This is a genomic window from Clostridium frigoris, assembly GCF_018861865.1.
GTDB classification, from domain to species: Bacteria; Bacillota; Clostridia; order Clostridiales; family Clostridiaceae; genus Clostridium_AD; species Clostridium_AD frigoris.
In genome coordinates, this window is the sequence record NZ_JAHLDV010000016.1 from 1 (window position 1) to 57,671 (window position 57,671).

At 30.5% G+C, this 57,671-nt stretch carries 54 protein-coding genes and 2 other annotated features (1 of these 56 running past the window's edge); of the genes, 12 read left to right on the top strand and 42 right to left on the bottom strand.

The genetic code is table 11. The features are described from left to right. Nucleotides 1-146: 146 nt before the first annotated feature. The 19 genes from KPL37_RS08960 to KPL37_RS09050 form a co-directional block, all read right to left on the bottom strand. Nucleotides 147-449 (bottom strand): YerC/YecD family TrpR-related protein, encoded by a 303-nt coding sequence (locus KPL37_RS08960; RefSeq protein ID WP_216148228.1) that lies wholly within the window; start codon nt 447-449, stop codon nt 147-149. Nucleotides 450-785: 336 nt separating this feature from the next. Beyond that, complete coding sequence (secG, locus tag KPL37_RS08965; protein WP_216148231.1) at nt 786-1,016, bottom strand: preprotein translocase subunit SecG; 231 nt, start codon at nt 1,014-1,016, stop codon at nt 786-788. Nucleotides 1,017-1,249: 233 nt separating this feature from the next. Then, nucleotides 1,250-2,545 carry a phosphopyruvate hydratase gene (eno, locus tag KPL37_RS08970; protein WP_216148234.1) on the bottom strand — a complete coding sequence of 432 codons (1,296 nt, stop codon included), beginning with the start codon at nt 2,543-2,545 and terminating at the stop codon, nt 1,250-1,252. A 162-nt stretch (nt 2,546-2,707) separates the two neighbouring features. After that, the gene (gene gpmI, locus KPL37_RS08975) at nt 2,708-4,237 is read right to left on the bottom strand and encodes a 2,3-bisphosphoglycerate-independent phosphoglycerate mutase (RefSeq protein WP_216148237.1); all 1,530 of its coding nucleotides are present in this window, start codon (nt 4,235-4,237) and stop codon (nt 2,708-2,710) included. A gap of 160 nt (nt 4,238-4,397) precedes the next feature. Then, a complete protein-coding gene (gene tpiA, locus KPL37_RS08980; protein ID WP_216148239.1) occupies nt 4,398-5,144 on the bottom strand; it encodes a triose-phosphate isomerase in 747 nt (248 codons plus the stop codon). A 76-nt stretch (nt 5,145-5,220) separates the two neighbouring features. Beyond that, nucleotides 5,221-6,417: a phosphoglycerate kinase gene (locus KPL37_RS08985; RefSeq protein WP_216148241.1), complete on the bottom strand. Its 1,197-nt coding sequence runs from the start codon at nt 6,415-6,417 to the stop codon at nt 5,221-5,223. A 176-nt stretch (nt 6,418-6,593) separates the two neighbouring features. Beyond that, entirely contained in the window at nt 6,594-7,601 is a 1,008-nt protein-coding gene (gap, locus tag KPL37_RS08990; protein ID WP_216148244.1) for a type I glyceraldehyde-3-phosphate dehydrogenase, read from the bottom strand. An 81-nt stretch (nt 7,602-7,682) separates the two neighbouring features. After that, nucleotides 7,683-8,717, bottom strand: coding sequence for a sugar-binding transcriptional regulator (locus tag KPL37_RS08995; protein ID WP_216148247.1), 1,035 nt, complete (start codon nt 8,715-8,717; stop codon nt 7,683-7,685). Nucleotides 8,718-8,862: 145 nt separating this feature from the next. Further along, complete coding sequence (gene rpoN, locus KPL37_RS09000; protein ID WP_216148384.1) at nt 8,863-10,233, bottom strand: RNA polymerase factor sigma-54; 1,371 nt, start codon at nt 10,231-10,233, stop codon at nt 8,863-8,865. 152 nt (nt 10,234-10,385) lie between these two features. Continuing rightward, nucleotides 10,386-10,865: a glycine/sarcosine/betaine reductase complex selenoprotein A gene (gene grdA / locus KPL37_RS09005; RefSeq protein ID WP_216148250.1), complete on the bottom strand. Its 480-nt coding sequence runs from the start codon at nt 10,863-10,865 to the stop codon at nt 10,386-10,388. 74 nt (nt 10,866-10,939) lie between these two features. Next, on the bottom strand, nt 10,940-11,269 hold the full coding sequence (locus KPL37_RS09010) for a thioredoxin family protein (RefSeq protein ID WP_216148252.1): 330 nt from the start codon (nt 11,267-11,269) through the stop codon (nt 10,940-10,942). A gap of 24 nt (nt 11,270-11,293) precedes the next feature. Further along, on the bottom strand, nt 11,294-12,214 hold the full coding sequence (trxB, locus tag KPL37_RS09015; RefSeq protein ID WP_216148255.1) for a thioredoxin-disulfide reductase: 921 nt from the start codon (nt 12,212-12,214) through the stop codon (nt 11,294-11,296). A 41-nt stretch (nt 12,215-12,255) separates the two neighbouring features. Next, nucleotides 12,256-12,723: a tRNA (cytidine(34)-2'-O)-methyltransferase gene (locus KPL37_RS09020; protein ID WP_216148258.1), complete on the bottom strand. Its 468-nt coding sequence runs from the start codon at nt 12,721-12,723 to the stop codon at nt 12,256-12,258. 12 nt (nt 12,724-12,735) lie between these two features. After that, a complete protein-coding gene (locus KPL37_RS09025) occupies nt 12,736-14,292 on the bottom strand; it encodes a MutS-related protein (protein ID WP_216148261.1) in 1,557 nt (518 codons plus the stop codon). A gap of 52 nt (nt 14,293-14,344) precedes the next feature. Beyond that, a complete protein-coding gene (locus KPL37_RS09030; protein WP_216148264.1) occupies nt 14,345-15,694 on the bottom strand; it encodes a VanW family protein in 1,350 nt (449 codons plus the stop codon). 269 nt (nt 15,695-15,963) lie between these two features. Continuing rightward, the gene (locus tag KPL37_RS09035) at nt 15,964-17,376 is read right to left on the bottom strand and encodes a TolB family protein (RefSeq protein WP_216148267.1); all 1,413 of its coding nucleotides are present in this window, start codon (nt 17,374-17,376) and stop codon (nt 15,964-15,966) included. Then, nucleotides 17,363-17,875 carry an RNA polymerase sigma factor gene (locus KPL37_RS09040; protein WP_216148270.1) on the bottom strand — a complete coding sequence of 171 codons (513 nt, stop codon included), beginning with the start codon at nt 17,873-17,875 and terminating at the stop codon, nt 17,363-17,365. Before KPL37_RS09040 ends, KPL37_RS09035 begins: the two co-directional genes overlap by 14 nt. A gap of 332 nt (nt 17,876-18,207) precedes the next feature. Then, nucleotides 18,208-18,876 (bottom strand): spore cortex-lytic enzyme, encoded by a 669-nt coding sequence (gene sleB, locus KPL37_RS09045; protein ID WP_216148399.1) that lies wholly within the window; start codon nt 18,874-18,876, stop codon nt 18,208-18,210. 151 nt (nt 18,877-19,027) lie between these two features. Next, nucleotides 19,028-20,290, bottom strand: coding sequence for a magnesium transporter (locus KPL37_RS09050; protein ID WP_216148273.1), 1,263 nt, complete (start codon nt 20,288-20,290; stop codon nt 19,028-19,030). 456 nt (nt 20,291-20,746) lie between these two features. Between KPL37_RS09050 and KPL37_RS09055 the strand changes: the two genes are divergently transcribed. Next, nucleotides 20,747-22,753: a YgiQ family radical SAM protein gene (locus KPL37_RS09055; protein WP_216148402.1), complete on the top strand. Its 2,007-nt coding sequence runs from the start codon at nt 20,747-20,749 to the stop codon at nt 22,751-22,753. A gap of 82 nt (nt 22,754-22,835) precedes the next feature. Here KPL37_RS09055 and KPL37_RS09060 read toward each other — a convergent pair whose 3' ends face one another. The 3 genes from KPL37_RS09060 to KPL37_RS09070 form a co-directional block, all read right to left on the bottom strand. Further along, complete coding sequence (locus KPL37_RS09060) at nt 22,836-23,471, bottom strand: hypothetical protein (protein ID WP_216148276.1); 636 nt, start codon at nt 23,469-23,471, stop codon at nt 22,836-22,838. Nucleotides 23,472-23,539: 68 nt separating this feature from the next. Then, on the bottom strand, nt 23,540-24,424 hold the full coding sequence (locus KPL37_RS09065; RefSeq protein WP_216148279.1) for a YegS/Rv2252/BmrU family lipid kinase: 885 nt from the start codon (nt 24,422-24,424) through the stop codon (nt 23,540-23,542). Nucleotides 24,425-24,557: 133 nt separating this feature from the next. After that, entirely contained in the window at nt 24,558-24,989 is a 432-nt protein-coding gene (locus tag KPL37_RS09070; RefSeq protein WP_216148282.1) for a CBS domain-containing protein, read from the bottom strand. A 244-nt stretch (nt 24,990-25,233) separates the two neighbouring features. On the opposite strand from KPL37_RS09070, the gene pssA reads away from it, so the two are divergent. Next, nucleotides 25,234-25,779, top strand: coding sequence for a CDP-diacylglycerol--serine O-phosphatidyltransferase (pssA, locus tag KPL37_RS09075; RefSeq protein WP_216148285.1), 546 nt, complete (start codon nt 25,234-25,236; stop codon nt 25,777-25,779). A 163-nt stretch (nt 25,780-25,942) separates the two neighbouring features. Here pssA and KPL37_RS20370 read toward each other — a convergent pair whose 3' ends face one another. The 7 genes from KPL37_RS20370 to KPL37_RS09110 form a co-directional block, all read right to left on the bottom strand. Beyond that, nucleotides 25,943-27,010: a sulfate/molybdate ABC transporter ATP-binding protein gene (locus KPL37_RS20370; RefSeq protein WP_216148288.1), complete on the bottom strand. Its 1,068-nt coding sequence runs from the start codon at nt 27,008-27,010 to the stop codon at nt 25,943-25,945. Between the two features lie 2 nt (nt 27,011-27,012). Further along, the gene (modB, locus tag KPL37_RS09085) at nt 27,013-27,696 is read right to left on the bottom strand and encodes a molybdate ABC transporter permease subunit (protein ID WP_216148291.1); all 684 of its coding nucleotides are present in this window, start codon (nt 27,694-27,696) and stop codon (nt 27,013-27,015) included. A 17-nt stretch (nt 27,697-27,713) separates the two neighbouring features. Next, the gene (gene modA / locus KPL37_RS09090; RefSeq protein ID WP_216148294.1) at nt 27,714-28,538 is read right to left on the bottom strand and encodes a molybdate ABC transporter substrate-binding protein; all 825 of its coding nucleotides are present in this window, start codon (nt 28,536-28,538) and stop codon (nt 27,714-27,716) included. A 244-nt stretch (nt 28,539-28,782) separates the two neighbouring features. Further along, nucleotides 28,783-29,112 (bottom strand): hypothetical protein, encoded by a 330-nt coding sequence (locus tag KPL37_RS09095; protein ID WP_216148297.1) that lies wholly within the window; start codon nt 29,110-29,112, stop codon nt 28,783-28,785. A 59-nt stretch (nt 29,113-29,171) separates the two neighbouring features. Further along, entirely contained in the window at nt 29,172-30,047 is an 876-nt protein-coding gene (gene sdaAA / locus KPL37_RS09100) for an L-serine ammonia-lyase, iron-sulfur-dependent, subunit alpha (protein ID WP_216148300.1), read from the bottom strand. Nucleotides 30,048-30,162: 115 nt separating this feature from the next. Further along, nucleotides 30,163-30,840 carry an L-serine ammonia-lyase, iron-sulfur-dependent subunit beta gene (sdaAB, locus tag KPL37_RS09105; protein ID WP_216148303.1) on the bottom strand — a complete coding sequence of 226 codons (678 nt, stop codon included), beginning with the start codon at nt 30,838-30,840 and terminating at the stop codon, nt 30,163-30,165. 107 nt (nt 30,841-30,947) lie between these two features. Continuing rightward, a complete protein-coding gene (locus KPL37_RS09110) occupies nt 30,948-32,606 on the bottom strand; it encodes a nucleoside kinase (RefSeq protein WP_216148306.1) in 1,659 nt (552 codons plus the stop codon). A 126-nt stretch (nt 32,607-32,732) separates the two neighbouring features. Between KPL37_RS09110 and KPL37_RS09115 the strand changes: the two genes are divergently transcribed. The 3 genes from KPL37_RS09115 to KPL37_RS09125 all read left to right on the top strand — a co-directional run bounded on the left by KPL37_RS09115 (nt 32,733) and on the right by KPL37_RS09125 (nt 34,884). After that, the gene (locus KPL37_RS09115) at nt 32,733-33,422 is read left to right on the top strand and encodes a DUF421 domain-containing protein (protein ID WP_216148309.1); all 690 of its coding nucleotides are present in this window, start codon (nt 32,733-32,735) and stop codon (nt 33,420-33,422) included. Then, on the top strand, nt 33,419-33,799 hold the full coding sequence (locus tag KPL37_RS09120) for a DUF4363 family protein (RefSeq protein WP_216148313.1): 381 nt from the start codon (nt 33,419-33,421) through the stop codon (nt 33,797-33,799). Before KPL37_RS09115 ends, KPL37_RS09120 begins: the two co-directional genes overlap by 4 nt. Nucleotides 33,800-33,936: 137 nt before the next feature. Continuing rightward, complete coding sequence (locus KPL37_RS09125) at nt 33,937-34,884, top strand: class II fructose-bisphosphate aldolase (protein ID WP_216148316.1); 948 nt, start codon at nt 33,937-33,939, stop codon at nt 34,882-34,884. A 75-nt stretch (nt 34,885-34,959) separates the two neighbouring features. On the opposite strand, the gene KPL37_RS09130 is transcribed toward KPL37_RS09125, so the two are convergent. Beyond that, a complete protein-coding gene (locus KPL37_RS09130) occupies nt 34,960-36,009 on the bottom strand; it encodes a nucleoid-associated protein (protein ID WP_216148319.1) in 1,050 nt (349 codons plus the stop codon). Between the two features lie 329 nt (nt 36,010-36,338). Between KPL37_RS09130 and KPL37_RS09135 the strand changes: the two genes are divergently transcribed. The 3 genes from KPL37_RS09135 to KPL37_RS09145 are packed head-to-tail and all read left to right on the top strand — an operon-like array spanning nt 36,339 to nt 38,444. After that, complete coding sequence (locus KPL37_RS09135; protein ID WP_216148322.1) at nt 36,339-36,887, top strand: class IV adenylate cyclase; 549 nt, start codon at nt 36,339-36,341, stop codon at nt 36,885-36,887. After that, nucleotides 36,887-37,828 (top strand): DUF5685 family protein, encoded by a 942-nt coding sequence (locus KPL37_RS09140; RefSeq protein ID WP_216148327.1) that lies wholly within the window; start codon nt 36,887-36,889, stop codon nt 37,826-37,828. The genes KPL37_RS09135 and KPL37_RS09140 overlap by 1 nt, the downstream gene beginning before the upstream one ends. Further along, nucleotides 37,812-38,444 (top strand): J domain-containing protein, encoded by a 633-nt coding sequence (locus KPL37_RS09145; RefSeq protein WP_216148330.1) that lies wholly within the window; start codon nt 37,812-37,814, stop codon nt 38,442-38,444. Before KPL37_RS09140 ends, KPL37_RS09145 begins: the two co-directional genes overlap by 17 nt. Here the strand turns inward: KPL37_RS09145 and KPL37_RS09150 are convergent. Continuing rightward, a complete protein-coding gene (locus KPL37_RS09150) occupies nt 38,441-38,686 on the bottom strand; it encodes a hypothetical protein (protein ID WP_216148333.1) in 246 nt (81 codons plus the stop codon). The genes KPL37_RS09145 and KPL37_RS09150 overlap by 4 nt on opposite strands. Before the next feature lie 382 nt (nt 38,687-39,068). Continuing rightward, nucleotides 39,069-39,304, top strand: a binding site (T-box leader). Nucleotides 39,305-39,424: 120 nt separating this feature from the next. On the opposite strand from KPL37_RS09150, the gene leuS reads away from it, so the two are divergent. Next, nucleotides 39,425-41,887, top strand: coding sequence for a leucine--tRNA ligase (gene leuS, locus KPL37_RS09155; protein WP_216148336.1), 2,463 nt, complete (start codon nt 39,425-39,427; stop codon nt 41,885-41,887). A gap of 46 nt (nt 41,888-41,933) precedes the next feature. On the opposite strand, the gene yjbM is transcribed toward leuS, so the two are convergent. Further along, a complete protein-coding gene (yjbM, locus tag KPL37_RS09160; protein WP_216148339.1) occupies nt 41,934-42,725 on the bottom strand; it encodes a GTP diphosphokinase in 792 nt (263 codons plus the stop codon). A gap of 220 nt (nt 42,726-42,945) precedes the next feature. Here yjbM and KPL37_RS09165 point away from each other — a divergent pair, with 220 nt between their 5' ends. Then, nucleotides 42,946-43,824 carry a DUF2225 domain-containing protein gene (locus KPL37_RS09165; RefSeq protein ID WP_216148342.1) on the top strand — a complete coding sequence of 293 codons (879 nt, stop codon included), beginning with the start codon at nt 42,946-42,948 and terminating at the stop codon, nt 43,822-43,824. A 168-nt stretch (nt 43,825-43,992) separates the two neighbouring features. On the opposite strand, the gene KPL37_RS09170 is transcribed toward KPL37_RS09165, so the two are convergent. From KPL37_RS09170 to KPL37_RS09200, 7 genes are all read right to left on the bottom strand, one after another. Next, complete coding sequence (locus KPL37_RS09170) at nt 43,993-44,682, bottom strand: metallophosphoesterase (RefSeq protein ID WP_216148345.1); 690 nt, start codon at nt 44,680-44,682, stop codon at nt 43,993-43,995. Nucleotides 44,683-44,728: 46 nt separating this feature from the next. Next, nucleotides 44,729-44,995 carry an EscU/YscU/HrcU family type III secretion system export apparatus switch protein gene (locus tag KPL37_RS09175; RefSeq protein ID WP_216148347.1) on the bottom strand — a complete coding sequence of 89 codons (267 nt, stop codon included), beginning with the start codon at nt 44,993-44,995 and terminating at the stop codon, nt 44,729-44,731. A gap of 47 nt (nt 44,996-45,042) precedes the next feature. Continuing rightward, a complete protein-coding gene (locus tag KPL37_RS09180) occupies nt 45,043-47,292 on the bottom strand; it encodes a hypothetical protein (RefSeq protein ID WP_216148350.1) in 2,250 nt (749 codons plus the stop codon). 273 nt (nt 47,293-47,565) lie between these two features. Next, on the bottom strand, nt 47,566-48,786 hold the full coding sequence (tyrS, locus tag KPL37_RS09185; RefSeq protein WP_216148353.1) for a tyrosine--tRNA ligase: 1,221 nt from the start codon (nt 48,784-48,786) through the stop codon (nt 47,566-47,568). A 62-nt stretch (nt 48,787-48,848) separates the two neighbouring features. After that, nucleotides 48,849-49,089: a binding site (T-box leader), on the bottom strand. Nucleotides 49,090-49,202: 113 nt separating this feature from the next. Next, nucleotides 49,203-50,348: an AlbA family DNA-binding domain-containing protein gene (locus KPL37_RS09190; protein WP_216148356.1), complete on the bottom strand. Its 1,146-nt coding sequence runs from the start codon at nt 50,346-50,348 to the stop codon at nt 49,203-49,205. Nucleotides 50,349-50,474: 126 nt separating this feature from the next. Next, nucleotides 50,475-51,596, bottom strand: a complete 1,122-nt coding sequence (locus tag KPL37_RS09195; protein WP_216148359.1) for a Ger(x)C family spore germination protein — start codon at nt 51,594-51,596, stop codon at nt 50,475-50,477. Next, nucleotides 51,589-52,995: a spore germination protein gene (locus tag KPL37_RS09200; RefSeq protein ID WP_216148362.1), complete on the bottom strand. Its 1,407-nt coding sequence runs from the start codon at nt 52,993-52,995 to the stop codon at nt 51,589-51,591. Before KPL37_RS09200 ends, KPL37_RS09195 begins: the two co-directional genes overlap by 8 nt. A gap of 157 nt (nt 52,996-53,152) precedes the next feature. Between KPL37_RS09200 and KPL37_RS09205 the strand changes: the two genes are divergently transcribed. Next, nucleotides 53,153-54,250 (top strand): endospore germination permease, encoded by a 1,098-nt coding sequence (locus KPL37_RS09205; protein WP_216148364.1) that lies wholly within the window; start codon nt 53,153-53,155, stop codon nt 54,248-54,250. Nucleotides 54,251-54,320: 70 nt separating this feature from the next. On the opposite strand, the gene KPL37_RS09210 is transcribed toward KPL37_RS09205, so the two are convergent. After that, entirely contained in the window at nt 54,321-54,863 is a 543-nt protein-coding gene (locus tag KPL37_RS09210) for an ECF transporter S component (protein WP_216148367.1), read from the bottom strand. A gap of 189 nt (nt 54,864-55,052) precedes the next feature. On the opposite strand from KPL37_RS09210, the gene KPL37_RS09215 reads away from it, so the two are divergent. Further along, complete coding sequence (locus tag KPL37_RS09215) at nt 55,053-55,208, top strand: DUF5670 family protein (RefSeq protein WP_216148370.1); 156 nt, start codon at nt 55,053-55,055, stop codon at nt 55,206-55,208. A gap of 92 nt (nt 55,209-55,300) precedes the next feature. Here the strand turns inward: KPL37_RS09215 and KPL37_RS09220 are convergent, their stop codons facing one another. Both KPL37_RS09220 and KPL37_RS09225 read right to left on the bottom strand, forming a co-directional pair. After that, nucleotides 55,301-56,896 carry a peptide chain release factor 3 gene (locus KPL37_RS09220; RefSeq protein ID WP_216148373.1) on the bottom strand — a complete coding sequence of 532 codons (1,596 nt, stop codon included), beginning with the start codon at nt 56,894-56,896 and terminating at the stop codon, nt 55,301-55,303. 242 nt (nt 56,897-57,138) lie between these two features. Continuing rightward, nucleotides 57,139-57,671, bottom strand: partial view of a hypothetical protein gene (locus tag KPL37_RS09225; RefSeq protein WP_216148376.1) — the 3' portion only. Its footprint extends 277 nt past the window's final position; 533 of the gene's 810 nt are visible here — the last part of the coding sequence; its start codon lies off the right edge, out of view; the stop codon is at nt 57,139-57,141.

Sequence of the window (57,671 nt, forward strand, 5' to 3'; positions counted from 1 at the left end):
TCTCTTTCAGAGCTGTAATCATCTCTTTCAGAGCTGTAATCATCTCTTTCAGAGCTGTAATCATCTCTTTCAGAGCTGTAATCATCTCTTTCAGAGCTGTAATCATCTCTTTCAGAGCTGTAATCATCTCTTGCAGAGCTGTGTGCCTATTCCTTTGAACTCAAGCGTTCTAATATAAGTTTATATCCATCGCTACCATAATTTAATGCTCTATTGATTCTACTAATCGTTGCAGTACTTGCACCTGTAGCACCTGCGATATCCATATATGTCTTTTTATCTGCAAGCATTTTTGCTACTTGAAATCTTTGTTCAAATGCCTTTATTTCATTTATAGTGCATATATCCTCAAAAAATTTATAACATTCTTCCTTTGTTTTAAGGCTTAAAATACCTTCAAAAAGAAAATTCATATCCTTACTTTCTAATTTTGAACTATATTCGCTCATCATCCTTCACCTCTAATAATCATAGACTACATTACCTAATATTATCATTTATAACTTATATACTAAACTTTTTTTATTATAATAACTTTCTAAATCATCTCCTGAGGAGCTGCAACAGCTTTGAAGAAGATGCATTAACCACTTCAGAAGGAAATTTAAAATCCCACCGAAGTTTTTTATTTGTTATAATATGTAACTCTCACTTATAGAAGTTGGAGACTTTCCTTCTGGAATGTCGTTAAATCATAAAAAAATGCAGTTTATTAAAAAAATTCAAATAAACTGCTGTAAAGTCTAAAATATTTATTAATGTGCCTGAACTATGAATTAATTGTATTATTTTATTACATTTAGAGCTGCTATACATGCAACAAAACAAAGTGCTGAAATTACTGTAACTCTCGCTAAGACTGATTCGGCTGTTTTGGTTTTGTTTTTCGCAAAAAAAGTTTCCGAAGTTCCACCTATAAGACCACTTAATCCATCTGTTTTACTAGGTTGCATCATAACTGAAACAATTATAACAATTGATGTTACAATAAATAAAAATATTATAAAACTACGCATATGTACACCCCCTATTCATCAAATACTTGGCTATTTTAACATACTCTAAGGTATCTTACAATGGAATGTAATTCATCTACTTACTCTATTATCATTACAAAGTAACATGAAAATATGTTCTTATTATTATATTTTTTAGTTAATTGTAACACAATTCCATTTATAAATCCACCTTAGCCTTAATAAAAAATAAGAGCATAGCCATAAAGACTATGCTCATATTTTATTGCTAACTATCTTTTTATATTATAGAATGCTTTTATTCCTCTATACTCCGCTGCTTCAGCTAATTCTTCTTCTATTCTTAAAAGCTGATTGTACTTAGAAACTCTTTCACTTCTAGCTGGAGCACCAGTTTTAATTTGTCCTGCGTTCATAGCTACAACTAAATCTGCTATGCTCGTATCTTCAGTTTCTCCTGATCTATGAGAAACTACTGCAGTATATCCTGCTCTCTCTGCCATTTCTATAGCATTCAATGTTTCGGTGAGTGTACCTATTTGATTTAATTTTATAAGAATTGAATTCGCAACTTTTTTATCAATTCCCATTTTTAATCTATCTGTATTAGTTACAAATAAGTCATCCCCAACTAATTGAACTTTATCTCCTATTTTGTCTGTTAGGTATTTCCAACCATCCCAATCTTCTTCAGCCATTCCATCTTCAATAGAGATTATTGGATACTTGTTAACAAGTTCTACATAATAATCAGCCATTTGTTCTGGAGTAAGTATTCTTCCCTCTGATGCTAAGTTATACTTACCATCTTCAAAGAATTCAGAAGCTGCTGGATCAAGAGCTATAAATATATCTTTTCCTGGAACAAATCCAGCTTTTTCTATAGCTTCTATTATAATTTTTATAGCTTCCTCATTTGATGATAAATCTGGAGCAAATCCACCTTCATCACCAACACCAGTAGCGAGTCCCTTACTTTTTAATAATGCTTTTAATGCATGGTAAACTTCTGCACTCATTCTTAAAGCTTCTTTAAATGAGGTTGCTCCTACGGGCATAACCATAAACTCTTGAAGATCAACATTATTATCAGCATGACTTCCACCATTTATAATATTCATCATTGGAACTGGTAAAACTTTAGCGTTTACTCCACCAATATATTGATACAATCCAAGTCCTAATGATTCAGCAGCAGCTCTTGCGCAAGCAAGTGATACTCCAAGAATTGCATTAGCACCAAGTTTTGCCTTATTGTGTGTTCCATCAAGCGCTATCATTGCCTTATCAATCGCTATTTGATCATATACATTCATTCCAACTAATTCATCAGCTATTATATTGTTTACATTATTAACAGCTTTTAAAACTCCCTTACCATTAAATAATTCTTTATCTCCATCTCTTAGTTCTACTGCTTCAAATATACCAGTAGAAGCACCTGATGGTACTGATGCTCTTGCTATTGTTCCATCTTCCAGTGTTACCTCAACTTCAACTGTTGGAAATGCTCTTGAATCTAAAATTTGTCTTGCAAAAATATCAATGATCTCAATAAAGTTTTTCATATTATCTTACCTCCAAATTTTTTATCTATTTTATTATTACCTAAGTTAAGTCAATATAATCCTAAATTTCAATAGAATTTAATACCAAACTTAGATAATACAATAAACTGATTCAGTTTTCATATAAATTAAAGTTTAATGACATTCCAGCTCTTTTGTAGATTATTTAATTAAAGATTTTCCTGTCATCTCGCTAGGTACATCGAGTCCCATAACTTGAAGCATTGTAGGAGCAATGTCTGCTAGTATTCCGTTTTCTCTTAATTCTTTACTATGATTTGACACATATGTGAATGGAACTAAGTTTGTAGTATGTGCAGTCATTGGCTTACCTGACGCGTAATCAATCATTTGTTCTGAGTTTCCATGATCTGCAGTTATAAATACGCTGCCATCTTTACCTAAAACTGACTCAACAACTTTTCCAAGACATTCATCAACTGTTTCTATAGCCTTTTTAGCAGCTTCGAAAACTCCTGTATGACCTACCATGTCTGGATTAGCATAATTTAATATTATCATATCATACTCATCAGTATCTAATCTTTTAAGTAACTCTGTAGTAACCTCGCGGGCACTCATTTCTGGTTGCAAGTCATATGTTGCTACTTTTGGTGATGGAATTAACGCTCTATCCTCATTTACATTTGGAGCCTCAACACCACCATTAAAGAAAAATGTAATATGAGCATATTTTTCAGTTTCAGCTATTCTTAACTGTTTTTTACCCATTTTACTAACATATTCTCCAAGCGTATTAGTGTAACTTTCTGGTGTGTACGCAACATCAACATTTTCTATAGATAAATCATATTGAGTAGTACATACGTAATTAAGTTTCAATGTCTCTCTTTTAAAGCCATCAAATACCTTGTCATTAATTGCGCGAGTAAGTTCGCGAGCTCTGTCTGGTCTAAAATTAAAACATATTACAGTATCGTTGTCACTTATTGCAGCAACTGGTTTATTATTTTCCATTATAACAGTTGGAAGAACAAATTCATCTGTCTTGTTATCATGCATAGCTTTTTTAACTGCATCTAGGGCCGATGTATCTGTCTCACCCTTAGATAACACCATAGCATTATATGCAAGTTCCACTCTTTCCCATCTCTTATCTCTATCCATAGCATAATATCTACCACTAATAGTAGCTATTTTACCAAGACCTATTTCATTCATATATTCTTCTATTTCTGCTATGTATTTAAGTGCTGAACCGGGTTGCACATCTCTACCGTCTAAGAAAGCATGAACATAAACTTGTTTAGCACCTTTATCTTTTGCAAGCTTTATTAAAGCCTTCAAATGATCAATATGAGAGTGAACTCCTCCATCAGACAATAATCCTAGAAGATGAATTGAGGAATTCGTCTTTATAGCTTTATCTATTGCTTTGTTAAAAGCAACATTCTTAAAGAAGTCTCCTTCTTTGATTTCTTTTGTTATTTTTGTAAGTGCTTGATATATGATTCTACCTGCACCTATGTTTAAATGACCAACTTCTGAATTTCCCATTTGGCCCTCTGGTAATCCTACTTCTAAGCCACTTGCAGTTAATTTTGTACTCGGATATTTCTTCATTAATTTGTCATAATTTGGTTTTTTTGCTGCAGTTACTGCATTTCCCTCTACGGTACTTGATAAGCCAAATCCATCTAAAATCATTAACATTACTGGTTTTTTCGACATTTCTTTTCCCCCCACTAATTGTTTCTAATAGCAATACACATTTCTATGTATTGCTATTTATTGTAATTATAATAACCAACCAATGTGGCTCTTTTATTAAATCATCTGAATCTACAAAAGTAGATAAATTCACTTTCGTAGTTTTGTCTAAAAGAATAGCTTAATAGTTTACTATTCCGGCGAAGTCTTGTGCCTTAAGGCTAGCTCCTCCAATTAAACCACCATCAATATCTGATTTAGCCATTTGTTCTTTTATAGTTGCTGGTTTAACAGAACCACCATATTGAATTCTAACTTTTTCAGCTACTTCACTACCAAACATAGCTCCAACAGTTGCTCTTATAAATGCAATTGTCTCATTAGCTTGATCAGCAGTTGCAGTTTTACCTGTTCCTATAGCCCAAATTGGTTCATATGCAATAACCAATTTTTCTACTTGTTGTTTTATAAGTCCTTCTAAATCTAATTTTACTTGATTTGCTAAAACTTTTTCTGTGATATTTCCTTCTCTATCACTAAGAGTTTCTCCTACGCAAAGTATAGGAACGATACTATGGCTGTAAGCAGCTTTAAGCTTTTTGTTTACAGAAACATCTGTCTCATTGAAATATTGTCTTCTTTCACTATGTCCAATTATAACATAGTCAACACCCAAATCTTTTAACATTCCTGGAGAAACTTCGCCTGTAAAAGCACCGCTTTCTTCATAAAACATATTTTGAGCTCCAACCTTTATATTTGTACCCTTAGTTGCTTTTATTACTGCATCTAAACATAAAAATGTAGGGCAAACTACAACATCACATTTTGCATCTTTAACTAATGGTTTCATTTCCTCAATTAAAGTCACAGCTTCAGCTACAGTTTTATTCATCTTCCAATTTCCTGCAATTATACCTTTTCTCATAAAAAAAACCTCCTATTATTCTTTGTAATCGGTAAAACTTATATATTTAAACTTTAAAGCATCATAGTTTATTTAACTATTTATCTGTAAGAGCTTCAATTCCTGGTAATAATTTACCTTCTAAAAATTCAAGAGATGCTCCGCCGCCTGTAGATATGTGAGTCATTTTATCTCCAAATCCTAATTGATTAACAGCAGCTGCACTATCTCCACCACCTATTACAGTAGTTCCATCAACTTTTGACATAGCCTCTGCTACAGCAATTGTTCCATTTGCAAAGTTTTTAAATTCAAATACGCCCATTGGGCCATTCCAAACAATAGTCTTAGCTGTTCTTATAGCACCTTTATACATTTCTGAGGTCTTAGGTCCAATATCAAGACCCATGTAACCATCTTTAATATTTTGATCCTGTGTAACTACTGGCTCTGCATCAGCTGAAAATTTATCTGCAATTATATGATCAACTGGTATTAAGAATTTAATTCCTTTTTCTTCAGCCTTTTGCATCATATCTTTAGCATATGCTATTTTATCTTCCTCAACTAAAGAACTTCCTACAGAATAACCACCGGCTTTTAAGAATGTATATGCCATTCCTCCACCAATTATTAATGTATCTACCTTATCAAGTAAATTAGCAATAACAGCTATTTTATCAGAAACCTTAGCTCCACCGAGTATTGCAACGAATGGTCTAACAGGGGTATTTACTGCATCACCTAAGAATTTTAATTCCTTTTGAATTAAATATCCGCATACTGATGTTTTAACAAACTCAGTTACACCGACTGTAGAACAATGTGCTCTATGTGCTGTTCCAAATGCATCATTTACGAAAATATCTGCAAGTGAAGCTAATTCCTTAGAAAAGTTTTCTTTGTTTTTTGTTTCTTCTTTTCTATATCTTGTATTTTCTAGTAATATAACGTCTCCGTCTTTCATTTTAGATACAGCCAATTTCACATTATCACTAACAACATTTGGATCTGCTGCAAAAATCACTTCTTTTTTTAACATTTCGTTTAATTTTTTAGCTACTGGTGCTAAAGAAAGTTCAGGTTTTGCCTCACCGTTTGGTTTTCCAAGATGTGAACATAAAATTACTTTTGCTCCATTTTTAATTAAGTATTCAATTGTTGGCATTGCACCTACTAATCTATTTACATCTGTAATTACCCCATCTTTTAATGGTACATTAAAATCACATCTCACTAAAACATTTTTACCTTTAACCTCAATATCTTCAATTGTTTTCTTATTAAATTTCATACTCATTCTCCTCTCTCCATGTTTATAATATAAACTTTTGTAACTTCTATCAATTGTAGTATGTTCTATGAAGCATACTCATATACTAGAATAAGCAATAAAAGGGCCTAGTTCCATAGACTACCTATAAAACTAGACCCTAATACTATACTTATAGTTTTATAGTAAACTAAATTTTATAGTTTGTCTGCAACAAATTTAGTTAAATCTGCTAATCTATGAGAATAGCCTGCTTCATTATCGTACCATGAAACAACTTTAACCATGTTTCCTTCAATAACCATTGTTGACATTGCATCAACGATAGATGATCTTTCGTCACCTTTGTAATCTATTGAAACTAATGGTTCTTCAGAGTATCCAAGAATACCCTTCATGTCAGTTTCAGAAGCTTTACTAAATGCTGCATTTACTTCTTCTATAGTAACATCTCTTGAAAGTTCAGCTACTAAATCTACACAAGAAACTGTTGGAGTTGGAACTCTTAATGAGAATCCGTTTAATTTTCCTTTTAATTGTGGTAAAACTAATGCTACAGCTTTAGCTGCACCTGTTGTAGTTGGAATCATTGATAATGTAGCAGCTCTTGCACGTCTCATATCTTTATGAGGAGCATCTAATAATCTTTGATCTCCAGTATATGAATGAATTGTAGTCATTAAACCTTTGACTATTGTAAATTCTTTATCTAATACTTTAGCAAATGGAGCTAAACAATTAGTTGTACATGATGCATTTGATATTATGTTATGTTTTGATGAATCATATTTTTCTTCATTAACACCCATAACTATTGTTATATCTTCATTTTTAGCTGGTGCAGATATAAGAACTTTTTTAACACTAACTCCTAAATGAGCGCTTGCTAAAGTAGCATCTGTAAAGAATCCAGTTGATTCAAGTACGATTTCTACTCCAAGTGAACTCCAGTCGATGTTTTTAGGTTCTTTTTGTGCAAATATTTTAATTTCTTTTCCGTTAACAACTATAGAATTTTCTTTAGCTTCTACAGTTCCGTCAAATTTTCCGTAAAGTGAATCATATTTTAAAAGATGTGCTAGTGTAGCAGCATCTGTTAAATCATTAATTCCTACTACTTCTAATTCTGTTGAATAATTTTTTACTAATGCGTTAAATACGTTTCTTCCTATTCTTCCAAATCCATTAATTCCTACTTTTACCATTTTGGCAAAACCTCCTAAAATTTTAATCAAATAATTATATGTAAATATATAATTCTCTCTTTAATAAAATCATTATATAGTTTACTCTCTTTTTTCTAAAATATTTATAATCTTTTGTGCAGCCGCTTCATCAATTATCAAAACAGTACTGGAACGATTGATTTCAGTGGCAATAATTGCTCTAGCTTTATTTTTTCCAGCAGCTACTGCAATTAGAATCTTCGCGTTTTTAGCTTCTTCGGTTGCTACCATAATAGTAGGTGTAGAATAAATTATTTCTCCTAACTCATTATAATATTGACCAAACGCTTCACCTACTGCACCTAACTCTTCAAGTTTATTAATTTTCACCTCGGGTATTCCTCTTTTATTAGCCATTTCTTTCGCAATGCCTATGCCATAAATAAGAATATCTGCACTTCTAATTTTATCAATTATATCTCTTATATTTTTTTCATTCAATATAGTTTCTAGTGCTGCATTGCTTAAATTATCAGGTACATGTAGTAATTCGTAATTTCCACCAATTCTATCGGCAAGCCTAGCAACTAAAGTATTAGCTTGAATTTCTACATTTCTAGCCATACCACCTCTAGCCGGAAGCACCAATATATTGTTGTATTTATTATTTTTAGGAAAACTATCTACAACTTCTTTTACTGTTGATCCACCTGTTAATGCAATTATACTATTGTCATTCATGATATCCATAGCATAATTTGCTGCTGCCTTCCCTAGTTCTTTAAGAACACTTTTATCAATTTCTACATCTCCGGGAACAATTATAACTTGCTTAAGCTTCAAGTGTCTCTCAATGGATTTCTCAATTTTAGATAATCCCTTGATTTCATGAATAAATCCTTTTAATTGACGTAAAATTTCTTCTCCATCAGATGTTATAAACATCCCCAGTGCATTAACTTCAATTAAGTTTTGAGACTTCAGAAAATTTATTTCATTTCTTACTATTCTCTCGCTTATGCACATATGATTTGATAAAATTCTACGTCCTATAGGTTGATTATAACATATCGTTCTTAATATATCATGCCGTTTCTCAAGAAGTTCTATTAATTCAGGCACTATCTTCTGTTCTAATTTTAAAATATTCTCCACTTGAACACCTTTCTGGACTGTTTAAGTCCCAGCATATATTTTCTGCTCCCACTTACATTATAGTTGAAATACTAACTTTTTTAAATTAGTATTTCTAAAAAACATGTTAACATTCTGTTAACGAAGTCATAAAATAAACTATTCTTTAAAATCTTTTGCGTTTACTTGAGCTTTTAATTTCAAGTTCTTCACGATATTTTGCTACCGTTCTTCTAGAAATATTTATTCCTTCAATGTTTAATCGATTACAAATATTTTGATCAGACATTGGTTTTTTTGTATCTTCACTGGCTACCATTTCCTTAATATTTTTTTTAATATTAAGTGTAGATATATCGTCGCCGCCTATACCTGAGGTTATTCCATTAGTAAAAAAATCTTTTATTTTAACTACTTTACCATTATTTATACTTACATACTTTTCTCTAATTGCACGACTTATTGTAGATTCATGCATCTCTAAATTATTAGCGATTATTTTAAGTGTCATCGGTTTTAGAAATTCTTCACCGCTATCAAAATATTCCCTTTGAACCTCTAGTATTTCTTCTAAAACTCTATATACAGTGTTTTTCCTTTGTTCAATACTTTTTATAAGAAACATCGCGCTATTAAGCTTATCTTTTACATATTCTACAGCTTCTACATCTTTTTCATCTTTAATAATTTCTTTATACAAATTATTTATATTTAATTTAGGAAGCACATCTTCATTCATAGAAATAAAATATTCATCATCAATTTTATTAATATATGCATCTGGAACAACATATTTAACAGTCTCACCAGTATAAAATCCTCTTGATGGTTTAGGTTCTAAATTTTTTATTATATCTCCATATTTTTGGACTTCACCTATGCTTATTTTTAATTCCCTAGCTATCTCACTATATTTATTTTCTGCCAACAGCTCCAAGTAATCACTAATTATTTTGCAAATTTTTTCATCATCCATGCCTTGGTTATACAATTGTATTGTTAAACATTCCCTTAAATTTCTAGCTCCTATACCTTCTGGATCTAAAGATTGAAATACTTTCAGGGCTTCTTCTGACTTTTTATTTGATACTCCAAGCTCTTTGCATATATCTTGCAAGCTAACTGCTAAATAACCTTTAGCATCTAAACTTTCCGCCATGTACTTACATATATTTAAAACATCACTTTCCCCTGCAAGTTCACCTATTTGCTGCTTAATATAATCCTTAAGTGATTTTTCCTCTGCAATATAGTAAAAAGGAGAAACTTCATCACCATCGTTTTTTGCACTATAATTTTTTGTTTTATATACATCCTTATCAAGGTATTTAATTATCTGTTTATAGTCACTTACATCATAGTTATCACTCTTGCTATTTTGTATATTTTTTTCTTCCAGCACTGGATTCTCTTGCATTTCTTTATTAACATACTGACCAAGCTCTTGTGCTGACATTTGAAGAAGTTTAACAGACATTTGCATTTCTTGTGTCATTATTAATTTTTGTTCTTGGACCAAGTTTAAGCCAAAATTAATATTCATTTTATCCATCACCTCATGTAAATCATCTTATAAATATTATAACATAGAGCGAATGAATTATACCTTAAGCTAGAACGAAAAATAAAAAAATTCAGCATACTCCCTATTATCGTAATAAATAACAAGGTATATATGCTGAATTTTTATTATTTTAAGCTAAACTTGCAGAACTTATCTCTAAGAGATTTTACCTCAATTATTATTTCATCTATATCTAAAACCATTTCCATTATGCTACACTTCTCATCGTAAACCGACTTTACGAAGGAATCTTTTATTTCAGGTTCAACTACGTGATATACCGCAAGTCCTAAAGCAATTCCAGCAAGTGGTCCAACAAATGTAGGATCTCCTGCTACTATTGTCTCCGCTGTTACTTCTGAGGTCTCAGCTTCTGCTCCTCCAATAATCACAACTAAGTTTTGTGCACCGTGCTTAGCTGTAAGATCTTTTACTATTTGCTGAAGCTCGTTGTCCATTGCTCCTGCTAAGCTGCATGAAAAACATTTTGTTGTTGAAAACACAACTTCGGCATCAGCAGACTTTACGCAAGCTTCTATTGCAGGACCTGGTATTCCGTCTCTATCTCCAATAATAATAACTTTCCTTGCCTTAAGCATTTTCATCTTCCTCTCCTGCATTTAACAAGTCAATAAATGCTTGTTTATCTCAATCTTTTAGCCTACATCAAACCATTAAACTATAAGGTATCGTAGTATTGTTTTATAAAGTTTTCTATATCTTCTAACGACGAAATTTTATCTGGCGTAATAGTTGACATTTTCTCTGCTTCACTATATATTACCATTGTAGGAAGTCCGAGAACGCCTTGTCCTATAGCTGTTCTTCTTGCCGTTGATATATTTAAGCTCGCAAATTTTATTTTATCAGAATATTTTTTAGAGAGTTCATTCACTCCAGGCATAAACCTTAGACAAACTTTGCAGTTTTCACCCCAAAAATCAACAAATACAGGCTTTTCTGATTTTAGTACTTCTTCTTCAAAATTATCTTTGGTAAGTTCTAACATTACTAATGCCCTCCTAAAATTTAATTATTTATTTTCAATGTAATGTTCAGCATGAGTAGCCGCTATTGCACCATCTGCTGCTGCTGTAATTACTTGTCTTAGTAACTTCACCCTTATGTCACCAGCTGCATATACTCCCGGTATATTAGTCCTCATATTCTCATCAGTAATAACGTCTCCACGATCATTCATAGTGATTTTCCCATTATACAATTCAGATATTGGTAGATATCCTACAAATACAAAACATCCATCTGCTTTTAATTCACTGAGTTCACCAGTTTTAACATTTTTAATTACTAAACTTTCTAACATTTCTTTACCTTTAGCTTCCTCAACCACAGCATCCAAAATAAACTTTATCTTTGGGTTTTTAAAAGCTTTCTCTTGAAGTGACTTAACGGCCCTAAGTTCGCCTCTTCTGTGTATTACAGTAACGGTTTTCCCAAATTTAGCAAGGTATATAGCTTCAGATATAGCTGAATCTCCTCCCCCTATTACTGCAATATCTAAATCTTCAAAAAAATCAGCATCACAAGTTGCACAATACGAAACTCCCTTACCTCTTAATTCTATTTCATTTTTAAACCCACCAAGTCTAGGAGATGCTCCTGATGCTATTATAATAGTTTTAGTTTTATAAGTTTTACCCTTGCATTTGATTACTTTAATATCTCCTTCAAGTTCAACTTCCAATACCTCTTCACTTACAAATTTCGTTCCAAACTCTTCTGCTTGCTGCTTCATACGTTTGCTGAGTGTTGCCCCTGTACAGTTTTCAATTGATCCTGGATAGTTATCAATTTCATTAGTTGTAGCAACCTGTCCACCAAACTCTGCTCTTTCTATTAATAAAGTATCCATTCTTGATCTTGATGCATAAAGTCCAGCGGATAACCCTGCAGGCCCCCCACCAATAATTATAGTATCATAAATATGTTCCATACATATAGCCTCCTCATTTTTCTTATCAAATTTAACGTACCTTACTTCATGTCTTTAAAACCTATTTGCCTAAGTGCCTCATATGCCACAATTGCTACAGTATTTGAAAGGTTAAGTGACCTAGTTGTGCTGCTTATCATAGGTACTTTTATGCATCTATTAGGATCACTATCTCGAATGATATCCGGAAGTCCTGACGACTCTCGCCCGAAAACTATAAAATCTCCCTCTTTATATTCTACGTCTGAGTAGAAATTCGATGCCTTTGTTGTAGAAAAATAGAAAGTTGAATCCTTATATTTTAAGCGTAGTTCTTCATATGAATCGTGTAACTCTAGGTCTAAATAAGGCCAATAATCTAGTCCTGCCCTTTTAAGTTGTTTCTCCTCTAAACTAAATCCTAAAGGTTTTATAAGATGAAGTTTACAATTCGTCAACACACATGTCCTTCCGATATTCCCTGTGTTTTGTGGAATTTCTGGTTGAAATAAAACTATATTTAAATGCATAATTAGTCCTCCTTATTTCTCTATTGTCTCAGCTCTTTTATATGCTGCATCAGTTATTGCTTTTGGATAATGCATGTATTCTAAAAGTTTAATAGCATTTCTGGTTTGAGAAACTCCCTTTTTAATCTTATAATCAAAGCTTAAGCCCTTGTGATTATCTACCTTTTCACTAAAGTAGTAGAACTCATAATTTACTTTTAAAATATCAACTAGTTCTCTATCATGGGTTGCTACAATAGAAATACTTTTTCCATTGTTTATATATGTTAATATAGCAGCTGACATAGATATTTTCTCAATTGGATTTGTACCCCTAAATATCTCATCAATAGGACAAAATACGGGTGCATCCTTTTCTAGAGCTTTAATTATACGTTGTATAGATTCTACCTCCGCCATAAAGAAACTTTTCCCCTTTGTTAAATCGTCATTTGGGCTAATTGATGAAACTATATTAAAGAAAGACGCCTCGTAATTTTTAGCCAATGCAAAATTAAAACTTTGCGCTAAGATTATATTTACTCCCATCATTCTTAAAAAGGTGGATTTACCTGCCATATTTGTACCTGTAAGCACAATTCCTCCCTTTTCTATATTAATTGAGTTAGGAACGGCATTCTCAATAAGAGGATGCACTCCATCCTTTATCTTCAAAGTAATATCCTTTGTAAACTTAGGTTTTACACACTGCTCTTTTAAATTATGTTCATAACCTGAAATTGAGATTAATGCTTCTAATTCTCCAACAATATAGTAAAGATCCATTAATCTTTGTTTTTCTCTTTTTATTTTATGAGATATGGAGTAATAAGTTGTTTCCTCTAAAAGAAAAATAACAGAAATGAATTCAAAAGCACCTCCCCACATATTTATAACTCCTATGGTTTTTGTACTAAGATCTATATCTTTCATACCTTTAAGAAGCGTTTTTATCTTATCTTTGTAATAAATAATTTCTTTATCATTTATACCCGCTATTTTTTTAGCTGCCTTAATGTTCTTTTGCAAATAGAATATACCATTAGACTTAATTGCCCTTACTTCTGTTGAATTTATAAGCATATTGATAGAACTTATGGCAAATAATGCTATCATATACTTAGGATTTACGAATATTGCAAATAAAATTGCTATTGCTGGCAACACCTTTCCTAGAATGGTATACACATAATATTTAGGCCTATTTATGATAAGATCGGTTTCAATCATATCTAGTAAGCTATTTTTAGTATCACTATTTAATTCAAAAAAAATACACTGAAGAGTTTCCCGAAGCTTACTGTTTTCTTTCATAGACTGAATTAATTTTCCTCTTGCTTTTAATTTATCTTCATTCATTAAGGGATTTCTAAGCATTGAGTATAAAGAGGCCTCTCCAGGGCTGCTATATGATCTATCAAGCTTTTCATACACCTTATTCATATCTAAATCGTCCCAGGTCTGATCATCTAAGGTGTATTCACTCTTTTCACGCATATTAAAAAATTTCTTAACCTTCTCAAAATTTATAGTCTTATCCACATCTTTATTATAATCTTTTCTTATTGATCCTAAAAATCTGCTACTCATAATACAATGCTCCTTTAGATTTTTTTTATTTCCACTTTTGTTAAATTCCCCTCTATGCTTTCTTAGTTCCAACCTTCATAACTCCATTTATAACACGGAATGTATCTTTATTTATAATTTCAGTATTAACTAGATTTCCATTTTCATAAGTTTTTCTAATCACTTTAACCTTAAAACCTGCATAACCCGTCTTTACAATCTTATTTTGACCCTCATACATTGTTGGGTCTTGTATTGTTTCTGTTTTAGGCTCAGTAGGCTCAGATACCTCATTTACTATTTTATATGTTCTATTGGTTAATGTAGAGCTTGAATATATATTGAAATATATATTTCCATTTGACAAAAGGCCTTCAATATATATTGGATACTTGAATGTGTTTTTAAACTTATAATCAAGATTTCCATAATCAACTGTAGCATCTTGCCCCTTAGGAATATAACCCGATGATATTGTATGATGAATTCTTTCTACAGAAACAATTGAAGTTGAAAGCATTGCATTATACAAAGTAGATGAAACTTGACATATACCTCCACCTAGACCCTGTTCCAATTTATCACCAATAATTATACTCGCTGCCTTGTATCCTCTTGAAGCTTTTCTCTCTCCTACAACACCATTAAAACTAAAAACATCTCCCGGCATAAGTAGTTTCCCATTTATACTTCCAGTTGCTAAGGCTATATTTGTCGCTCTACCCTCGGGTGAGCTTCCAAAGCTCGTAGTATAACTTGATATTCTTGTATTTATTGTCTTTAAGGAAGCCTTTGAAATTTTAGGTTTTATTTCTTTAACTGGGGCCTGTATATATGCTACATCCTCATCCGTGAACCCATCAATTTTACTTTTAACATTAGTTTTTAGTTTATCTACTTCGAGCTTCCTTCCAATAACATCATTTGTAACAACGAATTCTCCACCGCTGACCTTAGTTATAGTTGCATTCTTTTCCTTTTTATCTGTATCTTTAGCTATTTCCTTTAATATTTTATCAACTGTCTTATCATTATATTCAAAAGTTAGTTTTATTTGTTTACCTCTAGGATGTTCTATGGCTTTGTATTTTTCAAACATATTCATATTATTTCCATAGCTTAATGCCTTCTGCAATGCCTCGTCAACTTTGTACTTTGCTCCGAGCGTTTTATAATCAAGTATATATTTTTTTTCATCAGTTACTACAGTTATCTTTTTCTTAAGAACCTTACTAGAATATTTGTCATTTAATATCGTTTGTGCTTCTTTCTTCGTTTTACCAGTTAAATCCTCATTTTCAATTTTAACTCCAGGTAAAATCAAAGAATCCCATTGTTTTACTTTAATATAAGAGTAGCCACTGAAAGTAATTGTACTAAATAGGATTAAAACTCCTATTATAATAATTGCCTTTTTCTTCATATATAATCTCCTTTTCTACTCATAAATAGTATACTACAAAGAAGTCGATATTCCTATATGCTCCGAGTAGCGTTCCAAAATGTAAGCTTAATACTCTTCATTTTATCATTGTTGACTTTAAATCTATAATTTTGTATTAATCCAGCATCTTCTATGGTAAAATTATACTTATATTAAACACGCTAAATTTAATAATAAAATACTGTGTTCAAGAATAAAGTATTTTTTAAAGGCTAGACAATAAATTGTCTAGCCTTTAAAATTTACATTTAATTGTCTAGTTTGAAATTAGTCACGACCCTATCTCCTGTTTCATTATCTACTTTAATAACGTGTACTTCTTTATTATCTAAACTCCAGATACTTTCATAATAACTATATTGGCCAGCTGCATCTGATTTATTAGTATCCTCTACATTTCTTATAGCTCCCGACCAAGAATCAGTACTACTATCTGCAATTGCTCCTTTATCTGTTATGCTAGAATTTCGTTCTTTTGCAAAATTATAAACACATAAAGTAGAAATTGTTTTTTCAGTAGACGCTACCCTTGCAAATGTCGTTATTTTTGCAGCACTTACATTAGGGCTTTGAGTTTCAATTCCTTCTTTAACATAACTAATTAAGTTGCCATCATTAGAAAAAGCAGGGTACTTACCATTAGCAACATATCTACTACTAGTCTTATCTTTTAAAGGTTGGATGTATATTTTACCCTCAGCTTCATAAACTAGGTTTTCACCATCTTTAGATACCATAGGGTTTTTTCCATCTGCAATTTTCGTAGATACATTACCCTTTTTATTAGATAAATAGATAGCTCCATTTTCTAATTCTACTTTATTTGCTTTGTAATAGATTATTTCTCCACTAGGTGTAAAATTCGGCTTATTAACTATTTGTGTCTTATCATTACAAGCTATTAACATCGTCTCACTTGATGATTTTAAATCTTTTATATATATGCCATCATCTTTAACACTAGCTAATTTCGTTGCATCGTTAGAATACCTTGGATCATATGTTGTTAATACAACGGTAGGTACACTTGGAACATCTATCGTTGGATTTGTAACTGTTGCCGGAATAACAGTTGCTGGTATAACAGGTTTTACTTCGGTACCTTCGTCTTGAATTGTTTCATCATCACCATCATCATAATTTACAATTTCCATAATACCGTTATCAGAAATAATATTTGCAGCCATAAGGCTATCTGTAGGCTTCTTTACTGTATTAACACTTAAGGGATTGCTGACGTTCGCTACGCCTCCCTTTATTGCCACCAATTGTTTATTTTTATAATTATTTTTTATAATATCGTCTAAAATTTTTAATCCTACTGCTTGCTTACTACTGTCATTAATTGATTCTTTTGTGCTTATAACCGGAATAGTTGAATTTGTCGTTCCTTTAATCTTTGTAAATATATTTTTACTTTGAATATCTATAACCTTAAATATCGATCCACTTACAAATACACAAATTACAAAACCTGAAGCGATTTTAAAATATCTATTTTTCATAAAGTTACTTCTATGTTTAGGCTGCTTTGTAATATTGTTATATTTATCTGCAAACATTATTTTATTTTTTAAATCTGATTTAAACTCCTCATCAATAACGATCTTTGCTGCATCATTACACAATGATTTCTCAATACTGTTTTCATTTATTTCCAATTACATCACCTCCCAAACTATGTTCATAACTCTTCTTAATTTTCTTTATAGCTCTAGAAATAGTTGATTTTACAGTACTTTCTGTTATATCTACTGCTTCTGCAATTTCTCTGAATTTTAGACCACCATAAAACCTAAGATAAAGCATTTTTTTTGTTTCTTCTGGTAATATATCGATTATTTTTTTTACGCCATCAAATTCATCTCTAATAGCTATATTTTCATATCCAAAATCTTCGTCGCCTCTATCTAAAAAGCTTTCTATAGGAATTACTTTACTGTTTTTTCTATAAAAATCTATAATAGTATTATGAGCTATTTTAAATATCCAATTCTTACTTGCTTCTACCTCAGTAATTTTATCTTTGTTTTCATATATTTTAGTAAACACAGTAGCAATTATATCTTCTGCGTTCCATTTGTTTTTTACAGAAACAAAAATATATCTGTAAACGCAATTATAGTACATGTCATACAGTTGTTCGAACTTACTTGGCATTAAGCAGTACCCCCATCATAATTTGTTTTTTTATAAATACCACTGGTTATTAAAAAAACATTTCACATAATATACGTGAGACCTTATATTTAGTTGCATTCTTTACCAGTTTTTATGTAAAATGTGTATTAAATATGTCTGAAATATTCACACATACTTATTTAGATTATACCATAATATAAATAATACTAATGTATATTCCAATATAATTATATACTTACAAATTATCAATAATTTCTTAATATAATTAAAGTTTTACAAGTATTTATAAAAAAGCTACTTGGTAAATTTTATTTTACCAAGTAGCTCTTATCAATTTATTATGATGATAATTAGCTACAAAATCTATGTTTACCAATTATTTTTATAAGTGCCCGTGACCATATCCACTTATTGGTACTTGTTGCAGGATTGAAATAAAATACAGCACCTCCAGAAGGGTCCCATCCGTTTAATGCATCCCTTGCTGCCCTTGTTGAACTTTCTTCAATTTTTGCATTTATTTGTCCATCCACAATCGCCGTGAATGCTCCTGGTTGATAAATTACGCCTGCTATTGTAGATGGGAATCTTGCATCTGCTGTTCTATTTAGAATAACCGCTCCAACAGCCACCTGACCCTCGTAGGGTTCTCCTCTAGCCTCGCCATTTATAAGTCTAGCTACTAATTCCACATCCTTATTATTTGTTACATTTTTACTAGATGCTGATCCAGAAGTCGATGTACTAGTTGGAAGACCTATGGCTGCTAGTGTTGAATTCCCAGTCATTCCATCTGCTTTTAATCCATTACTCTTTTGAAAAGATTTAACGGAAAGATATGTATTGTAGCCATATATTCCATCAACACTGCCCTTATAATATCCCCACTTCTTTAATTTAGTTTGAATTTGTTTAACTTGTTCACCACGCGATCCGTATTTATAAACCTGTGCTATAGCTTGCTTACTATACACATTAAAATAAACTTCAGTTGCAAAATATGCAATTAAAATAATCATAACTACAGCGCTACATCTTTTAAATAAATGTTTTTTAAGCTTCAAACCTATTCCTCCTTAAACAACAATATGTAAATGTCATTAACAGTATTAGTTTGTGCTTAATTCCAAAAAAAATACACTATGCTAATATAAGCCACAGTGTATTTTTTTATATAATTTTTTTAAGTTTTCTTTTCCATCTTGGCGACAATAGTTCTTCAATAATATCGTTCATAATTACTATCCCACATAATTTTTCATCAATATCAACTACAGGTAAAGATATTAAATCATATTTAAGTGCTATTTCAACAGCTTCTTCGATATCTTGACTATCTTTTATTTTAATAACCTTATCATCCATAATATCTTTAAGTTTCATCACAGGAGCTGAGAGAACTAAATCTCTTAAAGAAATAACTCCTTGAAGTTTTTTATCCTCATCTACAATATAAATATAATGTATAACCTCATCTTCTGGTTGAAGTTCTCTTAAAATTTCAATAGTCGCACTAGCCGTAATATTTACATTAAATGATATAAAATCCTTATTCATTATACTACCAACAACTTCCTCTTCATAATTCATAAGGTTTCTAATTTCTTCTTCATCATCTTTATTAAAGTTTAAAAGAATTTTTTCTGCATCGTCTTCCTTCATTTCATCTAAAATATCCGCAATCTCATCATTAGGCATTTCATCTAAAATCTCTTGTGCAAGTAGATTATTAATAGTACTTAAAATATCTGCTTGAACTTCTGGCTGTAATTCTTCTAGAGTATGTGCTGCCAAATCCTTGTCTAGGCTCTCAAAAATTTTGTTTCTAGCAGATGTATCAAGTCCCTCCAAAATATCTGCAAGATCAGCTGGATGAAGTTTAGTAAGTTTTGAATATGGCTGCGTTAACTTCAGGCTGTGATCCACCATCTCCAGCGATTGCACACTTTCCCATGTTATACTATTATCTTGAGGTTTTCTACCTAATATATTATAAAAAATTTTTATTATACCGTCTAATTTATATTTTCTAGCCGCTGCAATAATGCCTGATTCTACAGCTATAACTCTTATTTCTCCGTAAGCCTTTGTCATGGTTAAATCATTAACTTTAACTACTTTTTTCCCATTAACATCTACTATTTGCTTATTCAATAAATGCTTAGATAAAAGATAAGAAAACTTTCTAGGAATTATCTCTTTAACTCCTCTTACCTGTATTGTTATTTTTTTGTCTTCTTCGCATATTTCAATATTTCTAAATTCATAATTAAAAATTTCACTTTCCTTTTTAATCTTATATCCTATAACTCTTGGATATCCTTGCTCAGTAGTAACATAAAGATCAAAAAGCTTTCCAATATTATCTTCAAACTCATCATACACATTTTTGTTTAGGATTGAACTTAAAAAAAACTCAGAAATTATTTCCATAGATATCCCTCCTCTTATGCAGAGAAACATCAAAATGTAATTTTAACTCATTGACTTATATTACTGTCCCATCTATGTCAATTTATACTTTAAGAAATTCTCTGCATAATAATATTCAATTTTAAAATTAAATTCGACCTTCTACTCCGAGGGCCATTTTCCATTTGTTTTCACCGCCTATGTTTTTTATTATAGATTAGTGCAAGGTGTTATTTTAAGTTAATTATAAAAATATTCTTTCTATACAATTATATTATATATACTCCAAAATGCAACTAAAAAGCGAAAGCAATTATATTTATAAACTTTTCTAGTTCATATTTTTCTATAGATATGTTAATATTATTATATACCGTAAACATCAAGAAATCGAACTTTAGTTTAATTAAGCATAAGTAAATGGAATGAAAATATATTAAACTAAAGGCTAGACTAATCTCTCAGGAGGATTATATGATAGTAAACAAACAATTTTTACCTATTTGCATGAATGATTTAAAAGAAAGAAATATATCTCAATTAGATTTTATAATAATTACAGGGGATGCATACATAGATCATCCATCCTTTGGCAGCGCTATAATTGGAAGAACACTAGAGCGAGAAGGCTTTACTGTAGGCATTATAGCCCAACCTGATTGGGAGGGTATTGAAGATTTTAGAAAACTTGGCATGCCTAAATTTGCATTCATTATAAATTCCGGCAATATAGATTCCATGGTTAATCATTATACTGCGGCAAAGAAAAAGAGACACACTGATCTTTATTCACCCGGTGGTGAATCGGGGCACAGACCAGATAGAGCTGTAATTGTATATTGTAATAGGGCTAGGGAAGCCTTTAAAAATGTTCCTATTGTAATTGGTGGTATAGAGGCAAGTCTTAGACGATTTGCCCACTATGATTACTGGTCAAATAAAGTTAGACGAAGTTTATTAATTGATGCTAAAGCTGACTTACTACTTTATGGCATGGGAGAAAAAACTATTGTTGAAATGGCTAATCTTTTTAAATATGGTATGAGCATAGAAAAAATGACTTCTATTAGAGGCAGCGTATATGCTACAAAAGATATTAGTGATCTTAAAGATTATGTGGAAGTTCCTTCTTTCGAAACTGTTTCCACTGATAAACTTGCTTATGCCGAGAGTTACAAATTGCAATCATTAGAACAAGACGATATAAGAGGAAAGACAGTAGTACAAAAACATAATGACCGATATGTTGTTCAAAATGCTCCTCAGATATCTTTAACCCAAGCGGAAATGGATATAACTTATGGTTTGCCATACACCAGGACCTACCATCCCATATATGAAGCTAAAGGTGGTATTCCTGCAATAAAAGAAGTTGAATTTTCTATAACAAGCCATAGAGGATGTTTTGGTAGTTGTTCATTTTGTGCTTTAACCTTTCATCAAGGTCGCGTTATACAAAATAGAAGTCAAAAATCTATAATAGATGAAGCTACTGTTTTAACTACTTTAAAGAATTTTAAAGGATACATTCACGATATCGGAGGGCCTACTGCAAACTTTAGACACAGAGCTTGCAAGATTCAAGAAAAAGTAGGTGTGTGCCGAGATAAACAATGCATGTTCCCTACTCCATGCAAGAATCTTATTATTGACCACACTGAATACTTGGATTTATTAAGGAAAGTTAGAGTAATTCCAAACATTAAAAAAGTTTTCATCCGTTCTGGAATAAGATACGATTATTTAATATATGATAAAAACACTGATTTTTTTGAAGAGTTGTGCGAGCATCATATTAGTGGACAATTAAAAGTAGCACCTGAACATATAAGTGACAAAGTACTAGATCAAATGGGAAAATCAAAACAAGAAGTGTTTGATCGTTTTGTCAAAAAATATACCGAAACAAATAAGAAACTAGATAAAGATCAATTTTTGGTTCCATACTTTATGTCAAGCCACCCAGGTTGTGACCTCGCGGAATCAATTAAATTATCGGAATATATTAACGAAATGGGTTACACTCCAGAACAAGTTCAGGACTTTTACCCAACACCAGGTAGTTTATCTACTACTATATTTTATACCGGTATAAATCCTTTCACAAACGAGAAGGTTTATGTTCCCACTGAGCAAAAAGAAAAAAATATGCAAAGAGCCCTTATGCAATTTAAAAACCCTGAAAACTACAGCATTGTAAGAGAGGCGCTAGTAAAAGCTCATAGAGAAGATTTGATTGGTTCTGATAAAAAATCATTGATACCATCAAGACCTAGCAAAGCAAATAATCATCCAAAGTATCAAGGAAAGAAACATTCTAAGTTTAGATCGCCGAATGCCGAATCTAACCATGTTTCTGAAACTGCTCCAAGAACTTTTACCAAACCTTCTTTAAAAGAGGCTTCAAAACCAGATTTTAAGACTACTCCTAAGCACTCTACAAAACGCGCATCAAACCTTAGCCCTAGAAAAAGGCAACGTTAAAAACTAAAAGACATATGAAGCTATAATATTTATAGCTACATATGTCTTTTAATATTTAAGCGCCCATAAGATGATTTAATAATCACCTTTTAACTTTCATTAAAGCATAATTCATTGTTAAAACCCAAGAAATATCTCCTAGCACTAAAAAATTGAAACTTGTATTTACTGAAGCTAGAAGGACTGCTATTAATGTAATACTCGCTGATATAACTATTAAAACTGCTCCCAGTTTATTTGAATAGCGTCTATTAAATAGATTTATACCCACAATTATAAGAATTGAATTTATTATAAGTGACGTATAATAAAAATAATCTTCTAATTGTAATTTTATAGTATGTCCATAAAGATTTGATATAGCAATATTTGTATTAGAGTTATACATGACAATACAATAAGCTAAACACAAAATTAAAAACATTAATAAAATTCTTTTTAATTTAATCTTATTTTTTCTAGCAAATATAAAAGCTGAAATGATACCACATATTGGTATGCACAAAAAGTTTGTATATATCAAAGGTTTTAACATATATAAATAATTTTGGTCCTTTACAATTAAAAGTATTAATAAAGCTATGTATCTAAGTGTCATTAAAGTTAAAACTACAAAACTTATTATTTTAATTTTTCTAGGCGCATAATATAAACTACAAATTATACCTTCATATAATAATAAAGTCATTACAAACAGCAGTAAAAAATATACACTCATCATATACTCTCCCTAAAATTGATACTGTTAATATTTATTAATTAATATATGAAATTATGCATAATTTATTATATTTTAGAACCTATTATAGATATTCCACCCTTTTCGCAAGTAATAAGTAGAGGAAAATCTGGTCCTCTCTCCCCATCTATGTCTGTAACGATATCCTCGTGACATTCTATTTCAAGCTTACTAGTCTTAAAATAAACAATTCCCTCAACATTCTCAAGATGCTCATTCCTTAACATTTTGATGAAAATATTTAAAATGTTTTTCATATTTCCAGCCTTTATTATTATTACATCTAAAAGTCCATCGTCCACTTTAGCCTTGTATGCAAATCTCATACTTCCTGCGGTTTGTCCATTAAACACTAACATTAAGTACATGTCTCCATCAAATAAAACTTCATCTGAAGTAACCTTTATTTTTAATTTTCGAAAGTTTGGCAGTTGCTCTATTCCCTTTACATAATACGCCAATTTGCCTATAGTATTTTTCAGATCCATATCCATATTCTGAGATATATCTGTAAATAAGCCTGTACTCGCTACGTTTACAAAATATTTATCATTTATCTTCCCTAAATCTATCTTTTTCGTATCACTATTTAATATCTGATAACATGCATCATGAACGTCGCGTGGCATTCTTATATAATTGGCAAAATCATTTGCAGTCCCTACAGGAAGGATTGCTATAGGCAAATCAATTTTCCTTTTTTTCATCTCATTTACCACACTATCTATTGTTCCATCGCCACCTGCTATTAAGACATATTTATAACCTTCATCTATATCAAAAAAAGCATCCGCTATAGGATATTCATTACATATTCTATACGGTACTATTGTATGCTTATATTTTTGATGAATCATTATTACTTGGTCTAGATCTGATGCTATAGTACTTTCTCCAGAATATGGGTTGTAAATAAACTTCACCTTATTCATTACATTCTCTCCTATTTCCCGCCTAATTTAACGATTTATTTATAAACATTATACCTCTTTAAAATTAAATCCACAAGATTCCATTTTCTTGTGGATGTTCATTAAATAATATTAAACTTAATTACAATTAGCTTTAAAAACAATGCGAAGAAGGAATTGAAATTTCACCCAAGACATCTGTAGTTTCCTGTTTTAAATTTGGTTCTAAGGCTAAATCTCCCAGGGTTACAATCCCAATTAATTCGTTATTAGAAATAATTGGCAATCTTCTTATTTGCCTCTCACCCATAATTCTAGTAGCATCATTAACGTTTATATTTTCATCTCCTACTACTGGGTTTGAAGTCATAATTTCTCTTATCTTTTGCATTTTAATATCTTTACCTTCCGCTACACATCTTAAAATTATATCTCTATCAGTTATAATACCAACTACTCCTCTTCCATCTGTATTTACAGGGATTGATCCTATATTATACTCTCTCATAATCTGAGCTGCACGTTCAACCGTATCATCTACAGATAAACTTATAACTTCTTTAGTCATTATTTCCGAAATTTTCATTTTATAATCCTCCTCATATCTCTTTATGGTAAATCATAATTATTATATTTTAACCATAATAAAAAATTTATATTAATATTTTTATTTTACTCATATTTTTTTAAGACATAAAATTATCTCCTGGGTATCTTAAATGCCATTAAAATAAAATATAGCATTTATATGCTTAATTATTACTAGAAAATGATGTATAATTAAAAATATCCTTTATACAACTATATACTAACCTATTGTTAAGTTTATAATGCAATTTTATTATTTTAAGGAGTGGTGTTTAGTGCAAAAATCTTCAATACCAAATATTCTTACCTTTGGAAATTTAGTTTTTGGTTTATTATCTTTGTTAATGACATTTCAAGCCAATTATAAGTTATCTATAATTTTTATATTACTAGCTGCTCTTATGGACAGATATGATGGCCAAGTAGCACGCCTTTTAAAAGTATCTAGTGAACTTGGAAAAGAACTAGATTCATTAGCAGATCTAGTATCTTTTGGAGTTGCACCTTCTATACTAATATATAATTTATATAATTTTATATCTCTTGGATATTTAGGTTATATTTGTTTTTTAGTTTACCCTGTAGCTGGTGCATATAGGCTAGCAAGATATAATAACTCTACATTTAATGATGTTTATACAGGTATTCCTATTACTCTAGCTGGAATGTTAGTAGCCATATATGCTCTAGCGACCTTAAATTCACCACATAATTTTCCACTTACTATTATTATAATGTTTATACTCTCTTACCTTATGGTAAGTAAATTTAAAATTAAAAAAATGTAAAAAAGTTCGAGTTTTACGACCCTATGATAAATGAAATATCCAGAAATCAGATCTTTGCGTTAAAGAAGAAATTATAGATAAGTTAGAAAAAAGCAATCTCAAATAATAACAGAGTTATAATTTTATAACTCTGTTATTATTTATTCTTTATAAAAGTATTTTTTTACTCCATTTGTATAACTTTATCTGTGTTTATTCTTATTTTTAAAGGAAGGGGTTTTTGTTTAATTAAATCCCACTCCTCCTTAGAAATATCCCACATTATATTATAATCTTTTTCATCTCCTATGGGTTTACTAAACTTAAGATAAACTTTTGTTCTAAATAAAGCCTCACTAGTGAAAACAACCCAGCAATTAAAAGTGTTAATGACTTCATCTTCTTCACAAATTTCTAGATAATGAGCCCTAATTCCTATATATGTTACATTCCCTTCTATTTCATAGCCAAAAGTAATTCTGCATCCCCAATCAATAGCTTCTATTATATTGGGTTCAACTTTTCTAGCTTTTGAGATGTTTTTACACCCTGTTAATTTAGCAGAATAAAGTGTTGGCGGGTTATTAAATATAACGTCCTTATGACCAATAGCATCAATACTTCCCCCTGCTATTATTATTATATTATTGCATAATTGATAAGCTTCTTCCATATTATGTGTTACAAAGATTGAAGTTCCATTAAACTCCTTAAGGTCCTCCTTCAGCCTAATTATCATGTTATTCCTAAGGTGCTCATCTAATGCTGAAAATGGCTCATCAAGGAGTAATACTTCAGGATCAACAACAAGAGCTCTTGCAAGAGCAACTCTTTGTTGTTGACCACCTGATAATTGATAAGGATATCTTTTTTCCATTCCTATAAGTTGCAAATCTATGATTTTTTTCTTAACTTTATTAGCTTTTTCAACTTTCGGGATACTTTTAATTAAACCGAAAGCAATATTTTGTTCCACAGTCATATTAGGAAAAAGAGCATAATTTTGAAAAAGAAATCCTACTTTTCTTTCTCTAATAGGCATGTTTATTTTATTTTCTGAATCAAACAAGACACGACCATTTAACACTATTTTGCCACTATCCGGATTATCAATTCCCGCAATACACCTTAGTGTCATGCTTTTTCCTGACCCAGATGCTCCTAAAAGCCCTAAAATATTATTATCTATATTAAATTTAACCTTAAGCTCAAATCCCTGTAGCTTTTTTATAATATCTATCTCTAAACTCATAATTATTTTCTCCTTGCAGACGATACTATAAACATTTGCTTTTCAGCCCATTTATCACTAGCAACCATTACTGTTAGAGATATTATAAATATTAATATTACCCATTTAATAGCATTACCCGTTTCTCCTGCTACCTCAGCAAAATATATTGCAATTGGTATTGTTTGCGTTTTACCAGGAATACTTCCAGCAATCATTATAGTTGCTCCAAATTCTCCAAGTGCCCTTGCAAATGACAAAACTGTACCTGCCGCAATTCCTGGCCATGCTAGTGGTACAGCCACCTTCCAAAAGATTTTCTTTTCAGATACTCCAAGGGTCCTTGCAGCATTAATAACATTAACATCAATTTGCCTAAAAGCACCAACACAAGTCCTGTACATTAAAGGAAAAGCAACTACAGTTGCAGCTATAACTGTAGCATACCATGTGAATATTATATTAATTCCAAACTTACTTAATAGTTTTCCTATAGGAAAATTCTTTCCTATAATCATAAGTAATATAAATCCTAAAACCGTTGGAGGAAGTACCATTGGCAATGTCAAAACACCATCTAATATTCCTCTAGCACGCCCTTTATAGTTAGCCATGAACCAAGCCGCTGCAATGCCTAAAAAAAATACTATAAAAGTAGCTGTAATAGAGGTTTTTATGGAAATCCATAATGGTGAATATTCTGACATATGCTCCAACTCCTAACTTATTTTACAATAAAACTAAAGCCATATTTAACAAATACTGCTTTGGCTTTATCACTAGATAAATATTTTAAAAACGCTTTAGTATCATCTATATTTTTACTAGCTTTAATTACAGCAACAGGATAAACCACTGGTTTTTTGTATAATTCCTTGCCAGCAACCGCTATTACCTTTACCTTTTTAGAAGTCTTCGCATCGCTGCCATATACAACTCCTACTTCTGCATCTCCTGATTCCACCCAAGATAAAACTTCTTTAACATCTTTTGCGTAAACAGCCTTTGTTTTCACTTTATCAAGAATTTTTAAAGATGTCAATATTTCCTCTGAGTATTGTCCTACAGGAACAGTTTTAGGTTCGCCCAAAGCAATTTTTTTTATGTTACTGTTTCCCAAATCTTTAAAACCCTTAATACTTAATGTAGAATCACTCTTTGTTATAAGCACTACAGTATTTCCTAAAAGATTGATTTTAGTAGAATCAATTAGTAACCCTTTTTCCTTTAGTGTTGTCATCTGTTTTGTGGCTGCCGAAAAAAATAAATCAACATCTGCACCTTGTTCTATTTGTTGTTGTAAAATTCCTGAAGAACCAAAGTTATAGTTTATTGTAACATTAGGTTTTTCCTTTTTATAAAGTGTTTTTATTTCCCCCATAGCTTCTGTTAAACTTGCAGCCGCTGAAATTGTAAGTGTAACTGATTTTTGATTTTCCACTACTGATGTTTTTGTTTCAGCAGTTTTAGCCTTTTGCGAGCACCCTGTCATTGCCAATGTAAATAAAACTAATACCACAGCTAATAAAGAATGTGATCTTTTTCTCATTTTCTTTCCCCCTATAAATACATTAACATTCCCAACTAAAACATAACAAATAACATCTAAAATTTAATAAACGAAATGTATCGTTATGTTTTGTTATATTTTAATTTTATTATTGTAACTTAATCGGTTGAAAATTTCAACTTTTCTCAATTTTTCATTATCAATTTAATTTGGCAAAAAAATACCTATTGATTAATCACATTTCAATATGATAATCAATAGGAACTAAATTAAATAAACCACTCTAATCTTTTAACCTTAAATCCTCATCAATTTCTGTTTCTATATACTCTATCTGGAGCTTACTTTTCATTATTTCGGTTTTTATTTTACAGTAAGACATATAACTATAACTTGCATCATCTAGCACCTTTATTGTCTCGTCTATAATGTTTCCCACCCCACTTGCTCTTTTAAGTGCATCTTTAACATCACTTTTTTTAGATAATGCAATTCCATTTAATTCATTTGCACCACCTATTAATAAACGATATGAACTAACTAGTTTAGATAAAATATCCGCCAGATTATTTATGTCGTTATAATAATTTTGAACCACTCTTCTATGTGCCAAATAATCACCTTTTAGTTTAATTATATTATAACATAAATTAAATTATGTTATATATCCTCTTATTTTTCTAAAATTTCTTTTGCGAGTTTGAGCCCCGTAGGTGTAGTTGCAAGTCCACCCATAGCAGTTTCTCTTAATTCGCAAGGCAATTGCTTACCTACCTTATACATTGCAATTACTGTATCATCAAATGGTATTCGGCTTGTAACTCCACTCATAACAAGATCTGCAGTAGTTAAAGCACTTACTGCCCCAGCTATATTTCGTTTAGCGCAAGGTACCTCAACCAAACCCGCAACTGGGTCACATACTAGCCCTAATATGTTTTTTATCACAATAGCTGCTGCATCCATTGCCATAGCAGGGGTTCCCCCCATCATTTCAACTACCGCAGCCGAACCCATGGCAGCCGCCGAACCACATTCAGCCTGACATCCACCTTCAGCGCCTGATAATGTAGCATTTTTAGCAATTATAATACCTATACCAGCTGCCGTAAATAGTGCATTAATTAGGTCATCTTCAGTTTTATTTAACTTTTCACCTGCAGTAATAACTACAGCTGGAATTATTCCACAAGATCCCGCTGTAGGTGCTGCAACTATTTTACCCATAGTTGCATTTACTTCTGAGCAAGAAACAGCTCTCGCCATTGCTTTTACCATAAATTCACCTGTTAGTGTATTTTTAGACTGTGCATACCTATTTAGCTTAATTGCGTCACCTCCTATTAACCCACTTATTGATCTAGTTTCATTTGTAAGCCCATATTCTGCTGCTTCTTTCATAGTGTTTAAATTTTTTCTCATCTTTTCAATAATTTGGCTACGTGAAAGTCCACTCTCATCCATTTCACACATTATAGTATATTCACAAATCGGTATATTCTTTTCTTCACATACATTTAGAAGATCTATTCCTTTGTTTACGAACACAATTTTTCCCCCTTATAACTATCTTTAGTTAAATCATCACCTGCGGTGTCATCACCTGCGGTGCTGCAATATTAATTATCTTCCTCTTGATTATCCTCTAGTATTTTTACTTTTACTACGACTCTACCAATGGTGCAATTTCTCTTATGTTATAGATATTGCCCATACACTTAATTCTATTTAAAACATCCTTACTCACTATAGTATCTGTTTCAAAAACCATAGTGGCGTTTAATCCTCTACTATTTCTATATACATTCATAAATGCTATATTAACATTTCCCTCATATAGTATAGTACTTACTTTTGAAATCATACCTGGAATATCTTTGTGCCTAACTATAATTGTTGGATAATTACCTGTAAACTCAACGGCTTCTCCATCAACTCTAAATATTAAAATATTTCCACCTCCAACAGAGGAACCAATAATTTCAATTATTCTACCACTTTTTTTCGTTATAACAAACTTTACAGTGTTGGGATGAACATCACCCAAATCTGCGAAAGCAAACTCAACGTTTAAACCTTCCTCTTTAGCTATACTCATTGAATCTTTAAGCCTATCATCCCAAGGGTCCATTCCTAAAATACCTGCAATTAATGCCTTATCTGACCCATGCCCTTTATATGTTTTAGCAAAAGATCCATGAAGCACAAATTTAACTGACATTATATTCTTACCTGCAATAATAGCAGCAACCTTGGCAAGCCTCGCCGCACCCGCCGTATGGGAACTTGATGGTCCTATCATAATTGGACCTAATATATCAAAAGCACTATAATTCTTCATTTTATCCTCCTCTTTTGTGTCTAAATATTTCTATTTCTCAAAATAACAACTAAATATTGAATTTCTCCTACACGCCTTGCAATTGAATTTAAAATATTTATTGCAATTTAGTATTGATAAAAGCAGCTTCCACCAGTGAATTCTCTGATTATTGAATTATCTGGAACCAAATCTTTGTCTACATCTTTAAAGAAGTTTAAAAAACTTCTTAATTTACTTGCTTCATAATATACTGGACTATCTTCCCCTATTTTATTAAGCTCTGCTAATGCAAATTTTTTAAGTACACAAAGCTCATAGACTGAACTAGAGTTAAACATTGCATCTGCCTGTTCTTGAAATACAAAAATATTCTTTTCCTCTCCACGTTTTATAGAAGGCCACATTTTAAGTGTATCTTCGACGCCGTATCCCCTAGATAAATAATCTCTAACTATTCTCCTAATCATTCTTACATCTGTTGTAGAAATTCTATTGTGATCATCTACATTGAGTTGCGTTAAAGGACTTATATATATTTTAAACTTGCTCTCTTTCGGTATCGATGACGTTAATATTTCATTTAATCCATGTATTCCTTCTACAATAACAATTCCATTTTGAGGCATTTTAATTTTATTATTGGCCCATTCTCTCTTACCTGTTTTAAAATTAAAACTTGGTATTTCGATTTCCTCGCCCTGAAGTAATAATTCTAAATCCTTGTTGAAAAGTTCTAAATCCAGAGCATATATTGATTCAAAATCATAATCACCATTTTCATCTCTTGGGGTAAATTCCCTATCAACAAAATAATCATCTAAGGAAATAAATGTTGGTATTAATCCATTTACGGTTAATTGAACACCTAGCCTCTTTGAAAAAGTGGTTTTACCTGAAGACGATGGTCCTGCTATAAGCACTAATTTAGCTAAGCCCCTCTTATGAATCATATCCGCAATATATGCAATTTTCTTTTCATGAAGCGCCTCAGCTACCCTAATTAAATTAACAATATCACCATTTACTACTTCATCATTTAGTGCACCAACACTTCCAACCCCGAGTATTTCTCCCCACTGCGCTGCTTCATAAAATACTTTAGCTAATTTTTCTTGTTTATTAAATTTAGGGAGCCTATCTGGGTCATCAATAGTCGGATATCTCAGTATAAACCCTGGATCATAATACATTAAATCAAATATTTTTAATATCCCTGTTGAATAAGCCATAGGTCCATAAAAATAATCATATCTTCCATTTAATTCATAAAGTTTTATTTCCTTAGCGTTAACATATTTTAAAAGCTTTACTTTATCTTGCATACCATACTGCGTAAATATCTCCACTGCCCTCTCTTTAGAAAACGTTATTTTTCTTATAGGCGTATCTGCTTTTATTATTTCACTCATTCTATTTTTTATATCATATATATCATCAATATCAAGTGCTAGCGTCTTATGAATTTCTCCAAACAATCCTTTACTTAATGAATGTTCGATAGAAATATTGGCCTTTGGAAATAACTCAGAAATTGCTTTTATTAATACAAATTGAAGAGTCCTAACGTAGGTCGTCATTCCAATTCTGCAAGCAATATCCACAGTTTCAAAATTGCCCTCATGCATAATAGTGGTTCCTAGTTCATAAATTTTATTATTAATTTTACCTAAAACTACTGGCAAATCTTCTTTTAAATTATTTTCTTTAATAATATCATTTAACATAGTTCCCTCTTTAGCTACTACATTTCTACCATCCTTAAGCGCTATATTGAAACTGCCCATTTACCCATCCCCTATTTTTAGTTATTAGTACTATTATACTGTAATTTTAAAAAAATGTATCATTTACCCCTTATAATTTTTGTGATTTAACAAACCATATATATTATATAGTAAAGAGGTGATATTGTGCTTGTTTTAGTAATCAGAACTTTTTTCTTATATTTTACAATAATATTTATTATGAGGATGATGGGTAAAAAGCAAATAGGGCAGCTTGAACCTTTTGAGCTCGTAATCGCTTTAATGATTTCTGATCTTGCTACCTTTCCGATGGAAGATATAAGAATACCCATTATTCATGCGATTATACCAATAATTACTTTACTATTTCTTCAAGTAGCGTCATCTTATATTGAACTCAAAAGCGAAAAGGCTAGGAGAATGTTAACGGGTAACCCAAGCATATTGATAAAAGACGGCAAAATTGATATTGCAGAGCTCAGATATCAAAGATTTAATATTGATGATTTATTAGAAGAACTTAGATTAAAAGGATATTTTAATTTATCTGATATTCAATATGCTATTTTAGAAACTAGTGGTGCATTATCTATATTACCCAAAACTGGTCAATCTACTGCAACAAAAGATGATTTAAATATAACCATAACTCAAGAATCTTTACCTATCCCATTAATTATGGATGGTAACATTAATTATAAGAACTTAAAACTTTTAGAAAAAGATGAAACTTGGCTAAAAAACATACTAAAAAGAAATAAAATTGCCTATGCAAGCGATCTTTTCATAGGCATAATTGATTCTAAAAATAAGTTTTATTATCAACTTAAAGAAGGGAAAGAAAAAAAGAGATGAAAAATGTTTTGATAGCATTTAGTTTATTCGTTATAATGGTGGTAGGAATATTTTTTTCTGTAAATATTATAAATGTCAAATGTAGTAAATTACAAAATTTGAATTGCACTCTAGAAAACTATATAATTAAAGAGAACTATCAAGATGCATACAAATTATCACTCGTTTATATAGCTGAGTGGAAAAAAGCCTCTAAATTCTTATCTGTATATGAACATCATGAGGATTTAGACCATATAGATAGTGAGATTTTAAAATTAACTCAATATATAAAAATTAAAGATAAATCTGAAGGCTTAGCTACTGTACATAATATGAAATATCTTGTTGAGCATATAATGTCTCATGAAAAAGTTTCCATAAGCAATGTTTTTTAATTATTTAATTTATAGACATCATTTATAATAAAAGGGTAGAAAATAGTCCATTTATAGCTTATAATTATATTGTATAATAAAACGTCCCGCAGGGACAATATATGTCCCTGTTACAAAATTTGAAAGGTGGAATTGATATGGCTTTAGTTACTACTACTAAAATGTTCAAAGACGCAATAGAAGGAAAATACGCAATTGGTGCTTTTAACATCAATAACATGGAAATAATTCAAGGAGTTATCGATGCATGTGCGACTCATAAATCAGCTGTTATACTTCAAGTATCAGCTGGAGCTTTAAAATATGCAAGACCAACTTACCTTAGAAAAATGGTAGAGGCAGCTGTAGAAGACACTGGTCTTGATGTAGCACTTCACTTAGATCACGGTCCTGATATGGCTACTGTTAAAATTGCAATAGCTGCTGGATTCACTTCAGTAATGTATGATGGTTCTCATTTTGAATATGAGGAAAATGTAAGAACTACTAAAGAAGTAGTTGATTTCGCTCATTCTAAAGGTGTTGTAGTTGAAGCTGAGCTTGGAAAACTTGCTGGTATTGAAGATGCTGTTAATGTTTCAGCAAAAGATGCAACTTATACTGATCCAGAACAAGCAGTAGATTACGTAAAAAGAACTGGCATAGATTCCCTAGCTGTAGCTATAGGTACAAGCCACGGTGCATATAAATTCAAAGGTGAACCAAAACTTGATTTTGAAAGATTAGCTTTAATTACAGAAAAATTAGAAGCTGCTGGATTTCATAATTTCCCAATAGTTCTTCACGGAGCATCAGCTGTAGATCAAGAATATGTTACTATGATCAATGAATTTGGTGGAGAAATGAATGGTGCAAAAGGAATTCCATTAGAAATGCTTAGAAAAGCTGCTTCTATGGCTGTTTGTAAAATAAACATGGATACTGATTTAAGACTTGCAATGACTGGTTCAATAAGAAAAGTACTTACAAAAAATCTTGGCGAAATAGATCCTAGAAAATATCTAGGAGAAGCAAGAACTAACATAACTAAATTAGTTGAAGGTAAAATTACTAATGTTTTAGGATCTTCTAACTCATCTAAATAATTTAATTTAATATAATTTAGATCAATATAAGACCCACAGTAGATTTCTACTGTGGGTCTTTTAGTTTTGTACTTACTACTTTTCAACGTAATTACTTACATGTTTAATAACCATATTAATTGTTCCATCGCCATTTCTTTGTATTTCAAAACGACTATTATCACGATAGGTTTCTTCATTTACATATAAATCTATATCCTTATCAATCTTTAGTCTCACTCTTTTTAATTTTTTATCTATCCATTCTTTATCAAGACTAATATTATCTGTTATTCCTTGCTGTGCTATAAACTCAACAAATTTCTCCTTATTTTCATTATTTTCAGGAAATATTTGCTGCGACAATTCTTTAACATCAATATTATCTTCTTCTCTAAGTTTTCTTTTTATAGTACTTCTAACAACTTCTGCTTCATCTGCATTTTCTGCAAAAGTGTTCTGGGTAAATTTTTCAGCTGCCTTCACAAAACTTTTAGTTACATCTCTTTCATTGTCAACAATCGTGCACCCTAAATAATTATCAATAAAGTAGTTTGAACTATCCTCTTGGTTTTCATTATTTGATTCCTTGGTTTTGCTCCTTTTATCTATAACCATTAAATCAAAACTATTTTCATCTCTAATTGGTTTTATAAAAGCACATTTTTGTATCCTTTGAGAACTACCAGGTAAACCCGTAAACTGTGGAACTATATCAATTCCTAATTTTTCATCAACAAATTCAATAGTGTGAACGTAATTTTTTATATAATCCATTTTAAATAAACCAAGTATTGGTCCAAACTCTGTAGTAAATGATACTACTATCAAATCGCATGAAGGAATACTCCCCTTAGATCTCATTAAGATAAACATTTGTTTGGCTAGTTCCTTTGAAACAGCTAGTAAATTATTCTCACCATTTAAATATTCCTGAGATAAATCCTTCACTATGTTTGACTCAGAAGTAAATATACCATATTTTAAGTCTTCATCTTTTAAGCATTTCTGAATATGTTTAAGTATAAAATTATACTTTTCCTCATCTAAATCTAATGCATATTCGTTCAAGATAGGTTCATCTGCATTGTTATCTAAAACATGAATAATAGCTTCATTTATATTAATTTCTTTTATATACTCCAAAAAAACACCACCTTAATAATTGTCTAAGACACATGAAAATAATTTGCAAGATAAATCATCTCCTGGGTCGCTGTAACAACTCTTAAGAGATGATATTACAGCTCTGCAAGAGATGATTTTACAGCTCTTAAGAGATGATTTTACTTATTTGAATGTGCCTAACTATTATACTATGTATTTAAAATTATAACAAAGTAATATATTGCTATCAAAATTAATAATTTTAATGAATTATTAATGTTACTTTATTTATGTTATGATATAATCACAATTAATGGTTAATTAATTTATTAATCATTATCTACCCCAGAGCAACAAGGAGGATTACTTTGAAAGAAATAGAGCTTAGAATTATAGATATTGATGTTCAAGAAATTCGCAGTAAATTATTAAGTTTAAATTGCATAAAAGTAAAACAAGAGGATCAAATAAACAACATTTATGATTTCTCGGATAAAAGACTACTATTAGGTAAAGGCTATGCAAGAATACGTACAGTTAAAGATCATTTGACAAATTCTACAATTCATTATATCACCACAAAAAAACTTATAAGCCAAGAAAAGTATAAAATTATGGATGAACATGAATCAGAAATTAAAGATGAATTTGCGGCAAGGGGAATATTTGAAGCCTTAGGGCTCGAGCTTATGCAATCTATTAAAAAATATAGAGAAAGCTATAAATATAAAAACACTCTTATAGAAATAGACATAAATGAGAAGGAATTTTGTCCTTTTCCTTATATAGAAATTGAAAGTACATCGGAAACTGAGATCGAAGAAGTTGTAAGATTACTAGGTTACAATTTAGAAGATACTACCCCTAAAAGTATTTATGAAATATTAAAATCAAAAAAATCAATGGGAAAACTATAATGTTTGGATATGTAACTCCATGCAGAATGGAAATGAAAATAAAAGACCATGAAAAATTCAAAGCTTATTATTGTGGTTTATGTAATTCCATTAAAAATGATTTTGGTAATCTTCCAAGACTTACTCTAAATTATGATATGACATTTTTAGCAGTGCTTTTGGATTCTTTATCAGAAGATAAGTATAACTTCATTAAATTTAAATGTTTAATTCACCCGTTTAAAAATAAGATTATGCTTAAAAATAATAAAGCCTTAGATTACGCAGCCTTTTGCAATGTTACATTAGCCTATTATAAACTAATGGATGATGTCCAAGATAATAAAACAATGAGAAGCAAAATTTATTCAATATTTTTAAAAACCTATTTACCAAAGACGGAATTATCATATACTGATGTAATGGAGTATACAAAAGAAAAACTACTACTTCTAAATACTCTAGAGACAAATCATATGAATAAAGATACTTATGAGCAGCTATCTATAGATGAACAGCTATCTATAGATGAGTTGTCACATGTCTTTGCAGATCTTACAGGTTTTATAATATCTTTTTATTATAAAGATTCCTCTTTTAAAGAAGATTTATACTGGTTAGGATATAATTTAGGTAAATGGATATATATTATAGATGCTTATGATGATTTAGAAGAGGATATAAAAAGTAATTCTTTCAATGCTATAAATTCATTACTTAATACAGATAATCTAGATTATAAAAGTTTTTCTGTATTAATTAAACCAAGAATTGATTTTATATTAGCTACATGTGCCTCTTTATGTTTAGAACATTTGAATAATTTGCCTTTAATTAAAAATGAAGATATATTATGTAATATACTAGAACTAGGCCTCATGGAAAAAATGGATAAAGTGTTTAATAATGAAACTATTGATAATTTAAAAGGAGTGGAAGATAAAAATGGAAAATCCCTATGAAGTACTTGGTGTAAAAGAAGGCACATCTAAAGAAGATATTAAAAAGGCCTATAGAGAACTAGCAAAAAAGTATCATCCTGATCAATATGGTAACAATCCATTAAAAGATTTGGCTGAAGTTAAAATGAGAGAATTAAATGAAGCTTATGATACACTTATGAAAGGAAATGGATCTTCTAATAATAGCAGTTCATCAAACAATTATAGTTCTTCTAATAATGGTTCAAGTTCAAATAATGATTACAATAATAACAATATATATCAATCTGTAAGAATGGATATAAATAGTGGAAACCTCCCCTCTGCTGAGCAAAAATTAGGCTCCATGAAAACAAAAAATGCTGAATGGAATTTCTTAATGGGAACAGTTCATCTAAAAAAAGGTTGGCAAGATAGTGCTTATACTTTTATTAGCCGTGCTTGCACTCAGGAACCTAACAATGTTGAATACAGACAAAGCTTTAATCAACTAAATAATCAATCTTCAAATTATAGAAATAACTATTATGGTAGGACAAATAATAATTCCGGCGGTATGGGTAACATGTGTCTTAACCTATGGTGTGCCGATAGCCTTTGTGAATGTTTTGGTGGAGATCTTATTTCGGGTTGCTAAGTCTTTAATTTAGGAGATGATTTTATGAAATCTAACCATATTGCTAAGGGTGGAATATTCGCAGCACTTAGTTTGATACTACTATATCTATCTTCAGTTGTACCTACAAATAGATTATCTATACTCTGTATAGCTTCCTCCATTATTCCTCTTTCCATTATGCTTACTGGTGTAAAGAATACCGCTATTGTATATGGTGCTGTTTCCTTGCTTAGTTTCTTTATTATACCCTCAAAACTCATAGTCATATCCTATATATTAATTTTTGGTTCCTATGGTTTTGTAAAATATTACGTAGAGAAGCTAAGAAATGTTCCTGTAGAAATTATACTAAAGTTATTGTATTTTAATATAACCTCCGGTATAATCATAATTTTGTATAAAATGTTGTTCCTAAAAATTCCAAATATAAATATAAATGTTTATTTGCTCCTTATAATTGTAGAAGTTGCCTTTGTAATTTATGACTATGCACTTACTGCTTTTATATCCTATGCTAATAAACACCTCTTAAAAAAATTAAAGTAACCATTCCATAACTACACATGAGTTCATGGTATTGACACAAAATTTTATTTAAATTATAATGAATAATAATCCAGTAATAAATAAACACTAACCCAATAAATAACTTTAATTAGGAGTATTAATATTTATATCATTTTTTAGAGAGCTGCTGTTAGCTGCAAAGCAGTATTGATACAATATGAACTTACCTATGAACTTACTTGTAATTATACATTTACATCGTAAGTAAAAGTCTACTTGTAAAAACAAGTACGGTTAAAACCGTTATATTTGCAAGTGAGGTGTAAAACCTAACTAGAGTGGTACCGCGGAATATTACTTTCGTCTCTTTCTTGAGATGGAGGTTTTTTTTGTTTTACTATAGTACATACTTTAACATGCATTAACAAAAATCTATATATAAAAAACAATTAATCATATTTCATATTATAAAATAACAAGGAGGAATATTAATGGCAAAATATAATACAGGCATAGATGAAAAATGGCAACAAAAATGGGAAGACACGAATCTATACAAATTTGATGAGAACAATATTTCCAAAAAATTATATGTACTTGAAATGTTCTCTTATCCATCAGGAAGCCAATTACATGCTGGACATTGGTTTAACTATGGCCCTGTAGATACTTGGGCTAGAATGAAAAGAATGCAAGGATATAATGTGTTTCAACCAATGGGCTTTGATGCCTTTGGATTACCTGCCGAAAACTATGCAATAAAGACAGGCGTTCACCCTAAGGATTCTACAGATCAAAACATTATTACTATGGAAACACAATTAAAGGCCATGGGAGCAATGTTTAATTGGGATCATGAAGTTGTAACCTGTCGCCCTGATTATTATAAATGGACTCAATGGTTATTTTTAAAATTATTTGAAAAAGGCCTTGCTTATAGAAAAAAAGCACCTGTAAATTGGTGCCCTAGCTGTAATACGGTACTTGCTAATGAACAAGTCTTAGCTGATGGATCATGCGAGAGATGTGGCACTGAGGTTACTAAAAAGAATTTAACACAGTGGTTCCTAAAAATTACGGACTATGCAGAGGAACTTTTAGATGACCTTGAAACTTTAGATTGGCCTGAAAAAACTAAATCAATGCAAAAACATTGGATAGGCAAATCTACTGGAGCTGATGTTACTTTTAAGGTATCAGATTCTGATGTAGACTTTAGTGTATTCACAACAAGAGTAGACACTCTATACGGTGTTTCATATGTAGTTATAGCTCCTGAGAATGATCTTGTTGACATCCTTACTAAGGATGATTATAAAGCTGCTGTTGAATCTTATAAATATGATGCTAGGAAACAAACTGATATAGAAAGACAGTCTATTTCAAGAGATAAAACTGGTGTATTTACGGGCTCATATGCTATAAATCCTATAAACGGACGCAAAGTTCCAATTTGGATTGCAGACTATGTTCTAAATACTTACGGAACTGGATGTGTAATGGCTGTTCCGGCTCATGATGATCGCGATTTTGCCTTCGCAACTAAATATAATTTACCTATTGAAAGAGTAATCATTGGTTTTAAAAGCAAGAATGAGGAGGATGAAAAACTTCCTTATACTGAACATGGCAAAATTATAAATAGTGAAGAATTTAATGGTTTATCCACAAATGACGCCAAAGAAGCAATTGTTAAGAAATTGGAAGGTATGAACTTAGGTGCCGGCAAGGTAAACTTTAGACTTCGTGATTGGTTAGTTTCAAGACAAAGATATTGGGGATCACCTATTCCAATAATTCATTGTGATAAATGTGGAACTGTTCCAGTACCTGAGGATCAACTTCCAGTAGAACTACCTTATGATGTTGAATTTACACCAGATGGAGACTCACCTTTAGCTAAATGCGAAGAATTTATGAATGTCACTTGTCCAGTTTGTGGAAGCCCTGCTCGTAGAGAAGCAGACACATTGGATACTTTTGTTTGTTCTTCTTTCTACCAATTTAGATATGTAGATAACAAAAACAGTGAAAAAATCTTTGATAAAGACTTAGTAAACAAAATGCTTCCTGTAGACAAATATGTTGGCGGGCCTGAGCATGCATGTGGTCATTTGCTTTATTCAAGATTTATCACAAAAGCCCTTCGCGACATGGGATACTTAGACTTTGATGAACCGTTCCTATCACTTACTCATCAAGGTTTAATCCTCGGCGAAGATGGACTAAAAATGAGTAAATCCAAAGGAAACACAATCTCACCAGACAAGTACATAAAAGAGTTTGGAGCAGATGTGTTTAGAATGTACCTAATGTTTGGTTTTAGCTATACCGAGGGTGGTGCTTGGAGTGATGATGGTATAAAAGCTATATCAAGATTTGTTGATAGAATTGAAAGAGCTGTAGACACTGGAAGTGAAGAAATTTTAAAGAGAACTAATAATGTAACCTCTATTGGCGTGAATGAAAAAGAATTGAACTATTGGAGAAATTTCGCGATAAAAGGTGTTACCGAAGATACTGAGAAACTTCAATTTAATACTTCTATTGCAAGACTTATGGAACTTACAAATGCTGTATCAAAATATGTTAATTACGAAACCATAAACAATGAATTCTTAAAAGAAGTACTTATAGATTATATTAAGCTTTTAGCTCCCTTTGCTCCTCACTTCTCAGAAGAGAAGTGGGAAACATTAGGTATGAATTACTCCGTATTTAACCAGAGCTGGCCTACCTTTGATGAGAGTGCTCTTATTAAAGATGAGGTGGAAATTGCAATTCAAATAAACGGTAAAATTAAATCTAGAATAACTATAGCCCAAGGAATAGACGAAGAAAGTATAAAACAAGTTGCTTTAAATGATAAAACATTCATTGCTGCTCTAGAAGGTAAAACCGTGCGCAAGATTATTGTAATTAAAGGTCGATTAGTTAATATAGTAGTTTCTTAAAAAAAGGTAGTAGAACATTTTGTTTAATGTTCTACTACCTTTTTAATTAAGCTTTATACATATCTAAGGTTTTTTGAGTTGCACGAAGTAAACTATTAAGTTCAAAAACCTCTCCTTCTTCTAATAACTTATTTATTTGTTCTCTATACCTAGTTGCATCCATTAATTTTCCAAGAGACGATAACATAAGTATATTATTCATTATATCCGATACTAAATTAGATTTTACCTCAAACAGTTTTTGTGCATCCTTAATTTCATCCTTAATTTCTAGCATTTGTTCGTCTAGTTGAAAAGCCGCATCCGCAGCATTTTTAAGTTTTTCTCTTATATACTCTGGAATATCATGCTTATATTTATAATTAAGAGAATGCTCAACCGTAGCCCAAAAATTCATTGCAAGAGTTCTAATTTGAAATTCTGCGAGTATTTCAGTTTGACCACTAGCTAAGTTCACAGGATACTTTATAATCATATGATAACTTCTATACCCACTACCTTTTACATTTGCAACATAATCTTTTTCATAAACTATCTGCATATCACGTCGTTCACGAATTAAATTTACTACTTTATCAATATCATCAACAAATTGACACATTATTCTTATTCCAGCTATATCCTCCATCTCAAACTCAATTCTATCCAAAGGAATACAGAATTTATTAGCTTTTTCAAGGATGCTAGATATTTCTTTAACTCTCCCCGTAACAAATTCTATAGGTGAATAGTCATTTTTTCGCCTATATTCTCGCCGTATACTTCTAAACTTTACTTTTAACTCCTCTACTCCCTGTTCATAAGGTATTAAAAATCTTTTCCACTCTCTTATTGCCATATTATCAGTCCTTTACATAATATTTCATGTTCCTTTTTTTAAGGTTTATAATTAGCATTTTAGACTTTTTTGGTTATGATTTACATTAATATTATATTTGTATTAATTTTCTGTTATAATTAATTTACTACTAAATTACTATAATAGCAATTTAGTAAGTAAAATATAGTAAATTATATAACTAATCATACCACATTAAATCTAACTTTGAGGTGATTAAATGGATAAAAATATATTTTCCGGTCTAGAGAATATGGGATTCGATAATATTGAGCATATTAACATATATAACAAAGAAACTGAAGCCATAAAAGAAAGTAAGGAAAAATCTTCTCTATATAATAAAGAAATTACTTGCCCTGTGTGTAACCATGTATTCAAGGCTGCCACAGTGAAATCTTCTGCTTATAGAATGTTAAAAAAAGATAGCGACTTTTTTATTAGGTACTCATTAATTAATCCTTACTTCTATGATGTATGGCTTTGCAATTCTTGTGGATATGCAGCTATGAAAACAGATTTCTATACTATACGCAGTATAGAAATACAGCAGGTACAAAAATCTATATCAGCCAAATGGCATGGACGAATGTATCCAGAAGTTTACGATGTTCATGTTGCTATTGAAAGATATAAGTTATCTCTTCTTAATTATGTTGTAACAAATGCAAAATCTAGTAAGAAAGCAATAAACTGCATTAAACTTGCCTGGATGTACCGACTAATAGATACTGATGCCTCTAAAGAAATTGAGTTAGTGTTTTTAAATCAAGCTCTAGAAGGTCTTAGTGATGCTTACTACGCCGAAGCATTCCCCATATATGGCATGGATAAATACAGTGCTATGTATCTTATTGGAGAATTAAATAGACGATTAGGACATACAGAAGATTCTTTAGTCTGGTTTAGTAATGTTATAACAACACCTAATGTTAAGCAAAATTTAAAAGAACTTGCAAGAGACATGAAGGACTTAATCAAAGAAGAAGCGGCTGCGTTACTCGCTGATACTGATAATTTAAACAAATCTTCTACAGAAAACTTTGAACCATTAGAAAGCACCAAGAAATCTAGTTTTTTTTCTAAACTATTTAAATAATATTAATAATAAAGCACATAAAAATAAACTAGAAGTCAGTATACTCGCATTTTTAAAACGCGCCTCTTTGACTTGTTATTTATCTCTATGTGCTTCTGATTATTCAATTAGTTATCCACATAAACAAATTTATTGCTCTTAATTATCCACATTGTATCAACTTATATTTTATTCTAATACTTTTAAAGGATCAAAATCTAAATAATCACAAGATGTTACTATATAATCGACACCCTCTATATTTCCTTCATATAGCTTATTCAAAGATGGCCCATGTAAGTGACCATAAATTACTTTTGAAACATTATATTCTTTTACTATACTTATAAGTTCAGTTTCCTCAAACTTATCATTAGTAGGTGGATAGTGAAGCATTACAATAAATTTTTTATATCCACTTTTAACCGCTGCATCTAATGAAATTCTAAGTCTTATTAATTCTCTACTATATATTTTTTCATCGTGAATTGAAAATTTTGTTGACCCAGGGCAATTCCATCCCCGCGTTCCGCATATAGCAACATCCTTATAATTAAAAAAGTTATTTTGAATAAAATTCATATCCGAATAAAGAGCATTAAGCTTCGTTATACTACTCCACCAATAATCATGATTACCTTTAATAAGTATTTTTCTTCCTGGAAGATTATGAATCCATTCTAAATCATCCATGCCCTCAGCCATATGCATAGACCATGAAATATCTCCTGCAATTAGTATCGTATCTTCTTCAGAAATTTTGCTAATCCAATTTTTTTTTATTTTTACATGATGGTTACTCCATTTTTCTCCAAATATATCCATAGGTTTATCTGAATTGATAGCTAAATGAAGATCTGATATTGCCCATAATGCCATAATATACCTCCTAACCAACTACACTATATTCCTTTATGAAAAGGATCTAATTCTTTTTCATTAATGCATCTATATCCATAACATAAGCAATGACCTTTGCTATTGCGTCATATAATTCTACGGGTATTTCCGATCCTATATCAACATTTGAAAGCAAATTAGCTAATTCCTCATTTTGTACTATAGCCACCTTACTCTCCTCTGCTGTCCTAAGAATTTCATCTGCAATATAACCTATTCCCGTTGCCGTTACTATAGGTGCATCATATCCATTTTCATATTTTATTGCGGTAGCTTTTTTTATCTTTTTCATTTTACCACACCCCGTAATGCAAATCATTTTTAAACACCTTAATTATATTATACCTTTATATTGATAGCATTAAAACTTCTATCATTAAAAAACTCTCCACAATCTACTAACGTGAACTCGTTAACCTTATTATTTACATTAATACTAACTCTATAACTTAGACTAGATAAATCCTTAACTAACTTTTCCTTGCTAATATTCAAAACTTCAACAAACAATTTATTGCAATTAATATCAATGTTCATACTACTATTATTAATTTTAATATATGCATCAACTGTCCCCATATTTATTGTTTTTATACTGGTAGCAATCTTTACATTTGTGCTATCAATTTTTTTACCTTTTTTTCTATCATCTTGAATAATTAATTTAAGTTTATATTCATCATTTTTAACATTTATAGGTAAATCCAAATAATAATACTCTTGAGAAATAGAATTAAACAATTTTATATCATTAAGCTTTTGACTAAACATATCCACAACCTTCTCATAAGTTTCTGGTTTAAGATTAAGTTTATTTTGAATGATATCTTTAACAATATCTTTAATTTCACCTGTCTTTAATTTAATTTGATCCTTAATAAGAATATCTGTAGTTGTTTTTGCTATCTCTTTTTCTACGTTATCTATAACTTTTTTATCTATCTCTGAAAAATTCAGTTCTTTTTTTATCATATTTATAATTTCATTAAGCGAATTGTTTTTACCATATCCATTAATTTTAGTATTGGTTGAACTTTTATTATCTGTTTTACCCTCACTAACATTAGCTTCATCCAACTTGTTTGAAGGAATGTTTTTATTTTGCTTTGCATTATCTAAATTTTTACTATTAGGCTCAACTTCTTCTGTGTTTAATTTTCCCTGTATATTGTCAATAAGTTTAGTACTATTATTTGAGCTTATTTTTATATTTTCCATTTTTAGAATTTTATCCACCAAAGTTTTAATTTCACTTTTATCAAAACTTTTATTTTGCAATTTTAAATTTTTATTTGGTTCCAAATTTTTAACTGATTCTATATTTTCAACTTGTTCCAACTTATTAATAGTAGAACTTAAAACCATATGATTTATACCTAAATTTTTAAGTTCTTTATTTATTATATTAACCACTTCTTTGAAATTATTATCAAGCTTAATATTTACAAACATTTCTTTTGTGTCCAATTCACCCTCTAAATTACCTATAAGTTTAGCACTACTATCTGAGCTTATTTTTATATTTTCCATTTTTAGAATTTTATTTACTAAAGTTTTAATTTCACCTTTATCAAAACTTTTATTTTGCAATTTTAAATTTTTGCTTGGTTCCAAATTTTTATCTGATTCTATATTTTCAACTTGTTCCAACTTCTTAGCAGTAGAATTTAAAACCATATGATTTATACCTAAATTTTTAAGTTCTTTATTTATTATATTAATTACTTCTTTAAAATTTTTATTATTAATCTTACTATCTACAAGTAATTTATCAGAACTAGTTATTTCATTATTTTTGCCCATTATAATACTACTATTCTGATTTTGACTTGTTGATGAAGATTTACTAATAGCTTTTGTATCTATATTTTCTTCACTGTTTAATAAATAGTTGCTAATTTCTTTTAAATCGTTATATATAGCCGAGTCGCCCTTAAATAACTTTATAAAACTTTCAAGATTTTCTTTAGTAAGTCCAATATTGTTTTCTTTAAACAATAATATCTCATCAACATCTAAATTTTTTAAAACAGCAAAAAAGTTTTTCAAAACCTTTGTTATTTCAATTGCTTTAGTACTCCCAGGATCAATATCTCTACTTTCAATATATTTAGTTATAAAGACGTCTTCTTTTTCCCCATTCAACGATATTTTTCCTTTAAAATCAACTAAGTTTTTTATGTCAATTATGTTCTCCTTAGTTAGAGGCATATCGTGTTTTATCATTTTTTCAAAAAGCAAAGCATCTGATTTATCAGTACTTAATGATTTCCCACTATTATTGTCTTTTAAAATATCATTTTCAGCACTTTTATTATTATCATATACTAATTTTATTTTAAGCTTTCCCTCTTCAAATCCCTCTACTTCGAAATTCAACACACTACCGCTAGTCCCTTGTTCTAGTGGCTTATCTAGCTTAGCCGCAAATTGCCATCCATCTAATAATTTTAAATTAACTTCTCCCTTTTGCTGATCTATACTTACTATTCTTGCATTGAATTTTTCTCCAGCTTCGAATGATATTTTACTAAAAGCTTTTTTAGCTAAAGGATTCTGTGCAATTGGGTTATTGCTAATTATCGCCATAAGCCACCTCCCATTTTTTTAAGATAAAAATATTTTAAAAATCATCAATATTATATTATCGTGTATAATCCATTTTTTTAAAGAGTATACGAATAATTTTCTATAAATTATTAACTGCTCCCTTAAATCATCTCCTTGGTCGCTGAGTATTAACAACTTCAGAATGAGATTTATATTCCCACTTATAGAAGTAAGAAACTTTCCTTCTAAAATGTTGTTAAAATTAAAAACAAAGCTAAAATATAAATTTTAACTTTGTTTCTTTAACCTGTTTTATTCAATAATCAAAGAATAATATTTTTTCTTACCTTTTTTAATAAGTACTTTACCTTCTTTAAAATCAGTATCTATTAAAGTTGCATTTTTATCTTCAATCTTCTTATCGTTAATAGTTAAACCTCCTTGCTCAATTAGCCGTCTAGCTTCTGCTTTTGAAGGCAATACTTTAGTGTAGACCAATATGTCCATTAATCCTGCGCCTATCATGTCACTTGGAATAGATACCATAGGCACGTTACTCATATCAACTCCAGCACCAAACAATGCTTGTGCTGCGCTTTGAGCCTTTATAGCTTCTTCCTCTCCATGAATAAGTTTTGTAACCTCAAAAGCTAAAACTTTTTTAGCTTCATTAATTTCTTCACCTTTTAAAGCGCAGAGCCTTCTGATTTCGTCCATTGATACAAAAGTAAGTAAGGCTAGACATTTTTCCACAACAGAGTCTTCTATATTTCTCCAATATTGGTAAAAATCATATGGCGATGTTTTATTTGCATCAAGCCATAGAGCTCCATTTTCTGTTTTTCCCATTTTTTTGCCTTCACTATTTGTTAATAATGCACAGGTCATTCCATAAGAAGCCTTACTCTCTTTTTTTCTTATAAGCTCCATACCAGCAATAATATTTGACCATTGATCATCTCCACCTAATTGCATAGTACATCCGTATTTCTGATTTAACACTAAAAAATCATATCCTTGCATAAGCATATAATTAAACTCAAGGAAGGATAATCCCTTTTCTAATCTCTGTTTAAAACACTCAGCAGTGAGCATCCTATTCACTGAAAAATGTGCTCCTATATCCCTTATAAAATCCACATAGTTTAAGTCTAGTAACCAGTTTGCGTTGTTTTCTAGTATTGCTTTATCATCCTTAAAATCTATAAGCCTCGATAATTGTGATTTTATGCATGCTATATTATGATTAATCTCTTCCTTTGATAACATTTTCCTCATATCTGTTTTACCCGATGGATCACCTATCATAGCAGTTCCTCCACCAACTAATGCTATAGGTCTATGCCCTGCCCTTTGCATATGCGCCATAAACATCATAGCAATAAAATGACCAATATGTAGACTATCCGCTGTTGGATCAAACCCTATATAAAAAGTTACCTTCTCTTCTCCTAATATTTTTTTAATTTCATCCTCGTGAGTAAGTTGTTTTATATACCCTCTCTCTACAAGTGTATCATATACATTTACCATATTTTAATCCTCCTTATTTTAATTTTCATTTATTTTTTGAAATAAAAAAAACGCCCCCCCATGAAAGGGACGAAATATTTCCGTGGTACCACCCAAATTGATTAAACAATCCGCTTTTCCCTTATAACGTAAGGTCAACCCGTCTCAGCTTACTCATCATCTTCGATTCTGTTATCCATCATCTTGATGCTGCTTCAGCTTAAAGCTCCAGAATGTAATTCACCATATTCCTTAACTAGTTTACACCTACCACTAGCTCTCTTAATAATTCCTATAGTTACTTTTTTCTTTCATAGCCTTTTTTTATAATTTTTTTTACTTATATCTATTTAACCATTTATTACGATTATTTTCAACTATTTTCTCCCTGTACATTAAATAATCTTTAATGTATAAAGACAATATTAAATATAAACTCAAATAAAATGTTTAACTCCTGGAAAAATAGCCTTAAATGTATTATCATCTTTTGAATTTACAAATATTACTTTACCAAATTTAATAAAATCCTTTTTCATTCGCGCAAATCCTTTCCCTGATTTTATAAATCTTTTTTTATCATCTAAAGCTATCAGCTTGTCATATATCCACATGTTTCTTTTTAAATAATTATGAGTATTAACTTCAGTTGAAAGCAATAGATTTCCAGGACTAACTACACTTACACTATTATAATTTACGAATATTTCAATCTCCTTATAAAATATAGTATAATCTCTATAAAGTATTGCATTCTTTACAGCTTCATGAACTGCAATTATAGGATAATTTGATGGAAATATCTTTTTTAAAAAATCTTCTACTCTATCTAACATATCTAATAAATTTCCTTGCACAAGTATAACCTCATCGAATTTATCATTTACCTTATTTACTATCCTTATCATATTATGAGGTAAGTAAATACTATTCATTGAGGAAAATACCAATAATCCACCAAGGGTAACTACCCTTTTATTATAATCTCTTTCTATAAACGTTATTCCTGCATTGTCCATAAATTCTAACCTATTATCGTTATTTACTAAGATACGTTTATTTTCAAAATATTTATTAATAATATCAAAATTTAAACTATTAATATCACTGTTCATAATAGGCATAGTCTCAATATTAAGATTAAAATTTTCTTGTAAGCTAGAAATTAATTCTTCTTTCCTCATTGTATCTGTTGTTGACCCTCGTCTTATGTAAAATGCGCCATTTTCCCTCAATTGATAGGGCTTCTGACCACCATCATATATAGTTATAATTGCCACGTTTTTACTTTGATATACTATAAAATCTATGGATATTGGGATAGGCGGTTCACATCTTGAACTAATTATTTGCTGAATTTGTTCTTCTTTAAATTCATTGGCATCGATACCTATAATTCTTTTTGTTTTATCTTCTACTCCAATTATTATATATCCACGTCCTCCACGAGAATTTGCTATAGCAGATACATCTTTAGCTAATTCTTTTTTCCCACTTTCTAGTAATATATCAATTTTTTGCTTATAATCTAGTTTTGTGCCCTCATCTCTTTTTAACAACATGCTAATTCTTTTTAAATCCATATATTTCACCCCAAATACGCTGTAATAATATACTATGTTTATACTTATAAAATGTTTCAAATTATTATATTTATAGTTTACAACAAAAGACGATGGAATACCATCGCCTTAATAAGGCAAAATAAATTATTGAAAGTTCTTTTTCTCACCCGTATTCATTATTTTCACTTCTGCTTCAACTTTCAACTCAGTTTTTTTAATAATATTATTTGGTATTTTAATTTTGGGATATTTATTGTGAAATTGTTCAGTTATATCAAAGATATCAATCCCAATAGTCTTGTACTTTGAAAATAGCTCATTACAAGATTCTACAATATTTTTCTCTGATTGCTCCTGAATTTTAGTTGAATTTTCTTTTGTAAAAATAATACTTTTTTGGGCTTCTGCAAAATCTACATTAACATTAATTTTCTTTTTTAGGTGAATAACATTACCATCGTAATTTATCTCTGTCTTAGTTTTACTTTTTAAAATTTCTAATGTTATAAATTTATTAATATCACAGGGGTTAGTTATTTCTAAACTACCACTTGCTACAGCATTCATTAAAAAGTTGAATCCCTGACCTTCATTTGTTTTTATAATGCTAACCATTTTATCGTCTTTTATCACCGCTCCACCATTTATTTCGAGCCTTGGCTCTGCACTATCCTTTGGGATATCTATTATAGGTACCACATTAGCTTTGTCTCCCATATTCCTTTGATTGTAGAAATCATTAAGACTTAATTTTAAAGCTCTTGAAGACGAACCAACATTTTCTTCAAGATGCATGAGAAAAAAGCCAATGTACTTTTCTTGAGCAATTTTTAACTTTATAAGTTTCTCTGGATCTCCTAGATATATTGCAATGTAAGGTCTTATAAGCAATTCTTGATCACGATCTAAAAAATCCACATAATTTTCAAGACCATCTTCTGCAGCCTTTTGAGTGAATATTATAGCCTTATTTTGCGTAAAATTCAATTTATAACTAGAAGTAGCATTCATATTTCTAACAGCTTCAAACATTGTTTTCCCTTTTCCCTCGAATAAAATCCTCTCATCCAACCCTCCAGGCGTTCCTCCTCTTATACCCTTATATGCTTCTGCATATATTATAGGATTACCATCACTATCTACATCTATTATTATACAAGTAACAAATAAAAGTCTATTAATGTCCCTATAACTAAAACATGCTGACATATTAAAACAACTTATTATTAAACATACTATAACTAGTGTTTTTTTATACTTATTCATTATAATCATCCTTATCAAAAATACTATTAGATATCTTGCTAAGATCTTTTCTATATAACACATCCTTAAATTTAAAGCTTTCTAGCGTACCCATAGGAAATAAATATGGATATCCACAACTTTCAAGTCCTGCCATATGTGCTATAAAAATAAAGAAAGCAATGTAGAATCCTGGAAGCCCCAGAACTGAAGAAAAAATAATAATTATTACATTCCATATGGATAATGGTCCATAAAGCTTAGGCACTAAAAAAGAAGAAATGGACGAAAGCGCCACGATTACTACAGTACTTTGGGAAGCTAAACCTACTCCAACTACAGCGTCTCCCAAAATTAAAGCTCCGACAATGCTCATTGCCTGCCCTATTGACTGTGGCAATCTTATTCCTGCTTCCCTAAGTAATTGAAAGAAAAAAGTCATTAATAATAACTCTATTACCGTAGGAAGAGGTACATCCGCTCTAGACATTGTAAACTTTATAGCAAGTACGGATGGAATAATCGAAAAATGAAAAGTCGCAATAGCCAAATATAGCCCTGACAATAAACTAGCTGAGAAGAACCCAACTACCCTCATAAGTCTTGATGCATTAGCAAAATACTTATTAGAATAATAATCATCCGGTGATTGGAAATTATCTATGAAAAAATATGGTGCGGTAATTACAAAAGGAGTTCCGTCGACTATTATTGCTATTTTTCCTTCTAGAAGCTTTGATGCCACAACATCCGGCTTTTCGGTAGTTCCTATTGTATCAAACGCCGTGTTCTTGTTTTTTAATTCTTCTTCAATATAGTTTGTGTCTAATATAAATTCTAATTTTATGTTAGTTACCTTTTTCCTTATGTAATCCACGAGTTTCGTCGGTGCAACACCTTCTATGTAAGAGATTACAACTACTGTATTAGATTTGTTTCCTAAAAATAAGGGTTCAAACTTCAAATCAGGATTTTTTATTTTTCGCCTAATTAGTGATACATTATCTATAAAGGCCTCTGTAAATCCTTCTCTCGGTCCTTTGATTACATTTTCTGTAACTGGTATTCCAACACTCCGCCTTACATAACCCTTCGCTTCACAAAATATTGATTTATCTACGAAAGAAAATATAAGCACCAAGTCTCCAGATAAAATATGTACTATAGCCTCCTCATTACTATTAATATCTCCAATACTATTAGCTGGTAATACCTCTTTTTTTATATATTCTAAATCTGCAGTTGTTATCTTATCTCTTATTAGTGGGTTAAATATATACTCACTAATAAATTTAGAATCACATAAATCATCAATAAATATGCCCGTTATTGTTCCTACATCACACTGTATCTCTCTATATTTTACATCATAACTATTTTTTAATTTTTCCTTAATATAGTTTATATCTATTTTCCTCATTTTAATCACCTAATTTATTATCTGTAATTTTTAAATTTATTATTCTAAAAAATTTTGATTTAAAGTTTAATATTTAAAAATTGGGAAATAATACTACTATATTAGAATTTTATTAATACTCATTGTAAACTTAAAATAAAGAGGAGATGTAATACAAATGGATAAGCTAAATACAAAACATTTAATGTTCATAATTTGGGGAACCTCAATTGTAGCTATGAAAACTTACCCTAATGTATTCATTGTAAATGGAGGTAGAGATTCGTGGATTTCCGTTATTATTGCCTCTATTATTATATTTTTTTATTTTTTATTTATACTTTCCGTATGTAAAAAAACAAAATGCTATAATATGGACGAAATATACCACAAAGCATTAGGTAAAACTATGGGAACTATTTTTTTGATTTTATTTATTATCACTTTAATTTTAAGCTTAATAGAAAGCTCTTCAGTAGAAGCAAATGCCTTACATGTAAATATGCTTTCCGATACACCCACTTGGTTTTTTCTGTTGTTTATAGTAATCCCAGCCATTTATATAACAAAGAAGGGTACCAGGGCAATACTCATAGTTACTATTATCGCTATATCTCTCATAATGGTAGCCGGTGTAAACCTAGCAATCCTTACATCTAAATACAAAAAACTTAAATACCTGCTTCCTATAATGGCGAACGGCATAACAACTTCTTTCATTTTATCAATAATAAAAGCCCTTGGATGTTATGGCAGTATAGCTGCTTGCATACCATTTCTATCAAGAGTAACTAATAAGTCAAAAATAATAAAACATTGTGTTATTGCAATATTAATTGTAATACAAATGGAGATTTTTGCAAGTATTGGCCTTTTAAGTACCTTTGACGTAACTAGAGCCTTAACCATTAACTATCCCAAACTAATACAAACTCAGTTGGTTAGTTATTTTGATTTTTTAGAGGTTGGAGAGTTTTTTGTAATGCTACAAATGGTAGGTGGGTGGTTTATAAAATATGTATTAATACTAAACGCTATCCTTATTTTATTGAAAAATCTTTCCTTTTTTAATAAATATACAATATATATTATTACTTTATTTGTGTTCATAATTTCCTATTTCATTTCTGCCAAGGTACTATTGTTATATAAATTTCTAAACCTTTATGTATATTTTTCAGTGATAAGTTTCATATTAATACCAACAATAATTTTTAGTTTGTTTTTGCTTAATAATAAGAAAAAAGGTAGACATTACTTGGTTATTAAAAAATAAAAAAGAACATTATGTTAAATCATCCCAAGGGTCGATGCAATTTTAACATAATGCTCCCTCACTAATTATATTATCTATTTAGTTTTGTTTTTAAAGCTGCTATCAATGGTAGTGCTAAGGCAATACCTGCAACCACTTGAAAAATATTAGTTGGTATATCCTTTAATGAAATAATTAATGCTTGTTTAATTGCGAAGTCTTTGGAAATAAATGTTAATATAATAGTTCCACCTATGTAATAGGCTACGATCATCCATATTCCCCCTACAACAAAAGCTAAAATATTATTTAAAGTATTATTTCCATTATAATCTTTTCTATAAGCAATAGTTCCAGCAATATAGCCCATTAACCCTTTAATAACAAAAGTAAATGGTGCCCACATGGTATACCCACTTATTAAATCAAATAAACACATACCAATAGCGGAAGCTATTGCTGACTTTTTTCTTCCAAATAATATAGCTGATAAAAACACCATACTATCCCCTAAATGAAGTACTCCCATAAAAGTTGGTACATGTATTACTGACGTAGCTAAAAAAGTAATAGCCGCCATTAAGCTAATTTGTACTATATCAATTGTTTTAATCGATGTATTACTACTTTCCATCATTCTCCCCCTAAAATCTCTTAAATATATTCTTAAAATTCTCTCTAATAACATTATATACAATATTTATTATTTTTCAAATGTATCCATACACTTTATAAGTATAATAATTTATATATTTTGAATATACATCGCTAAAATACTAAATACTATATATTATTTAGTATTTTGATAAATGGAGGTATCTATATGACTTTTTTACGATGGCTCGGTGGATTTGTGGTTTTAGTTTGGTTAATGGGAGTTCTTTTTAGCAAAGGTGGAAGCTTAATTAATATATTACTAATAGTTGCTGCAATTGTATTTATAATTGATATTCTATTTAGTAAAAGAAAAAATTTATAAGATTAAATACAGAAAAGTCTCTTGAAATATTTTCAAGAGACTTTTCATTTTATTTATTTTTAATAAGTTTTCTAAAATAACTTGGTATCTACCTAATCATTATTTTTACTAACATCCGATAAGATTAAGCCTTTATTATGCTCTAATGCCCAACTAATACCCCAATCATTTTGGAATAATAATAGATCTCTATCTTTAAAATCTTTTACTAATCTAGCATCACTAGTTAGGTTAAGTTTTTCTTTATCTATTGTACTCTTTTCAATCCATCTTATATTTTTAAATGCTAACCTATCAATTTTAATATCTACATTATATTCATTTTTAAGTCTAAATTCTAGCACCTCAAACTGAAGCACTCCTACAACACCAACTACAATTTGTTCAATTCCTATATGCAGTTCCTTAAACACTTGAATTGCGCCCTCTTGAGCTATTTGAGTTACTCCCTTTATAAATTGCTTTCTTTTCATAGTATCAACAGTTCTCACCCTTGCAAAATGTTCTGGCGCAAAAGTTGGTATTCCTTCAAACTCAAATTTATTTGAGGACGAACATATGGTGTCTCCTATACTGAATATACCCGGATCAAAAACCCCAATAATATCTCCTGCATAAGCTGTATCTACTATTTCTCTCTCTTGTGCTAAAAATTGTTGAGGTTGTGCAAGTTTTATTTTATTACCACCTTGCATATGATAAACATCCATGCCTTTTTCAAACTCTCCAGAACAAATCCTCATAAAAGCAATTCTATCCCTATGAGCCTTATTCATATTAGCTTGAATTTTAAAAACAAATGCCGAAAAATCTTTGCTATAAACATCAATCTTTCCTATGCTTGAGTTTCTTGGTAATGGAGGTGAAGTTAATTCTAAGAAGCTATTTAAAAATGGTTCAACTCCAAAATTAGTTGATGCACTACCAAAAAATACTGGAGTAAGTTCTCCATTAGCTACTTTCTCTAAATCAAAGTCATCACCCGCTACATCTAAAAGTTCCATATCTTCCATAAGCTTCTTATATAGATCATCGCCAATAAGTTCAATTGCCTTTTCATCGTCAATACTAATTTTTGTCTCTTTAACTTCTATTTGACCATGCTTTCCATCATCAAAAACAATAATTTCTTTTGTACGCCTATCATAAACACCTTTAAAATCTACCCCACAACCTATAGGCCAATTCATTGGATAAGATCTGATTCCAAATTCATTCTCTATTTCTTCCATAAGCTCAAATATATCTCTAGTTTCTCTATCCATCTTATTAATAAAAGTAAAGATGGGTATCTCTCTTATGCTACATACATGGAATAGTTTTTTTGTTTGTGCTTCTACTCCTTTTGCACCATCTATAATCATTACTGCACTATCTGCTGCCATAAGCGTTCTATAAGTATCTTCACTAAAATCTTGATGCCCTGGGGTATCAAGTATATTTATACAAAAATCTTTATAATTAAATTGCATAACTGAGGACGTAACAGAAATACCTCTTTGTTTTTCTATTTCCATCCAATCAGAAACTGCATGTTTAGAGGCCTTTCTAGCCTTAACTGAACCTGCAAGTCTTATAGCGCCACCATATAATAATAACTTTTCCGTCAATGTAGTTTTACCAGCATCTGGATGCGAAATTATAGCAAACGTTCTTCTCTTTTTAATCTGTTTTATGTAATCCTCCAAGGTATCGCTCTCCTTTTTTTATGTTTTAAATTATGTAAATACATATATATATTCCTACAATCACTCACTTAACTCCTAGTGATTCTAAAATTTCACCTATCAAATCTCTACCTATCAATTTTAGCTTTTATACACATATCTGTCAACTAAGGTTGTACTTATAAATGGTAACAGAATAAAATCCTTTTAAGTGGAATTTATTCTGTATAAGTTTGTTGTATCTATCTAGTAAATTTGAATTTTTATTTGTTTAGAGGATGAGAATATAATTCAGACATCGTAATATACAATGATTTCTGTTGTAGCATTTTCGAATCTTTTGTATATGCACTTATTCCACCCATTTTATACAATTCATCTATTGAACTTGTTGCTAAAGTATACTCTTTCATAAAATCACCATATATAATTGACTTTGCGTCATATACTTTTTCTATAGCATCTTGCACTGGATTTAATATTCTCTCTTCAATTATCGAAGGATTTTCAAGTAAAGTATCTACACTAATATTGTTTGAAAAATGTTTATCCTTATCTATTGCAACTATATTACTTGTCTTAGTGTCGTCTAACTTTCCAAAATCAAGTATTATATTAAATCCCTTAGACAATATAACACTTGATTTACCATCATCTCCATTTAGCTGAATTGTCTTATCCCCTACTATATCATTTTCCACATTTTGATTCATAAGACCTTCTAAATTATTTAATAACTTGCCTTCTTGCTTTTCAATTTTCAACTTATCGTCTTCACTCAAATCAGAATTTGTAT

Coding starts and splice junctions, on each gene's coding strand:
- KPL37_RS08960 (WP_216148228.1), bottom strand. CDS start 449: ATGAGCGAATATAGTTCAAAATTAGAAAGTAAGGATATGAATTTTCTT.
- secG (WP_216148231.1), bottom strand. CDS start 1,016: ATGCGTAGTTTTATAATATTTTTATTTATTGTAACATCAATTGTTATA.
- eno (WP_216148234.1), bottom strand. CDS start 2,545: ATGAAAAACTTTATTGAGATCATTGATATTTTTGCAAGACAAATTTTA.
- gpmI (WP_216148237.1), bottom strand. CDS start 4,237: ATGTCGAAAAAACCAGTAATGTTAATGATTTTAGATGGATTTGGCTTA.
- tpiA (WP_216148239.1), bottom strand. CDS start 5,144: ATGAGAAAAGGTATAATTGCAGGAAATTGGAAGATGAATAAAACTGTA.
- KPL37_RS08985 (WP_216148241.1), bottom strand. CDS start 6,417: ATGAAATTTAATAAGAAAACAATTGAAGATATTGAGGTTAAAGGTAAA.
- gap (WP_216148244.1), bottom strand. CDS start 7,601: ATGGTAAAAGTAGGAATTAATGGATTTGGAAGAATAGGAAGAAACGTA.
- grdA (WP_216148250.1), bottom strand. CDS start 10,865: ATGAAAATGCTTAAGGCAAGGAAAGTTATTATTATTGGAGATAGAGAC.
- KPL37_RS09010 (WP_216148252.1), bottom strand. CDS start 11,269: ATGTTAGAACTTACCAAAGATAATTTTGAAGAAGAAGTACTAAAATCA.
- trxB (WP_216148255.1), bottom strand. CDS start 12,214: ATGGAACATATTTATGATACTATAATTATTGGTGGGGGGCCTGCAGGG.
- KPL37_RS09020 (WP_216148258.1), bottom strand. CDS start 12,723: ATGCATTTAAATATAGTTTTATTTCAACCAGAAATTCCACAAAACACA.
- KPL37_RS09025 (WP_216148261.1), bottom strand. CDS start 14,292: ATGAGTAGCAGATTTTTAGGATCAATAAGAAAAGATTATAATAAAGAT.
- KPL37_RS09030 (WP_216148264.1), bottom strand. CDS start 15,694: ATGAAGAAAAAGGCAATTATTATAATAGGAGTTTTAATCCTATTTAGT.
- KPL37_RS09040 (WP_216148270.1), bottom strand. CDS start 17,875: ATGCCAAGTAAGTTCGAACAACTGTATGACATGTACTATAATTGCGTT.
- sleB (WP_216148399.1), bottom strand. CDS start 18,876: ATGATTATTTTAATTGCATATTTTGCAACTGAAGTTTATTTTAATGTG.
- KPL37_RS09050 (WP_216148273.1), bottom strand. CDS start 20,290: ATGGAAATAATTTCTGAGTTTTTTTTAAGTTCAATCCTAAACAAAAAT.
- KPL37_RS09060 (WP_216148276.1), bottom strand. CDS start 23,471: ATGAGTGTATATTTTTTACTGCTGTTTGTAATGACTTTATTATTATAT.
- KPL37_RS09065 (WP_216148279.1), bottom strand. CDS start 24,424: ATGAATAAGGTGAAGTTTATTTACAACCCATATTCTGGAGAAAGTACT.
- KPL37_RS09070 (WP_216148282.1), bottom strand. CDS start 24,989: ATGAAAATTTCGGAAATAATGACTAAAGAAGTTATAAGTTTATCTGTA.
- pssA (WP_216148285.1), top strand. CDS start 25,234: ATGCAATTTTATTATTTTAAGGAGTGGTGTTTAGTGCAAAAATCTTCA.
- KPL37_RS20370 (WP_216148288.1), bottom strand. CDS start 27,010: ATGAGTTTAGAGATAGATATTATAAAAAAGCTACAGGGATTTGAGCTT.
- modB (WP_216148291.1), bottom strand. CDS start 27,696: ATGTCAGAATATTCACCATTATGGATTTCCATAAAAACCTCTATTACA.
- modA (WP_216148294.1), bottom strand. CDS start 28,538: ATGAGAAAAAGATCACATTCTTTATTAGCTGTGGTATTAGTTTTATTT.
- sdaAB (WP_216148303.1), bottom strand. CDS start 30,840: ATGAAGAATTATAGTGCTTTTGATATATTAGGTCCAATTATGATAGGA.
- KPL37_RS09110 (WP_216148306.1), bottom strand. CDS start 32,606: ATGGGCAGTTTCAATATAGCGCTTAAGGATGGTAGAAATGTAGTAGCT.
- KPL37_RS09120 (WP_216148313.1), top strand. CDS start 33,419: ATGAAAAATGTTTTGATAGCATTTAGTTTATTCGTTATAATGGTGGTA.
- KPL37_RS09125 (WP_216148316.1), top strand. CDS start 33,937: ATGGCTTTAGTTACTACTACTAAAATGTTCAAAGACGCAATAGAAGGA.
- KPL37_RS09140 (WP_216148327.1), top strand. CDS start 36,887: ATGTTTGGATATGTAACTCCATGCAGAATGGAAATGAAAATAAAAGAC.
- KPL37_RS09145 (WP_216148330.1), top strand. CDS start 37,812: ATGGAAAATCCCTATGAAGTACTTGGTGTAAAAGAAGGCACATCTAAA.
- KPL37_RS09150 (WP_216148333.1), bottom strand. CDS start 38,686: ATGAGTTTTGAGGGTATAATAAAGAAACTAAGCAAGGAAACAGCACCA.
- leuS (WP_216148336.1), top strand. CDS start 39,425: ATGGCAAAATATAATACAGGCATAGATGAAAAATGGCAACAAAAATGG.
- yjbM (WP_216148339.1), bottom strand. CDS start 42,725: ATGGCAATAAGAGAGTGGAAAAGATTTTTAATACCTTATGAACAGGGA.
- KPL37_RS09165 (WP_216148342.1), top strand. CDS start 42,946: ATGGATAAAAATATATTTTCCGGTCTAGAGAATATGGGATTCGATAAT.
- KPL37_RS09170 (WP_216148345.1), bottom strand. CDS start 44,682: ATGGCATTATGGGCAATATCAGATCTTCATTTAGCTATCAATTCAGAT.
- KPL37_RS09175 (WP_216148347.1), bottom strand. CDS start 44,995: ATGAAAAAGATAAAAAAAGCTACCGCAATAAAATATGAAAATGGATAT.
- KPL37_RS09180 (WP_216148350.1), bottom strand. CDS start 47,292: ATGGCGATAATTAGCAATAACCCAATTGCACAGAATCCTTTAGCTAAA.
- tyrS (WP_216148353.1), bottom strand. CDS start 48,786: ATGGTAAATGTATATGATACACTTGTAGAGAGAGGGTATATAAAACAA.
- KPL37_RS09190 (WP_216148356.1), bottom strand. CDS start 50,348: ATGGATTTAAAAAGAATTAGCATGTTGTTAAAAAGAGATGAGGGCACA.
- KPL37_RS09195 (WP_216148359.1), bottom strand. CDS start 51,596: ATGAATAAGTATAAAAAAACACTAGTTATAGTATGTTTAATAATAAGT.
- KPL37_RS09200 (WP_216148362.1), bottom strand. CDS start 52,995: ATGAGGAAAATAGATATAAACTATATTAAGGAAAAATTAAAAAATAGT.
- KPL37_RS09205 (WP_216148364.1), top strand. CDS start 53,153: ATGGATAAGCTAAATACAAAACATTTAATGTTCATAATTTGGGGAACC.
- KPL37_RS09210 (WP_216148367.1), bottom strand. CDS start 54,863: ATGGAAAGTAGTAATACATCGATTAAAACAATTGATATAGTACAAATT.
- KPL37_RS09215 (WP_216148370.1), top strand. CDS start 55,053: ATGACTTTTTTACGATGGCTCGGTGGATTTGTGGTTTTAGTTTGGTTA.